The following is a 57476-nucleotide window of genomic DNA, read 5'->3' on the forward strand; positions in this document are numbered from 1 at the left end:
TCACGGACTCCCGCGTCATTCTTGACCAGGGCGGCGCTGAAAAGCTCATTGGTATGGGCGATGGCCTGTTCATCCCACAGGGCGCAGGCAAGCCGCGACGACTACAGGGTGCCTTCGTCACAGACGAGGAGATTCAGGCCGTAGTCGATGCAGCTAAGGCACAGGCCGAGCCGGATTACACCGAGGGCGTCACTGAGGATAAGAGCGCTGAGGCTGAGCGCAACATTGACCCCGATATCGGAGATGACCTGGAAGATTTGCTTCAGGCAGTCGAGCTGGTGGTCACCGCACAGCACGGGTCGACCTCGATGTTGCAGCGCAAGATGCGAGTCGGCTTTGCCAAGGCTGGTCGACTTATGGATCTGATGGAAACTCGCGGAGTGGTTGGACCATCAGAGGGCTCTAAGGCACGTGAGGTGCTGGTCAAGCCAGAGGAGCTCGAAACCATTAAGTGGATGATAAAGGGTGCAAATCCGGAGGATGCCCCTAAGGAAGAAGTAAACGTAGTCGACGCTGATCCGAATCAGTCTATGGCGTAGGAGGACCCAGCCTCACCGCCGTTTCTGATTGCGTGTATAGTCGGCACACGTGGAGGGGAGTATCCCCGGTAAAAGCGGATGTTTTCCGCTAACCCGTGACGGTTATCGTCAGCACGGATTGTACGCACAGACTCGCTTTGTGCACATCCAATCCCGGTGCCGTCACTTTTGCCACTTCGGCAGAAGCAGGAGAGACCTCCGGTTCATGTTCGCACGACCGGAGGTCTTTTTTATATGCATGTCCCCGCATTGGTATGGATTATCACCATTGTGGTCGTCATGGGTTTTATCGCCTTTGACTTCTATGCACACGTTCGCACGCCGCATAACCCAACTATGAAGGAAGCCGGCACCTGGACCGCTTTCTACGTAGTCTTGGCATTAATTTTCGGCGGAATGGTGTGGTTGTTATGGGATCACCACCGAGGCATCGAGTTTCTATCGGGCTATATCACCGAAAAGGCGCTCAGCGTAGACAACCTATTTGTCTTTGCACTCATCATCGGTGCATTTAAGATTCCACGCCAGTACCAGCAAAAGGTTTTGCTGTTCGGCATTGCGATGGCGCTGGTATTCCGAGGCCTGTTCATTTGGGCTGGTGCTGCCGTTATTGCCAAGTGGTCTGACGTTTTCTACCTGTTTGCAATCTTCCTGATTTACACGGCTATCAAGACGGTGTACGACGAAGCCGTCGATAAGCCGGAACCCGATCCGTCGGATATGAAGCTGATTCAATGGCTGCGTCGCATTGTCCCGATTTCGGACCATTACAACAGGGACAAGCTGACCGTTAAGGAAAACGGCAAGCGTTACTTGACGCCCCTTGCCATCGCGCTGGTGTCCATCGGTTTTATCGATGTGATGTTTGCGTTTGACTCTATCCCGGCTATTTACGGCCTGACGGATGAGGCATATATCGTCTTTACCGCAAACGCCCTGGCTCTCATGGGCTTGCGTCAGATGTACTTCTTGCTTGACGGTCTGCTGGATCGCTTGGTGTACCTGGCTTATGGTCTGGGTGTCATCCTGGCCTTCATTGGCGTGAAGTTGCTGTTGCACGCACTGCATGAAAACAACCTGCCGTTTATCAACAGCGGTGAGAACGTGTCGGTGCCTGAAGTATCGACCTGGGCGTCGCTGGCGATCATCGTCATCGTTCTGGTGGTGACTGTCCTGGCATCGTGGCTCAAGATCAAGCGTGATGAAAACATGGGTGCGATTGCCTTTCCGCGTGTTCACCACGATGATGATGGAAGCCGCGATGGCCTCGGCTCTCACGCTTCCTCTACTTCTGTCAGTGAGGGGTCAGCGTCGGCCGGCAGCGAAACTAACGGTTCACACACCGGTAAGAACGAGCCTGGGCGTTAATCGAACACGATTGTGAGATAAGGTAACAACTGTGACTGCTCCAAGTGCTGATACAAGCCGTGTTTCCAACTGGAACTTGCCAAATTTCCTGACCGTGCTTCGCATCCTCGGAGTACCGGTGTTCCTGTGGGTACTTCTTCAGGAGGGCGGCGAAGCCACTAATTGGCGCTGGTGGTCGTTTGTCGTATTCGCGCTTCTGATGGCGACTGACAAGTTGGACGGGCACCTCGCACGTAGCCGTAACCTCATTACCGACTTTGGCAAGATTGCCGATCCGATTGCCGATAAGGCTCTAATGCTGGCTGCGCTGATTGGTATGAACATCATCGACATTCTGCCGTGGTGGGTGACTGTCATCATCGTGATTCGCGAAGGTGGCATCACCATCTGGCGTATGTTCGCACTGCGTCAGGGGCGTGTTGTTCCGGCTTCTCGGGGCGGCAAGATAAAGACGGTTCTGCAGTCTGTAGCAGTGGGGCTCTTCCTGATGCCAGTGGACTGGTTGTTCTGGCCGTCCTGGATTGTGATGATTGCCGCCATTGTCGTCACCGTCGGTACTGGTATCCAGTACATTGTGGATGCGCGAAAGGTCTCGTAGAGAAGTTAAGTGGAGGGTAAAGCTGTGAACACAGTCGAACGCCTCGGCCAGAGCGACGAAAACGCAGACGGTGTCGATGGCGTTTCGCTTCAACTCGTCCAAAAGCTTACGGCTCGTGGCGAGACTTTCGCAGCTGCCGAATCGCTCACCGCAGGTCTTCTCTGCGCCACCGTCGCCTCCGTACCGGGAGCCTCCGCCGTTCTGCGCGGTGGCGTGGTCACCTACGCCACTGACACAAAGGCGTTGCTTGCCGACGTGCCAAAGGATGTTTTGGCCGCATATGGCCCCGTGTCCGAGTTGACGGCCCGGTATATGGCACTTGGAGTGGCGAATAAGACAGTGGCGGACTGGGGGATTTCGCTAACTGGCGTTGCTGGTCCAGCGATGCAGGATGGGCACCCAGTAGGTGAAGTCTGGTGTGGTCTGAAACCGCCGGGGGTTTCAGACCTTGATGGGGTAACCGCTGTTAGGTTGCCGGTGAATAAAGAGGGTTCGCGCGCGGAGATTCGTCGTCAAGCAGTGGTATTGGCGTTAGAACTGTTGTTGCAGAATCTCGACGGTGAGTAGAATTTTTGAAAATTGGGAACAGGTCGGCCTTCTAAAGCGTTAGAGAAAGTGATGACCAACAATACTGCACTTATGACCATTCGCTACCCAGAGGTAGATAGCGCTGCTGCTTTGGAGGCTTCCATGGACGCCACAGCACCGTCGGCGCGAGTGGCTGTAGCGGAGCAGCCTGGATCGGTTGCAAAGTTAACGGCACAGGATTTGGCGGAACGGGGAGAATCCCGTGAGCCGCTCCTGCGAGAGGCACTGGGGGAGACGCTGCGTGATATTCGTTCGCGCAGTGGACAGACGCTGCGTGAGCTTTCTGAAAATGCGGCTATTAGCCCTGGTTATTTGTCTGAGCTTGAGCGTGGACGGAAAGAAGTCTCATCTGAGCTGCTGGCGTCGGTATGCGCGGCGCTTGGTGTGACGGTGTCGGATTTGATGATGGAAGCAGCCACAGCGATGGCTCTGCATTCGGCGAGCCCAGAATTGGCAGCGATGTAGAAATTGGTTGCGCCGGTGGAATTTCATTCCATTGCTCCGGTACTTAGCACCCGAAGACGCTCGGCTTTAGTTAAGATTGGGTGCGCGATAAGCACAGACCTGCTTTGAGGTAGTTGCAATAAGAAAGGTGTATGGGACGCTATGGCTAATCCATTTGTAAAGCTGTGGAATTACTTGATGGCCGCTTTTGATTCCAAGATTGAGGAAAACGCTGATCCGAAGGTGCAGATTCAGCAGGCTATCGAGGATGCCCAGCGGCAGCACCAGGAACTATCGCAGCAGGCAGCGGCGGTGATTGGTAATCAGCGCCAGCTGGAAATGCGCCTTAACCGTCAGCTCGCTGAGATTGAGAAGCTGCAGGGGAACACTCGTCAGGCATTGCAGCTCGCTGACAAGGCTCGTGCTGAGGGGGATACTGCCAAGGCTACGGAGTATGAGAACGCAGCTGAGGCTTTCGCAGCTCAGTTGGTTACTGCTGAGCAGTCGGTAGAAGATTTGAAGGCTCTGCACGATCAGTCGCTGCAGCAGGCAGCTCAGGCTAAGAAGGCCGTCGAGCGTAATTCCATGCAGCTGCAGCAGAAGGTCGCGGAGCGCGCAAAGCTCCTCAGCCAGCTGGAGCAAGCAAAGATGCAGGAGAAGGTCTCTGAGTCCCTGCAGTCGATGAATCAGATTTCTTCGGGGGCTACACCTAATCTGGATCAGGTTCGTGACAAGATTGAGCGTCGTTACGCTAACGCTCTTGGTCAGGCTGAGCTGGCTCAGAACTCGGTTCAGGGGCGTATGGCTGAGGTAGAGGCCGCAGGCGTTCAGCTTGCTGGGCACTCTCGCCTGGAGCAAATCCGCGCAGAAATGAACGGTGGCAACGAGCTCTCTGGTGGCGAGGCTCAGAAGTCCATCGAGGGAAGCGCTGCCTCCAACGTTGACCCTGCTGTTGCTGAGCGCATGCGCCAGCTGCGTGAGGGCAATTAATTCTCCTACTCACCTTCGCCACGTGCGATTAGCGAATCACCCATTGCCTTCGAGCGATTAATGGTTCGGATGACCACAGGTACGCCGAAGGCAATGATTGAGCCGGCAGCCCCTCGTGCTTTTCGAGCCTCCAGTACCTCGGCAGCGGCCATAACCTGAAGCGGAATCATACGCAGCGTCAGCGATAGTGCGAGCGCGATGGTGTCGACTGGTAGGCCGAAACGGGCGAACGGCTGCATCGCAGTGGTCAAAGTATCCATGATGTCGCTGACGCGGGTCGTCAGCGTTAGCAATATTGCCGCTGCGATTGCGGCGAGAAGCGCGAGGAAGGTCGTCAGCGCTTGCTCACCCCCGGCGCGCCACCACAGGAGAAGCGAAAGCAGCGCCAAAATGATTACGGCTCCACGGAGCTGTCGGAAAGCAACCATTGGTGGCACCTTGGCCACCGCATAAGCGAGGGTGACAATTGCCAGGGCAATCGCCCCGCCTAGCCAGGTATCCACGAGAATCCCGGTGAGCAATAAAAATGCGATGACAATGATGAGTTTGGGGGCCGTCGGGAGCCTGTGCACAGGCGACTTATGGTTTAGGTAAAGCCCTAACGGGACATCGGCTGGATGAATCATGAGCGGCCTTCTTCCGCACGAGTCATATCGCTGACGTATCGGTCAATAACTTCCTTCGGCGCACCGTCGTCGACGATTTCTCCTGCGCTTACACGGATAACTCGGTCGAAGTCCATAAGAAAATCCAGATCATGAGTGACCACGATAATTTGCTGCTCAAGCTGGGCGAAAATACTCCGAATGTGGAGACGATTGCGCAAGTCGAGGAGCGTAGTGGGCTCATCGGCAATAATGGTCGTGGGATTAAGAATTAACACGGCCGCCAGCGCCAGTAGCTGTTTTTGTCCACCCGAGAGCAAGTGTGGCGAGGCGTCAGACTGATTGGCGAGCCCAAATCGCTCAAGAGCTTCCTGCACCAGCTGGTTGCGCTCATCCTTTGGCAGCTTTCGCTTGCGTAGTGAAAAGGCAATGTCCTCTGCGACTGTCGGCATCACAATTTGGTTATCCGCATCAGAAAAGATGAAGCCGACATTCTTGCGAATTGCCTTTGCCTGCTTTGCGACATTCATGCCCTCATACGTGACCGTGCCACCAGTGACCGGGCCCAGGCCGTTAATGAGTCGCACCAGCGTGGACTTACCGCCACCGTTTTCGCCGATAATGCCAATGCGGTTCTCTGTGAGAGTTAGCGTGGTCGGCTTCAGTATCTGGCGTCCCGAATAGGTTGCGGACGCGCGGTCAAAAGCGATGGTGGGCATAGTGCGACTCGAGACCCTTTCTAATTCTGTGGGGTTAATTGCCCGAGGTGGCTGCTTCCTTAACCAAACGACTTTGCTTACGGTTGGCAGCGTCGGGAAGCAAATCAGGGAAAGCCTGCAGTACGGCAGTAGCAATAAGCGCGGCTACGACAACCTTTGCCACGTCGCCTGGGATAAACGGGACGTTGGTAATCAGTGCGTCGGTGAAGCTAAGTCCCATACGCCAAGTCAATCCGACAGATCCGAAGAAGTACTGTAGTAGAACTCCGACGAGGCCTGCGCCGATGAAGACGCTGATTCGTGAAACCTTCGCCCGTGGTGCTTGCTGGGCAATCGCGCCGATTGCGAAACCGGCAATTAAATAGCCGACAATGTAGCCCACGGTAGGGCCGGGGAGTGCGGCGAGAAGTGGTTTCCAGCCCGCCATGTTTGGGACACCCACGAGACCAACAGCCAGGAACAGGGTAGTGGCGAGGCCGCCACGTTTGAATCCGAGAATCATCCCGGCCAGTGCGATGCCCATGTTCTGTAGCACGATTGGCACGCCGAGGCCGCCAACGGGAATGGCAATGCCGCCGAGCACGATGATTAGTGCTGCGAAAGCAGCGATAATAGTGAGGTCATACACCTTGGAATTATTCACAGCTCTCATCTTAAACCCCTGAGTTGAGCACTGTTCAGGCAGGGGACCGGGGATTCGTCGATGCAAAAAGGCGCCCAGGTAGGTATCAGTGACAGGTATCTTGTACGTTGGTCTCATGCGATTGGCCGATTTTCACAACTTCGTCAACCACGAATTTGGGCCTCAGCACGGCCCGTGGCTGTTGCATTCCCACGTACTGATGGAATATGGAAAAACTCCCGCGGAACTGCTCGAGGACGGGGTCGAACCTCGGGATATCTGGTGGGCGCTGTGTAGGGAACACGATATTCCCGAAGACCGCTGGTACGGTCCTGACGAATAGGTTCCGGCGTAGACGACGGTGAATGCTTGCCGACGGCTCTTGCGTGTCGTTGCCATTCGAACAGGGTTTCGCATATTATCGAAAGTGCTGATGAAGTCAATCCGTCTGATTCGGTATAACTTCCGGGTGTAACCGGCAGTAGAGGTGTCGCGGACCAATTTGGAACCGGAACGGCTAGTTTCGCGCCTAATTAAGTGTGAGCGAAGTTTCTGTTTTGGATGAAAATCGGGAGACACATTCTCTGAGTACGGCTCCAGAACCCGATACCGTACGCGACAATGACCGCGACAATGACAATGAGGAAGAACAACGAACTATGGCTCGTAAGAAGGCTACGGCTTCGAACCAGGGCAATGATCGCCTGAAGGCGCTCGATGTAGCTCTGGCGAATATTGAGAAGGACTTTGGTAAGGGTGCAGTTATGCGCCTGGGGGACGACAATCGTCCTCCAATTCAGGTTATTCCCTCCGGCAATATCGCTATCGACGTGGCCTTGGGCCTGGGCGGGTTCCCGCGTGGTCGTATCGTAGAAATCTATGGTCCAGAATCCTCGGGTAAGACCACAGTCGCACTGCATGCTATTGCAGAGGCGCAGCGGCAGGGCGGTATTGCCGCATTTATTGATGCGGAGCATGCGCTGGATCCGGTTTATGCGCGCAAGCTTGGAGTAGATACGGACAACCTTCTGGTATCCCAACCAGATACCGGTGAGCAGGCACTTGAGATCACAGATATGTTGGTGCGTTCCGGTGCTATTGACATCATTGTGGTTGACTCGGTGGCCGCGTTGACTCCGAAGGCTGAAATCGACGGTGAAATGGGCGATTCCCACGTTGGCCTGCAGGCGCGGTTGATGAGTCAGGCGCTGCGCAAGATGACGGGTGCGCTGTCCCACACCGGTACCACTGCCATCTTCATTAACCAGCTGCGTGAAAAGATTGGCGTCATGTTCGGTTCTCCTGAGACCACCACGGGTGGTAAAGCACTGAAGTTCTACGCTTCCGTTCGCTGTGACGTACGCCGAATTCAGACGTTGAAGGATGGCCAGGATGCGGTGGGTAACCGCACGCGCTTGAAGGTAGTCAAGAACAAGGTGTCGCCGCCGTTCAAGCAGGCAGAGTTTGACATCATCTACGGCGAGGGCATTTCGCGTGAGGGCTCGTTGATTGACATGGGCGTTGATAACGGCATTGTCAAGAAGTCCGGTTCGTGGTTTACCTACGAGGGCGATCAGTTGGGTCAGGGCAAGGAAAAGGCTCGTATGCACCTGCGCGAGAATCCAGAAATTGCCCAGGAAATCGAAGTCAAGATCAAGAAGAAGCTCGGCGTCGGGGAATTCGCGGAGGTCGAGGACGAGACCGATATCGATGCCCCTGTCGATGTCGTGCCGGACATCGACTTCGATGATTTGGAAGACTAGCTAGCTCGAGGCGTAGTGCCGCGACACACGAAAAGAGAGGACCGTGGAGGACCGTAACGGCCGCGATGTGCGGGAGACTATCGAAAAGCTTGCTCAGCAAATTGCGGAAGCTGACGGTAGTTCGCTCTACGATGCGGGTCGTGAGGAATCCAAGGCCCCGATTCGTGCTAAGGCACTGCGCTTGCTCGATCAGCGAATGCGTTCCCGCAAGGAACTCGTAGAAAGGCTCGAGGCAGTCGAGGAGTTTCCAACCTCGATGATTGAAGAAGTCGTTGATGACCTGACCCGAAGTGGATTGGTCAACGACGAGCTTTTCGCATCCGAATGGGTGCGGCAGCGCTTTGCCAGTCGCGGCAAGTCGAAGATGGTTTTGAACCGGGAGCTGCAGGAAAAGGGCATTGATGCTTCGCTTCGTGCAGATGCGTTGGAGCAGATTACGCACAACGCGGAAGAAGAAGTCGCCCGGAAGCTAGCGGCGAAGAAAGCGGCCACTATTAAAACAGTGGCACCTGACTTCAACACCAAGCAAAAGGATTTACGCAAAGTCGTCGGTGTGCTGGCGCGGCGCGGTTTCCCCTCTGAATTGTCCATGAGCATTGCTCGGGATCAGTTAGAAGAGCGATACCGGGAACTCGAAGAGGACACAGATTAGCGCCGGTGCCACCGCACGCCGGATTAGCACGCCGGCTGCGGACCCGTCAGGTTTAAAGGGGTCGCTGATTGGGGAAATGGGCCATAAACAGCTAACCTAAACTGCCGTGACTACCCCTTCTTTGAACTCTCAGCAGCAGTCTTCGCCTCGCACATATGAGGTACGTACGTTCGGTTGTCAGATGAACGTCCATGACTCGGAACGACTGTCTGGCTTGCTGGAAGAAAACGGTTATGTAGCGGCTGCAGAAGGCGATAATCCTGATCTGGTCGTTTTCAACACCTGTGCCGTTCGAGAGAATGCAGACAATCGCCTCTATGGCACATTGGGACAGCTCAAACCGGTCAAGGATGCTCACCCAGGCATGCAGATTGCCGTCGGTGGCTGCTTGGCCCAGAAGGATAAGGACGTCGTCGTAAAGAAGGCCCCATGGGTGGACGTAGTCTTCGGCACGCATAACTTGGGTTCGTTGCCAGCTTTGTTGGAACGCGCCGCTCATAATGACCGGGCTGAAGTCGAGATTAAGGACGCGCTGGAAGAATTTCCCTCGGTGCTGCCGGCCAAGCGTGAATCCACTTACGCAGGTTGGGTGAGTATTTCCGTAGGCTGCAATAACACGTGCACCTTCTGCATCGTCCCCAGTTTGCGTGGTAAGGAACGCGATCGTCGTCCGGGCGAGATTCTCGCTGAGGTACAGGCACTCGTGGAGCAGGGCGTTACTGACGTCACCCTCCTCGGCCAGAATGTCAACGCCTATGGTGTTAACTTCGCCGACCCTGACATGGAACGCGACCGCTCGGCTTTTTCCAAGTTGCTGCGCGCTTGCGGCCAGATTGAGGGGTTGGAGCGTGTGCGCTTTACATCTCCGCACCCAGCTGAGTTCACCGATGATGTCATCGACGCCATGGCGGAGACACCGAATGTGGTTCATCAGTTGCACATGCCGCTACAGTCCGGTTCCGACCGAGTACTGAAAGACATGCGCCGTTCCTACCGCACCAAGAAATTCCTGGGAATTCTGGAGAAGGTTAGGGAAAAAATGCCGGATGCAGCTATTACCACTGACATCATTGTCGGTTTCCCTGGCGAGACTGAAGAGGACTTCCAGCAAACTCTCGACGTGGTGGAAAAGGCCCGCTTTAGCTCGGCTTTCACCTTCCAATACTCGCCCCGCCCGGGAACTCCGGCGGCGACCATGACTGAGCAGGTTCCACCAGAGGTTGTGAAGGAACGCTATGGTCGGCTGCTAGCGCTTCAGGAGCGTATTTCCGAGGAAGAAAACGCCAAGCTAGTCGGCCGGGAAGTCGAGCTGCTGGTCAGCCAGTCCGATGGCCGTAAGAATGCGGAGACTCATCGCATGTCTGGTCGGAGTCGGGATGGCCGCCTGGTGCACTTCATCCCGTCGGAAAGCGAACCAGGCGTCGTCGACCGCAAGATTCGCCCAGGTGATTACGTGACAGTGCGCGTGACCGACTCCGCACCGCACTTCCTCATTGCTGACTCCGGTGTGCTCGCACACCGCCGCACTAAGGCGGGGGATAATGTAGAGGTCGGTCAGACTCCGACGACCGCTCCGATTGGAGTTGGTCTGGGTTTGCCAAAGATTGGGCGCCCGGAGAAAACGAGTGTAAGTGAGGGATGCGGCTGTGAGTAGTGACAAGGCTTCGCCGGAAAGTGATATGGAATCCACTAGCGAGCAGTCGGTGGAATCCGCGCAGGCATTGCGGGTTCAGGAGCGCAAGGCCGCTGGCGAGCTGGACCTCGGCCGTGCGGTGATTCCGATGATGGTTGCCGTCATCGGCCTCATTACGAGTTTCTTCCTTCCGCACTCGGGCGTCGTTTTGGGCTTTGATGTGTTGCTGGATACGGATGTTGCGCATCAGTACTTCACGACTCGGCCAGAGCGAATTTACTCCATTCTTGTGGTGGTAGGCGTACTGCTGGCTATTGCCACGCTGATTACGCGGACGACGATTCTCGCGTTTGTCACCTGGTTTTTTGCCTGTATTCAGATGGTCTACTCAGTCTTCGCTGGCTGGATGCGTCAGTCTCGTCCACAGGAACTGGCTGGAGAGGGTATTTCCTTCGGCCTGATGCTCGGTATTTTCTGCAGTTTTCTACTGGCCATCTCCGTGACCTTTATCGCTTTCCGGCGCAGTAAGGAGCAGCTTGCAATCGCGACGAAGCGTCGCAAGCATGCGGACACCGATCCGGTATTGCGCGCGCAGCAGGTTTACTTGCGGGCGGGCCTGACACCGAATACGACTACGGATGTTGAGGTCGTCGACGACCGCCGTGAACGTGCTCGCCGACGCAATCGTGGACAGCAGGGCAGTAGCGCGGACAATGTCTCTCAACAGACCGGCGAACAGGACGAACAGGTCAGCAACGAGTAGTGAGACTTTTTAACTAGCGAAATAAAGAAAGGTGCTCTCTTCCACTCCGGAAGAGAGCACCTTTCTTTCAACCATTGCGGCGTTGCCAGCACAGCTGAGCCAGAATTCTGTTGAGGATGCCGGAGAGCGGGAACCTGCTTCCCCGACACGCAACTAGCTTCTGTTAGAGCTCCTTGAGAGTCTCCGCGGCCTGCTCTGCCCACTGTCGCCACTGTTCGGCCTGCTCCCGAGCCTTGGCTGCCTGAGAAGCCTTGCCCTTCGCCTCGAGTTCGGCGGCCTTCTGCTCAAACTCTGCTGCACGGTCGGCGAACTGCTGGACGCGAGCCTGTGCTTCGGGGTCGGTGCGGCGCCACTGCGAATCAGCAGCATCGGAGACGCGCTTTTCCAGTGCGCCAATGCGGTTTTCATACTCACGCACACGACCACGCGGCACAAAGCCGATGGCCTCCCACTTCTCTTGCAACTGACGCAGTTCGTTGCGAGCGTGATCGAGGCCCTTGGACGGATCAATGCGGTCTTCGTATTCAGCCAGCAGTGAGTCCTTGGCCGCAGCGTTTTCCTCGAACTCCTTGTCTCGAGCTTCGTTGACCGCGTTGCGAGCACCAAAGAACTCATCCTGGGCGGCCTTGAACTGCGCCCACAGCTTGTCATCGACCTCGCGTGGCGCTCGACCAGCGGCCTTCCACTCAGCCATCAGGTCACGGAAGGCAGCAGCGGTGCCACTCCAATCAGTGGAGGTCTTAAGGGCCTCGGCTCGCTCAATGATGTCCTCCTTAACGCGGCGAGCAACCGCCCGGTTGCGGTCCAGTTCCGCAAAATGGGCACCGCGGCGGCGGTTGAAAGAATCACGCGCGCGGGAGTAACGACGCCAGAGTTGATCATCAGTTTTGCGATCGATGCCGCGAATCTGCTTCCACTCCGTGAGAATCTCGCGGATACGGTCGCCGGCGACCTTCCACTCGGTGGAGTTCTCTGCGAGCTCCTCGGCCTCTGCGGCGAGCTCTTCCTTACGTGCGATGGAGTTCTTACGGCGCTCTGCCTTGTCGTGAGCGACTTTTTCCTCTGCGACGTGGGAGGTGGCAATGACCTCTGCAAGGCGCTTATCCAGCGCATCGATATCGCCGAGGACCGTGGCGGTGGCAAGGCTCTCACGCAGTTCAACTGCGTTGTGAGAAATGGTCTTTGCCTCCTGCGGGTGGGAGACTACACGAGATTCCAGTAGCTCGACCTCGGTGGCTAGATCCTCGTAGCGCTTGCCGTAGTGGGCATAACCCTCTTCTACAGTGCCGGCCTGCCAGGAACCAATATTGCGCTCGCCGGCGCTGGTGACCAACCAAACAGTGCCGTCTTCGTCAATGCGGCCAAACTCCTTTGGATCATTGTGGACGGCATGTGCTACAGCGGCCGACCCCGTAGGCGCTGGAGTAGCTCCAGGGGCCTTACGATGAGCCGGCATTGAGCCTGGTCGAGGTCCCGGACGTGGACCCGGGCGTGGACCTGGCTTAGGGGAATTGCTGGTACCGGTCATAGTGGGTAAACCTCTTCCAATCTTCATGCAGAACTGCCGCGCGACACGGCTGCCATCAAACACTTACGGTATGTGCTCGAGTATCCCAAAAATTTTGGCACAGCGCGCGTAACACCGCCGGAATAAGGCATCGAGTAGCCCCTCACGGTAGCGTTGAGGACGTGAATTCGCGTTTGCCTCGGCTTGTTATCGTTCCGCGTGCGCTCCTCATCGTCGAGGAGCTGGGTGGTTTTGCAGCTATCGCCACGGAATTGCGCCGTCAAACCCGTGAAACTGTTGCGACGCTGTGGACAGATGACGAACCCGGGGAGCCCGGTCCGGTCGCTATTATCACTGGCAGAATGCAGGCGAAGTCCCTGGATCAGAACAGCACACCCGGCAGTTTCTCCCCGTATGGGGTTGATGTCACGGTGTCCGGTGGAACCGAGTTACCTGAGCTGCTGGGGCGCTGGCTTATCGAAGACTACGCACGACGGAATTCTGAAGGACACACCGGCCGCGTCATTCAGGCAACGTGCTTCGACTCTATCGCCGAGGCACTCGCTGCCGGGCACACGCGTCTGCTTGTGCTTGTCGACGGCGCATTCGGCCTTGCGGACGGTTCCCCGGTCGGCGTAATTGAGGGTGCAGCGGAGGTTGATGCGCTGTGCAGTCTGATTGCTGGGCAGGACTGCTCAACCGTTAACGTGGAAAATATTGTGTTTCCAGCTCCCGGCGCGTACGCGGCCGAGTTATGGCAGCAGCTGAGTAAAGCTGCTGAAAGCTGGATGGGGTCTGGAATGACCGTCGTAAAGCGTTCTTACTATGACGGGGCGCCTTATGGCATCGGTTACCACGTGGCCAGCTGGCAGTGCGTTGCGGAGTAAGAGCTCGCGTCTTTAGTTTTGTGGAGGAGTGTGAACTGGGTAGTGACGGCTTTCGAGAGTGAGAGCTTGCCGGTGCCGATTGCGGTGGTAGGGCCGACGGCGTCGGGAAAGTCGGATTTGGGGCTGGTACTTGCGGAGCAGCTTGGCGGTGAGGTCGTCAATGTTGATTCGATGCAGCTGTATCGAGGAATGGATATTGGAACGGCAAAGCTGTCGGCGGATCAGCGGCGGGGGATTCCGCACCACCAACTCGATGTTCTGAACGTGACGCAGCCGGCGAGTGTGGCGACGTATCAGCGTGAGGCGGTCGCGGATGTTGAGGCCATTCGCGCGCGGGGAAAAGTTCCCATCCTTGTCGGCGGGTCGATGATGTATGTGCAGGCGTTGGTGGACGACTGGCAGTTCCCACCTACGGACCCTGAGGTACGTGCGAAGTGGGAGGCAGTGCAGGACGAGATCGGTCCGGCGGCGTTGCATGATCGGCTGGCAGAGATTGATCCGGATGCGGCGGTAATTATTGAGACCAACGACCCGCGGCGCACTGTCCGGGCTTTGGAGGTCATCGAGCTGACAGGTAAACCTTTTGCAGCGTCGAAGCCGTCGATTGATAAGGCACCGCGGTGGAATACGCGCATATTGGGATTGCGCACGCAGGCGGAATGGCTAAATCCGCGGATTGAACAGCGTACGCGGGGCATGTTTGCCGCTGGCCTGGTGGAAGAAACTGAGAGTTTGATTGCGCAAGGGTTGCGCGAAGGCGTGACCGCTAGTCGCGCGATTGGCTATGCACAGGTGCTGGACTACTTCGATGGCGTTTACGACCTGGATACGGCTTGTGAACGCACGATTACTGGTACGCGCAGGTATGTGCGACGTCAGCGCTCCTGGTTCAACCGTGATCATCGAATCACGTGGCTAGACGCTGCCGGTGACGTGCCGGGACAGGCATTTTCCGCACTTGGTCTGTAACAGATTCGGACCTCCCGCTAGCATCAAGGGCATGGTTTCATTTGCCAAAGGCCACGGTACTCAAAATGATTTCTTGATTTTTCCAGATGATTTGGTGTCGATCGAATTGACCGAATCACTGGTCGTAGCAGTGTGCGATCGACATCGGGGTCTTGGCGCTGACGGCATCCTACGGGTTGCCCGAGCGGGGAAACTCGTCGATGCCGGTGTTTTGACGGCATTGCCGGAAGGGGTTAAAGCCGACGATTGGTTTATGGACTACCGCAATAGTGACGGTTCTATTGCCGAGATGTGCGGGAATGGTGTTCGCGTTTTTGCACACTATATTGCCGCCATTCACAGCCCGGACAGTGTCGTCGACGGAACTTTGCGGGTGGGCACTCGAGCAGGGCTGCGCGCTGTTTCGATTGGTGAGCTCAGCCCTGGGCATGCGGTCGTCGGAGTGGATATGGGGCAGCCGGAGGTCCTTGGCCTCGCTACTGCGTTCATTGATTCGGGCAGCAATGCACTGAAATTCGCCGGGATTGGTGTCGACGTGGGAAATCCACATTTGGCCTGCGTCATGCCGGGTCTGAATGCCGCCGCTCTGGCGGAGTTGGAATTGGAAGCGGCGGGTAGTGTCGCGAAGCCAGTGCGTGCCGACGAAGCCATGTTCCCGAACGGCCTCAATTTGGAAATTGTCACCCCGCTGGATGCCTCTGATTCGGTATCCATGCGAGTAATTGAACGTGGAGTTGGTGAGACCCGTTCGTGTGGCACCGGGACGGTTGCGGCAGCTATTGCCGCGCTGGCCGATGCCGGCCGGACTGAGGGGGCTGTGACAGTCAAGGTGCCCGGCGGTGTGGTGACTGTGGATGTTCACAAGGCCAGCAATGCGGATGGGGCTTTCTCGGCGACTTTGACCGGGCCGAGCGTGATTCACACGCTCGGCGATATTGAGCTGCAAGCCCTGTGACTGGTAGCTAGTGCAGCAGGAGCGCTAGCGGGGTAGTGGAAGCGTTGGGGGGAGCGGGACTAGTGTCCGCCGCAGCCGCCGTCGCCACAACCACAGCCGCTATCGCCACAACCGCCACCACAGCCCTGCGGCGGGATAATTTCACCCGTCAGCAAGAAAGTGCCGGAGACGACCATGCCCGGCTGGGGAGCTTCGTCGCCACCGGGGACAAGTACGTCCATAGGAGTCGGCAGAGCAAGGTTGAGCACCCAGAACTTCTTGCCGGTTAGCTCATTGACATGCTTGCGAGAGTTATTGATAACACCAGCCAGTTTCACGGTCGCGCTGGGCGATGCCTTGCCGACCTGATCTCCGACGATTGCCTTAGCGCCTTCGAAGTCCAATGCTGTCGGTGTTTTCCCAGTGCGCTTTTCGTATTCCTCGGCGGATGCGTCGAGGGCGAAATCAGTTGCCAGGGCTGACAGCGCGACATGCTCGAAAGTCTGTGTTCCGGCATCAACAATCATCGGCCCCTGTGACAGCAGGCAGCTGGCTACCTCGATGACCTTGTCAAAGTTATCCGAGGAGGGATCATCCTCGACGATTTCCACGAGTGCCAAGACATCGTCCACGCTGGATACATGGGCAGTGACGGTCGGGCTGCCCGCGAAGCCGGCGTAGGTAGAAAATGGTTCGACGCCCAGAATGTGCAGGCGGGCACCAGAGGAATCTTCGAAACGGACCAGCTGGCCACCGCGGACCTCGCCGATGACCGACAGATTGTCACTGGCAATCGCGGCTTCCATCGCGTCTTGCCAGCTGGGGTAGTCCATGCCAATGCTTCGCAAGTCAGTAGTCATACTTTTCGATGATACTTCCCATATCTTCATCTGCGAACTAACGAATCGCACGTGGGCACATTGTGCTCTGGGGCACCTAAAACCATTCCTTCACACCGTGGCAACTATTCGGCTGAGATTAACAATTCCGCCTCACTAAATAGGCAAATATTAAGTGTGACATAAATAACTTTCCTTAGGTGTGCCCGGTTTATTCCATTTAGGCATGCCTAAGAGTAAGCTCATTTCCATAAACACTATTTGGTTAGCTCAATTCTTATTGAAATAAGCGAGGTCTCTCATGCTCGGACTGCGGTCCCGAAAACAGTCGGATGACATTCAGTCGCTTGCCGACGTCCCGGTGGGGGGAACCGTCACGCTGGGAGCGTCGCATGTGGATGAGCGCCTGTGCCGCAGACTCTCGCAACTGGGGCTTCGCCCTGGGATGAGTGTCACTGTCGGACGGAGCACCAGCGGCGGTGGGCGAATTATCCATGCTGGCGCTACGCGCTACGCCATCGATGCCAGCACGCTGCGCAAGATGTCCGTCGCGGGTTAGTTCCCTCTACATCCCTTTTCCTCACCACATTCCTGGAAGTTAACAATGACAACACCTACGGATTCCTCAACGCGAAAATTCGCATCCACGCCGAGCTGTCATGCTTGCAGCGGCGGAGCACCAGCAAAGGATGGTGCACCTGTTGTCGCAGTAGTCGGCGCACCGAACTCCGGTAAGTCAACACTGTTCAATAGTTTGACTGGTGCGAAAGCGCAAATGGGCAACTGGCCTGGTACGACCGTAGAGGTCAGCCGTGGCGCGTGGAAGACCGATACCGCTGAGTACGATGTCATCGATTTCCCGGGGGCCTACTCATTGGATGCCATGAGCCCGGACGAAGAGCTCACTCGCGAGATGCTCATCGAGAAACCGGAAGAAGAACGCCCGGATCTCGTCGTTGTCGTTGTCGACGCCACGGCGCTGGGGCGTGGGCTCTACATGGCCGCGGAATTGGCGGAGCAGCCCCAGCGCATCGTTCTGGCTCTGACCAAACTCGATGTGGCCAAGGCCAAGGGCATCGACGTGAATCCGGACGCATTGCAGTCAGCTATGGGGATGCCGGTGGTGGCGCTGGATCCCCGTCGTAAAGCGGGAATGGCGCGGTTAGCCGACGCGGTAGCCGCGGCTCTGGACGGATGTGGTTCGGTGTCGTCACCGATTCGCCAGGCCGATGGTGAATCGATTGAACGTCTGGACGACGCACGCTTCGCCGCGATTGATTCGGCGGTTGCGGCATCTACGGGCGGGGTGGAAGATCGCCAGACTTTCTCCGACCGCATTGATAACGTGGTTCTCCATCCGGTGCTCGGACCGATTGTGTTCCTGGCAGTTATGTGGGCAGTCTTCCAAATCACGACGACGGTTGCAGCACCGTTGCAGGACGGTTTGGAAACCCTTATTACCGGTAATTTCGCAGACCTGGTTACCCGTGGATTAGAAGCGATCGGATGGGGCCATCCGATTGTCACGGGGCTGCTTGTGAACGGCATCATTGGCGGTGTCGGCATGGTGCTGACCTTCGTTCCGCTGATGGCACTCATGTTCCTGTGCCTCGCAGTGCTCGAGGATTCAGGGTATATGGCGCGTGCGGCCGTGGTGGCGGACCGTGTCATGCGTGCAATTGGTCTTCCGGGCAAGGCATTTATTCCGCTCATTGTCGGCTTTGGTTGTAATGTGCCAGCGATTTCGGCGACACGTGTGCTGAGTAATCCCCGTCACCGCATATTGACGGCACTACTGGTTCCGTTTACCTCGTGCTCGGCGCGCCTAACCGTTTATGTCATGTTGGGTGCGGTGTTCTTCCCGGAACACGCGGGCACCGTCGTCTTCGCTATGTACGTCATCTCGATTCTGTTGATCGTTCTGACCGGCCTTGCACTGCGTAAGACCCTGTGGCGCACCATGCCGTCGGAACCGCTGGTCATTGACCTGCCAACCTATCAGCTACCGACCGCACGACTGGCACTATCTGTAATGTGGATGCGTCTGAAGGGCTTCCTGCAGACCGCTAGTGGAATCATCGTCAGCACCGTCATCGTCGTTTGGCTACTGATGTCTATCCCGGTTGTCTCCGGGCATTCCTTTGCCGATGAAGACTTGGCACCGCAGGACTCCGCATACGGTGCAGTAAGTGCAACTATTGCCCCTGTCTTTAACCCGGCAGGTTTCGGCACATGGTCTCTGACAGGTCCGTTGGTGACGGGCTTTGTGGCCAAGGAAGCCGTCATTTCGACCTGGGCACAGACCTATGCAGTGGAGGACGTCACCGACTCCAATTCGAGCGAACAGGCCTCCAGCCCGCTCGCGGAGAATATTCGACGTGACTTTGACAATGCATCCGATGGACATGGATTGGCAGCAGTCTGGGCCTACATGATCTTCCTGCTGGCTTACACACCGTGCGTGGCGACTCTCGCGGCACAACGCCGCGAGATCGGCTTGAAGTGGACAGGCTTCGGTTTGCTAGCGCAGCTGGTCGTTGCATGGGCACTGGCCGTGATTGTTTTCCAAGGGTTGAAGCTGTTCCTGTAAAGCCTCGTAGATTCCTAGTAGCTTCGGCAAAGCTACTAGGAACATTTTCCAACTAGAAATCAGGTCCAACAAGACTCCCGATACGGAAAGGAGCTATCGCCGTGGGACTCTTTAGAGCCAGGAAGAATACGACGGTTACTCGTCGGCCTTCAGAAGCTGTCCAGGATGCAATTGCGCAGGGTATTAGCTCCCGACGCAAGATCTGCGAAATCACCGGCCTGCAGCGTGCAACGGTAGATCTCATCCTTGACCGCATGGAACACACCGGCCATCTGCGACGGGAATCCCTCGGCGGCATGTGCCCAGGCGGAGGTTGTTCCAACTGTGGAATGTCCGACAGTGGTACGTGTGCTGGCGGTAGTTCTAACAGTGGTCCGGTCGCACTGGTTCTGACACGCAGGCGACCTTCTGCAGCCTAAGTCTTGAGCTTCGGGTCGGTATTCTCCGCACACAATGCGGAGAATTTGGCTTGTCATGCGACAATAGCAGCTAGTATGACGAATTTTTCCAACAACTTTGATGAGGTCAGCGACGAAATGTCGCAGCAAGCTAGCACCTCGCACGAGATGGATGATTTTTTCATCGACGCTAATGATGCTGGCGAAAACGCCGATAGTGCCTCCGGGGATGCGTTCGCAACGAACGTCGGCACGCAAAGGGAACCTACGGTCGGTGATTTGGATCTGGAGGCGCGTTCCTCTCTGCGCCGGTTGACCAGGTCAGTAGCACATACTGAGTCTGAAGAGGTGATGGTTGAGTACCGTCAGCTCCGACTGGAACGCGTTGTGCTGCTCGGTGTCTGGACATCCGGAACCCTGCAGGAGGCAGAAGTGGCGATGGATGAGCTCGCCGCATTGGCAGAGACGGCAGGTTCGGAAGTTTTAGAAATAGTGCTACAGCGCCGCGATAAGCCGGACCCTGGTACTTACGTGGGATCCGGCAAGCTTAACGAGCTTCGCGATATCGTCGCCTCTACCGGCGCAGATACAGTTATTTGCGACGGTGAGTTGTCTCCTGGCCAATTGATTGCGCTGGAGGACCGGCTTGACGCCAAGGTAATTGACCGCACCATGCTGATTCTGGATATCTTCGCTCAGCACGCGAAGTCCAAGGAGGGCAAGGCGCAGGTCTCGCTGGCGCAGATGCAGTACCTGTACACGCGTCTGCGCGGCTGGGGTGGCAACCTGTCGCGTCAGGCTGGTGGTCGCGCGGGCTCCAACGGCGGCGTGGGTCTGCGTGGTCCGGGTGAAACTAAGATCGAAACCGATCGTCAGCGACTACGCCAAGATATGGCGCGGATTCGCAAGGAATTGGCTGGAATGAAGACCGCGCGTGAGATTAAGCGCGCACGTCGTAAGGCTGGGCACCTGCCGCGCGTGGCAATTGTCGGCTACACCAACGCGGGTAAGTCTTCGTTGCTCAACGCATTGACAGGCGCCGGTGTGCTGGTGGAAGATGCGCTGTTTGCAACGCTGGATCCGACGACTCGTCGCACCAAGCTTCGCGACGGTCGCACGGTGATTATGACCGATACGGTCGGATTTGTTCGCCACTTGCCGACGCAGCTCATTGAAGCTTTTCGCTCGACCTTGGAAGAGGTACTCGAAGCTGACGTCATCATGCACGTCGTAGACTCCTCTGACCCATTCCCGCTGGAGCAGATTAAGGCTGTCAATAAAGTCATCAACGAAATCGCGGAGGAAGAAAAGGCCGAGATTCCGCCCGAGCTGTTGGTAGTCAACAAGGTGGACAAGGCCGATGGCATCACCCTGGCACAACTGCGCCACCAGCTCGATGATGCCGTCTTTGTCTCTGCGCGAACGGGTGAGGGGATCGGTGAACTGGAGACCCGACTCGAGCTTGCTCTCAATGAGCTGGAGTCTCACGTTCACATGTTGATCCCCTATGACAAGGGCAATATTGTCTCCATGCTCCACGAAGACGCGACCGTGCTGTCGGAGACATGGACGGAGCAAGGCACCCAGATGGATGTGCGTTTGCCCACTAGCCTCGCAGATGAACTGTCGGCATACCACATCGAACCTGCAGCAGATACTGACTTCACGGCGGATGCGGATGAGGATAGTAGCAACGACTCCTAGTCGGAATAGGGCGAGCGGAAAAAGAGCTCCGGCAGTCCTGGATTTAAGGCGGTATCCGTGGCGTGATCTGCGGTAGGCATCCACTAGCATTACAACCATGAATTCTACTTCTGACGCGGAGACTCAACAGGGAACCTCCGCAAATCCGCCTGCTGAAAACGCCGAACGTGGCCGTCTTTTCGGTTGGGATCTTCACGGTGACGGTCGAAAGATTGCACCGGGAGCCGTGGTGGCTCCCAACGAACGCCTCGATTGGCCTCGCACGATTGGCATCGGCGCACAGCACGTCATTGCCATGTTCGGTGCAACTCTCTTGGTGCCGCTGTTGACCGGTTTTCCGGTCAACACCACACTGTTGTTCTCGGGTATCGGCACGATCGTCTTCCTGCTGATCACCCGAAATCGCCTGCCCTCTTACCTGGGCTCGTCGTTTGCCTTCATCGCGCCACTGACCGCGACACAGGCGCAGGGTATTGGTGTTCAGCTCGGTGTCGTACTTTGCGCCGGCATCGCGCTCATGCTCGTTGGCTGCGTTGTAAAGCTCGCCGGCAAGCGTGTCCTCGATATGATCATGCCACCTGTAGTAACAGGAAGCATCGTCGCTCTCATCGGACTTAACCTGGCGCCTGCTGCCACGGAGAACTTCGCCACTCAGCCGTTGGTCGCATTTGTCACGATGGCATCCATTGTCTTCACAACCGTCGCTGGCCGCGGTATGGTCAGCCGTCTGGGTGTCCTTATCGGCGTACTAATCGGCTGGGTCTTCGCCGCTGCCACCGGAAATCTCTCGCCCGAGGCTACAGAAACCGTCGGCAATGCCGCCTGGATCGGTCTGCCCGCATTCCACGCGCCGGAGTTCCACTTCAATGCGATGCTGATTGGTCTGCCCGTCATCGTAGTACTCATCGCAGAGAATGTCGGTCACGTCAAGGCTGTTGCTGCCATGACCGGCCGAAACCTCGATGACATCGCTGGCGATGCTCTTATTGCAGACGGTCTAGCCACCACCATCGCCGGTTCAGCTGGTGGTTCTGGTACCACTACCTACGCTGAAAATATCGGGGTTATGGCCGCTACCCGTGTCTATTCGACCGCCGCTTACTGGGTGGCAGCTTTCACCGCCATTGCACTGGCTTTCATTCCAAAGTTCGGCGCACTTATCTTGACCATTCCTACCGGCGTGCTCGGTGGGGCAACGATGGTGCTCTACGGCCTGATCGGTCTGCTCGGTGTGCGCATCTGGATGGACGAAAAGGTCGACTTCAACAACCCGGTCAATCTCACCGCTGCCGCCACTGCGCTGATTGCGGGTATCGGCAATCTCACCCTCGACATCGGTTCGCTGACACTGGAGGGCATTGCTTGGGGTTCGGTCGGCATTATTATCGGCTATCCAATTTTGAACTGGCTCTACAACCGCATCGGCGAGAACCGCTCGTAGGCCACCCGTCCAGGGCAGGATCCTGCACGAATGCTTAATGACGAAATCCCGTGACCGTTGCCACGATGTTTCGTCGTTAAGCTGATTGCTTCTAATCGCTCAGGTCTTGGGCGATGAGTTGTGCAATCTTCTCCACCGCAACTGCGTTTGTACTAGTGACGGCGACTTCATCGCCATATCCTGCGCCGAGTGCCATCAGCATCAAAGTTGAGGAGGCATCAGCCGGTTCGTTGTCGGGTTCGGGTGAATCAATGAGTTCGATCAGTATTTCTTCCTGAAATCGGGAGGCACGCTCAGCGATTACCGACGCGGGGCGGGCGTGAATCCCCACCTTGGAGCCGACGTGGACGTGTTGCGTAGCCATGGGGCGGCACCTTGCCTTTCTGCTTTTCGATTTTCCTCGACACCTGTTCAGAGCTTAATCGCTCGGCAGGTTTGGATGGGGCATGTTTTGTGAAGTTTGCAGAAATACTTCTGCGTACGCAGTTGGGTTTAGCAAACGAGTTTAGATTTCCGCTGAAATGTCTGATTCTAGGTTTTGATTATCGGTGCTGACTTGCCGCGGCCACAGGCTTTTAGCTGCCACAACGAGAATTGCTGCCACTATGCTGCCCAAGACGATTGCAGCAAGCCATGCGACAGGGTTGTCGATTGCAAACAGCACGAAAATACCTCCGTGCGGAACACGTGTGGCCGCACCCAAAGCCATTGAGGTGCCACCGGTGACGGCACCGCCAATCACAATCGAGGGAATCACACGTAGCGGATCTGCGGCGGCGAAGGGAATCACTCCCTCTGAAATGAAGGCCGCACCGAGCACCCAGCCCGCTTTGCCGTTTTGACGCTCCGCTGAACTGAACAGCTTTGGTCGGAGCACAACTGCCAACGATGTCGCCAACGGAGGTACCATGCCCGCCGCCATCACTGCAGCCATAATCTTCCATGATGCTGGGTCTGCCGAGGCGGCGTTTGCGACGGCAAAAAGATAAGCAGCCTTGTTGACCATACCGCCCATATCCACGCACATCATTGCGCCGAGAAGACCACCGAACAGGAATGCAGCTGCCGTATCCAACGATTGCAGCCACTCCTGTAAAGCCGTCATCAGCCACGCCAGCGGCATCCCTAGTAGCAGGTACATGGTAAGCCCAACGGCCATAGACCCGAGCATAGGAATCACGACAACCGGCATCAGCGGTCGCAGCCAGTCCGGGACTTTCATCCTCAATAGTAGGGCTACAACTAGTCCCGCCAGAATGCCTGTCACCAGGCCCCCAAGGAAGCCGGCGCCAACCGTGACCGCGATGGCACCGCCAATGAAGCCTGGTGCAATACCGGCTCTGCCAGCCATGCCAAAGGCGATATAAGCACTCATTACAGCCACAATGACCTGCATGCCGTGGTTGCCAATGGCAAAAAACGCAGAGCCGAGATACAGCCAGAGCCCACTACGATCAACTAGTACGGTGCTGAGATCCTGTGTCGGCACAGCAATCGGGGCATCGAGCCCGATAATCTCCGGCAGCCGTAAATCCCTAGTCACGGCGTCAGCTACTAGACCAACCTGATGACCGCCGACGAGAAATCCCAGCGCAATCAACAACCCAGATGCGGCCACGAACGGCACCATATAGCTGACGCCGGTCATAATGGCGTCACGAACCCAGTGTCCGAAGGCTTTATCGCCGCGTAACGACGATTTATGCGCCCCCACCTTCGTAGTTGCTCGTACCCTCTCAGATGTAGGGTCTGCGCCTGCAGTACCGGTTTGCGAAGCGGCCTCTTTGTCGTGGTCATCCTTAGGTTGCGTCGCCTTTCGGTCGTAGGCGCGAACCCGTGATTGTTCTGCTACCGCTTTCGCTTGTTCAATAACCGCAGTGGGATCATTGACTGCCTTACGAATTGGCACTTTGACCTGTGGTTTATCGCTAAAGCGCTTAAGCCCCGTAACTCCAATATCGGCTGCGATTACTAGGACGTCGGCCCGGTCAATTGCCTCTGCGGGGGCTTCCTGGATTCCTGCCGAGCCTTGAGTTTCTACAGTTAGCGTGACATCAGCCATGCTTTCTGCCGCGCCAGTAAGCGCTTCGGCTGCCAAATAAGTGTGTGCGATGCCCGTGGGGCAGGCCGTGATGGCGACGATATTGGTCTTCGCCGGAGGTTTTTTCGCTTTCCGACGAGGCGCTTTGGTGACGTGCTCGCTAATGATCCGGGCAGTCTCTTCATCGCTTTCAGCACCGCGAAGAGCTGCGCGAAACCCCTTATCGCGAAGTGCTTTTGCGAGTGCGGCCAGAATATCGACGTGGACATCGCTGTTACTAGATGGGACACCAATGAAAAAGAGCAGGTCCGCCGGCCCATCTGGTGTGGTGAATTCTGTAGCGCTGGTTAAGCGGGCAAAGATCAGGGTCGGCTTCGACCAGTCCTCATGGCGGCAGTGGGGGATGGCTATCCCGCCCGGCAGACCTGTCGGGGCCTTCTCTTCGCGTTCGAGGGCTGCCGCGACGATGCCGTTGCTGTCGGTGGCGCGGCCGGTCTCTACAGCTTTAGCGATGAGGTAGTTTAGAATCTTTTCCTTTTGCGGACCGATATCAAGGTCAAGAAAAACTGTCGACTCATCGGCCAGGTCTGATGCAATAGCGGAGAAATCTGCCGATGAAGACATGGTTTTCTAATGCTCCTTATCTAGGCATCGAAAAGCTAAGCGTCGAGCTGCCATAACCGGCCCGACTCGGGGTGAACCTGTTCTGGATAGGGGATGGTCGTACCGGGAAGACTGGTTGCCGCCGCCCCATAAGCCACGGCGGTGGTTAGTGCATCTTGGTAGCTATCACCGCGTTCGCGGGACATAACGTAGCCGGCCAAAGCACAGTCTCCGGCACCGACCGTGGACTGCGCGACTATCGAGGGTGAAGTAGCAGCGAAACAACCTCCTGACTTCACTGCAAGTACTGCCCCTGCTTCGCCGAGGGTGGCCAGGACTTCGGATACGCCAAGTTCGTTCAGCGCACGTGCAGCCTGCGCTACGGGAAGATAGTTCCCTTCAGCTGCAGCGGCCTCAAGTTCTTCGCCGTCCTGATTAATGATTTGGCCAAGTTCGTATGCGTTTGGCTTCATCAAAAAAGGTCGTACCTTTGGAAATGCGCGAACGACCTCAGTCAGTGGGCCGTCGCTTGTGTCCATAGCAACACGAATATTCGGGTTGACCGAATACACTGCTTCGGTGCATTGAACGTAAAAATCCCGGGGGACACCAGGGGGCAGTGAACCTGCGAAAACTACCCAAGTGGCGTGTTTAGCATGGTGGATAAGCTTCTCCAAGACACGCCTACGGTGCGCTTTCGTCAATGTCATGCCAGGGGAATTGAGCTTGGTGGTCGTCCCATCTGGCTCTGCGAGTGTGAGGTTAACGCGGGCTTCGTTAGTCGTGTTGATGGCTTCATGGGGTATGTCAGAGACTTCCAACAGGCGCGTGAATTTTCCGGAGTCCGATGCCGGGTAGAGCGCGAGCGTCTTTTCTCCCGCGTAGTGCAAGGCCTTGGACACATTAATTCCCTTGCCGCCAGCCATGTCCTCAGCCATTGGTAGGCGGAATACTCCGCCTCGTTTGAGCTCCGTATCGAGTCGAGCAAGTCGATCGATTGACGGATTTACGGTCAAGGTCAGGATCATGAAGCAACCACGACCTCGACACCTTGCTCCCTGAGGTCGTTCACGAATTGTTCCGGGGCAGAGGAATCTGTAATCACGACGTCGATATCTTCTAATGCTGCAAAGCTAACAAGGAAGTCGCGGCCGAGTTTCGTCGAGTCCGCCATAACGATGACTTTGCGCGCATTCGTGATCATCGCGCGCTTTACCGCAGCTTCCTGTGGATCAGCAGTAGAAAGACCGTGGTCAATTGTCAAGGCGTTAGAACCAATGAATGCGACATCGGCTCGCATAACCGCAAGAGTGCGGAGTGCTGTATCGCCAGCAACCGCCTGAGTAATGACGCGAACTTGGCCGCCAAGGAGTTGAAGCTCAATGCGGTTTGATCCTGCGAGTGTGATGGCGTTGGGAAGAGAGTTTGTGACAACCGACCAACGACGGTTGTCAGGGGAGTGGACCATCAGCTCTGCAAGAGCCTCGGTGGTAGTTCCGGCATCGAGAAAAATTCCACCGCCAGAGTCAGGCAGAAAATCCGCAGCACAGCGGGCAATAGAGAGCTTTGCGTCTTTCTGCGCGTTCTTTCGAGCGGCAACTGAAAACTCAACGGTCTGAAAAGAACGAGTAGCTACAGCGCCACCGTGTACGCGGTGCACTGCGCCCTCTGCATCCAACTGAGCTAGGTCACGACGAATTGTCTCTGCCGTGACATCGAAAGCTTCCGCAAGATCAGCGACCGTCACGCGCCCTTCGACTGCGGTCAAAGACGCAATCTTCCGGCGGCGTTCCTCTGCGTACATTCCCCGCTCCTTAGCTGTTAAGAAAACTCAGCTTTACTATCTGTTTCCAGTATGCCCGTTTATGTCTGTTTCGGGCAACGAAAATGTGGGAAATTAAAGGCTGCGTAGTACGCTGACAATCTTGCCGAGGATTTTGGCGTGCTCCGCGGGGAGTGGGTCAAATGCGCGATTATGGGGCATGAGCCACTTGCCGGCGGCGTCTTCGTGCCATTCCTTGACTGTTGCTTCATCTTCAAACAGGGCTGCAACAAAGTCTCCCTGTTCGACCACGTCTTGGGAACGGACTACCACCCAGTCTCCGTCGAGAATGCCCGCGTCAACCATGGAATCACCTACGACCTTGAGCAGGTATAGCTGGCCAGAGCCCGTAATTTCCATCGGAAGTGCCATGTGACTTTCCACATGCTGCTCCGCCAAAATGGGGTTGCCAGCCGCAATCTGTCCAACGATAGGAACGAAGATTGGCTCTGGCATGTCCTCTGGCATCTCGGGAGTTTGGGTGCTGCCAGTAGCCTTTGGCCCAGGCTTTACCGGAGTGAAAGTGCCAGCTGAGGACTTCGAATCCCTTACGTTTACCGCGCGAGGTTTGTGTGGGTCGCGGCGGAGAAAGCCTTTCTTTTCCAACTCCTTGAGTTGGTATGCCACCGACGAGGTGGAATTCAAGCCCACGGCATCCCCAATTTCTCGAATGCTCGGTGGGTATCCGCGAAGTACGACGGCATCCGAAATGACGTCAAGAATGCGACGCTGCCGATCGGTGAGTGTTTTAGGGTTCGCTTTCTTCTTTTGAGCCATGGAACATCCCTTCTCAAACTCTTTCGAATGAATCATAACTCAAAACTGTTCGAATCGTCGAGCATCGAACACCGTGCGTCCTTGAGTTCTTTGGAAAAGACGTACATTATCCGTGCTCGGAGGTGGTACTGATGTCGAAAATCGAAAATAAATCCGGATAGCAGTAGACAACGTTCGAACATGGTGTTATAAATCGAACAAGACAAGTTGCTCGAACAGTCGTTTGATGAAAAGGGGTTAGACGGATTCTTCGCATCCGCCCTTGGACATAGTCTCCACAGCGTCGGGAAACGGTCGTACAACTCTTATTCTCTCCAGGCCGGCAACGGTGGGAGAGTCAACGTTGGAAAGGGAGAAAACATGATGTCTACGGTTTCAACCGCACTAGGTGTTAGCAGCACATCTGATATTGACTTTTCTCAAGTTTCCGAGCTCCCTGCTCGGACGACACGGAAAGCCCCGTTGGTGTGGGGTGAACGTAGTGCGTCTTGCACACAGCACGTCGTTCGGCCCGGCCAGCGTGCACGTATTGCACAGCGCAATCGCAATGGGGCTTCATCGGCACGAATGCGGAGGGACAGGTCGCGGCCCAGTCATGTCTCGGTCAACTACGGGCGTCCGTCTCTATCCGTTAGCAGCGCGCAGCAGTCCAATCGTAGTGATGTATCCGCAGGCACTAACCTGACTCGTTTGATGGCGGTATGGGCTCTAGGGCTTGGTGCTTTTTTCGGAGTTTTCGGCAGCATGGTCTATGAACAGGGACAAAGTCAGGCAGACGAAAGCACCTTTACGTCTACGTACGCTTCCTACTCCGCGCAATAATCATTCCGGTTTCCGGCGTTGGGGTTGGACGTAGACTGGAGACCGTGTATTGCCAGTTTTGTCATTATGATCAGACACGAGTCTTGGACTCACGGTTGATAGATAACGGTATGGGGATTCGTCGTCGGAGGGAATGCCTGAATTGCGGCAAACGTTTTTCTACGATTGAACGCTCGCAGCTGATGGTCGTTAAACGGGATGGAATCCCTGAGGAGTTCAACCGCGAAAAGGTTATCCAGGGTGTTCGACGTGCGTGCCAGGGGCGCGAAGTATCAGAGTCTCAGCTGAAGAAGCTTGCACAAAAAGTGGAGGAGAGTCTCCGCGAGAAAGGCACGCCCCGGGTGGACTCAAACGATATCGGCCTTGCCATCCTTGAGCCGCTGAAAGAATTGGACGAAGTTGGTTATCTCCGCTTCGCTTCAGTGTACAAATCCTTTTCCTCCGCCGACGATTTCGCGCAGGAGATTGCCAGCATGCGGAAGGGGAAAGGACCGCAGGTAGATGGCAGCGAGGTTAAAAAGAACTAACGCAGTTTATCCACACGCTTCTTTACTCGGGTTAGGGATACGCTCTGGGCGGTACCCAAGCGTTGGGCGAAAAGGCTGACACGCAGTTCTTGGATGAGCCACTGAATATCCCGTACCTCCGCGGAATTCGAACGTGCCTTAGGCAGCTGCTGAAGCTTTGTCGCCAAGTATTCGCGGGCCTCAGTCACCTCATCTTCACGTTCGGCATCACGGTCCGGGTCACGGTTCATTTCGTCAAGTCGAATCTCCATTGCTTGGAGATAACGTGGCAAATGGCGTAGGTGCTTCCAACCGTGTCTTGCCACAGCGCCCTTAGGGAACATGAACTCCAGCTGGCGACGCATATCGTCAATGGCATCGCCTTCCCACTTGTTTAGCTGATTCACCACCGAGACATAGCGGGGCATCGCCTGGGCAATGCCGACGACCAATTGGCGCACCTCTGAGGCGACCCCAGAACGAACGTGTTCGAGTAGCTTGTCAAATTCTTTCGGATCGCGGACCGGGCCACCGGCAGCCATCATACGGTCGCGAATCACGGCGACACGGCAGTCCTCGACAAGCCCATCGGCGCCCCCATGTGGCCATGCGTCCACGCCAACACGTTGCTGGAGTGGAAGCCCCTTAGTCATTTGTGCACCGTTTACTGGGCAATCCCGCAATAACATCGTCAAATTTGTGGTCGCCAACTCTGCCTCTGCCTGCGCCTTAGTCGGTTTGACCTCGATGGCCACGCCATCCTTGGTGGCCACCAGCGTCGGATACATCGTGACGGACTGACCGTCGACAGTACTTTTGACCGTTTCGGAGACGGAGCCCAAGTTGTCTGAAGTCCACTTTTTCACAGCTTCGCGAGCTGCAGACTTCGAACGTTTCGACACAGCAGTTGAGACCGTCGTGGCATGCTTGTCTCGAAGCGCAGCAAGATCCCGGCTCTGATCGACAATCTTTCCATGGCGGTCTACCACCGCGTAGTTAAAGCGCAAGTGTGCTGGTAGCTTCGAGGGGGCAAAGTCTGCACCATTGATGCCCGAGCCTCCGAGTCGTCGTAAAGCATCGGCAAAAATATCGACGAAGCGGCCTGAGTACGGAGCCATCGTCTCCAGCGCGCGGCGTGCGAAATCCGGGGCAGGGACAACGGACTTCCGCAGTGCCTTCGGCAGAGTGCGAATGTAGGCTTCTGCGAGCTCAGCGCGAAGACCTGGCACCTGCCAGTCGAAGCCATCTTCACGCAGACCTGCCAGGAGAGGAACGGGGACACGGAGCGTCACACCGTCATCAGGGGCGCCCGGTTCGAATTTATAGGACAGTGAGAAATCGACCGAGCCTTGCTGCCACATTTCGGGGAAGGCGTTGTCATCGATGTCTCCGGCTTCGGGGTTGAGCAGCTTATTGGGATCAAAGTCCAGTAGATTCGACTGCTTGGGCTTAGTTTTCTTCCACCAGCGGTCAAAATTGGCGGCCGTGGTGATTGAGGCGGGCAGCTTGGAGTCGTAGAAGGCGTAGAGCACGTCGTCATCGACGACAATGCCGCGGGAACGCTGCTTTTCCTCGATCTTCTCGGCTTCGGCAAGTTTGTCCTGGTTGTTCTTGAAGAACTCGTGATGTGTGTTCCACTCGCCGTCGACAAGCGCAGAGCGAATGAAGATCGAGCGGGCGGCGTCGGCATCGACTCGGTGATATGGCACCAGGCGATCAACCACCACAGGCACGCCGTAGAGCGTCGACTTCTGGTAAGCCATCGCTGCACCGCGCTTAGTCGACCAGTGAGGCTCTGAGTACTGGTGCTTGAGCAGATGAGGGGCTACCTTCTCTACCCACTGCGGCTGAATCGTGCCCACGTTGCGCGCAAAAGTGCGCGAGGTTTCGACGATTTCCGCAGCCATCACCCAGCGAGGCGGCTTCTTTGCCAACGCGGACGAGGGGTGAATGAGGAACTTAGTATTCCGAGTGCCGGTGAACTCCTTACCTTCGCCCTCACGAGTGCCAATCATGGACAACAGTCCCGGGAGCAGAGACTTGGCAACCTCATCGGGATTGTCAACGCCACTAGTTGAGCTGCGCGCCGACAGGCTCCAGCCCAGCTCAGCAGTTGCCTGATGAAGCTGACGCACCAAATCCTGCCATTCGCGAACACGCAGATAGTGGAGGTACTCGCGTTTGCACATCTTGCGGAACTGGTTACCGCTGAGCTCGCGGCGCTTTTCCTCCAGATACTCCCAGAGCTTTAGCAGGGAGTTGAAGTCGCTGGTGGTGTCCTTAAAACGGGCATGTAGCTGATCTGCCTGAGCCTGGAACTCCAGCGGACGTTCGCGGACATCCTGCAGAGACAACGCGGCGACAATGACGGTTACCGCCCCAAGAGTGGTGTTCTCGTACCCTTCAACCAGCATGCGGGCAAGACGCGGGTCAACTGGGATCCGCGCAATCTGTCGGCCAATGTCCGTCAGCTCGGGGACGCCGGAGTTGGGGCCAGAGCCTGATTCACGTCCTCCTCCAGACCCCGATTTGGTGGTAATAGCCTGAAGCTCCGTGAGCAGGTTTATGCCATCGCGGACTGCCTTGTGCTCTGGTGGCTGGACAAAGGGGAATTCCTCAATCGCGCCAAGCCGCAGCGAAATCATTTGCAGTACAACCGAAGCGAGATTGGTGCGCAGAATCTCCGGATCCGTAAACTCGGGGCGAGAGAGAAAATCCTCTTCGCTGTAGAGACGAATCGCCACACCATCAGCCACACGACCACAGCGTCCGGAGCGCTGATTCGCGGATGCCTGGCTGATGTCCTCAACCGGCAGGCGCTGAACTTTTGTCCGGGTGGAGTAGCGCGAAATGCGTGCTGTGCCAGTATCGACGACGTACTCGATACCCGGTACTGTCAGCGACGTTTCCGCAATGTTGGTCGCCAGCACAATGCGACGCCCAGAATGCGGAGTGAAGATCCGATGCTGCTCTGCATTAGATAGCCGACCGAATAGTGGAACGGCTTCTACACCCTTCCAATGCTTGCCCTCGATGGCTTCGGCAGCTTCTCGGATCTCTCGCTCACCCGAAAAGAACACCAGGATATCGCCGTCACCAAGCCGCATCAGCTCTTCACACGCAGCGATAACACCATCGATCTGCTCAATGGCGACTTCCTTTTCCTGCCCATTCTTCGCAACAACATTCCGCACCAGCGGGCGATAGCGGATTTCCACCGGGTAGGTGCGCCCTGACACCTCGATGATGGGCGCAGAATGCTCGTCGTCAGGCGCGAAATGACGAGCGAACCGCTCGGGGTCAATCGTCGCCGAAGTGATAATAATCTTCAGATCTGGGCGCTGCGGCAGAATATGCTTTAAATATCCCAGCAGGAAGTCGATGTTGAGGCTGCGTTCGTGCGCCTCATCGATGATGATGGTGTCGTATTCACGGAGCAGCCGGTCGCGGCCAATTTCGGCCAGCAGGATACCGTCGGTCATCAGTTTGATACAGGTATCCTTGCCCACGCGGTCATCAAAACGCACGGCATAACCGACATGCTGTCCAATCTTTTCGCCCAGCTCATGGGCGATGCGCTCCGCTACGGAACGCGCCGCAATACGACGTGGCTGAGTGTGACCAATCTTGCCCCGCACGCCGCGACCCAGTTCGAGGCATATCTTCGGGATCTGCGTAGTCTTACCAGAGCCGGTCTCACCAGCGATAATGACGACTTGATTATTTTCAATTGCCTCTGCAATGTCGTCGCGGCGCGCGGACACCGGCAACTGGGCAGGGTAGGTGATGCGAGGAATCGCTTTACGACGATCTTCTAACCGCTCCAGCGCAAAGTTTAGGTCTGCAGAGATTGCAGACAGCGCCTTCGGCGCGGATGCTCGCTTTAGCCGGCGCCGGAAGGACTGGGCTTCCCGAATCGGCAATTGATCAGCGAGCTGGTAGAGCTCTTTTTTGCGCGTGTCCTTAGCAGGCTTGCCAGAGCGCTGCGGCTTGGCGGAATTGCGGTGGCCGGAGTGGTGGTTTCCCGACTGGGCACGTGGAGCTGGTTTATCAGAACGGCTAGGAGTAGTCATGGTTGCCTACTAGATTAGCTGTGTCTTGGCAGACAACCCACATCTGTGCTGATTGAGAGGCGCTTGAGATAGTCCGATGGCAGCTCGGAGCGCCCTAGTTCGCAGCTGCTAGCCCCTCGGCAACTTCCTTGCAGTCCTCGCGCCCACAGTGCTGTGTCTCGGTGTGCTCCCAGCAGTCATCGCAGATAAGCACCTGACGACGGCAGGTATCTTCGTTGATGCAGTTCTGGAAGGTGTTCGTGGGCTTGCCGCAGTGGACGCAGTGCCCGAGCTGTACGTAGTCCTCGTCCTCGATGCCATCGCCAAACTCCATATGCATGCGCTTGTCGAAGACATAGAGAGAGCCTTCCCACAGACCCTTATTGCCAAACTTTTCGCCATAGCGGACAATACCGCCGTCGATTTGGTAGACCTCCTCGAAACCGCGGTTCTTCATAAGCGCGGAGAGGATTTCGCAGCGGATACCGCCGGTGCAGTAGGAGATAACGGGCTTGTCCTTCATCCAGTCGTACTTGCCGGATTCCAGTTCGTCGATGAAGTCGTGCGTGGTCTTTACGTCCGGGACGACGGCGTTTTTAAACTTGCCAATCTCGGCTTCCATTGCGTTGCGGCCATCGAAGAAGATGACATCGTCGCCGCGTTCTTCGACCAGTTTATTGACCTCTTCTGGCTTCAAATGTGTGCCGCCGCCAATGACACCATCGGTATCGACTTTTAGCTCACCGGGAGCGCCGAAAGCGACAATTTCGTCGCGGACCTTGACGGAGAGTTTTGGAAAATCATCAGCGCCGCCTTCGCTCCATTTGAACTGCATGGAGTGAAAAGCGGGGTACTGCTTGGTTTTCTTGATGTACTTCTTACAGGCATCGAGATCACCGCCGACGGTGCCATTGATGCCGTGCTCAGACACCAGAATGCGGCCCTTGAGCCCTAACGACTCGCAAAGATCGCGCTGCCACAACATGATGGCACGCGGATCGGACAGCGGGGCGAACTGGTAGTACAGAAGAATCTTGCTGATGCTCACGGGGACTATTCTAGTCTGCTCTCCCAGTTATCCTATTTTCGGCGTGAGCTGCTGGTCTGGTTTAGTGCTTCTGATAGAGAGCCTTCTTCTGGTACTTGGGCTCCGAAGTAACTAGGACACCGAGGTTACGGAAAATTGTTTCGTCCACGCTGCCCAGAATGGTGGTGGTGTGGACATCGCAGTTTCGAAGGTTCTTCAGTTCGGCGAGGGCTGCGCGGGCATCGTCGCTGGTGGCCGCCGACACGGAAAGGGCGATGAGGACCTCGTCGGTATGCAAGCGGGGGTTGCGGCTGCCCAGGTGATGCGTCTTAAGCGTTTGAATTGGCTCAATCGCAGCAGGGGAGAGCAAGTGCAAGTCCGGGTCGATATTGGCGAGCTTCTTGAGAGCGTTGAGGAGCATTGCTGCTGAGCATCCGAGCAGTTCAGAGGTCTTGCCAGTGATGATTGTGCCGTCGTGCAATTCGATTGCGCTGCCCGGTGCCCCGGTAGATTTCTCAACTTCAAGAGCTGGTGCTACGACTCGGCGGGCAGCTGTCGACACGTTGGCCTTGCTCATAATCATGGCAATGCGCTGCGACACTTCGTCATCTGCACTGTTCTTATGTTCGTCGACAAGAGCCTTGTAGTAACGGCGAACGATTTCCTGGTTGGATGCCTCTCGGCACACTTCGTCATTGTCGATACAGTAACCGGCCATATTGACGCCCATGTCGGTCGGTGACTTGTACGGTGACTCGCCCGCGAGCTTCTCCAACAGAGTGCGCAGCAGTGGGAAGACCTCGACATCGCGGTTATAGCTGGTGACCTTGGTGTCATAGGCGGCCAAATGAAAAGGGTCGATGAGATTGATGTCATCGAGATCAGCCGTTGCCGCCTCGTAGGCCAGATTTACCGGGTGTTCGAGCGCCAGGTTCCAGATAGGGAAGGTCTCAAACTTCGCGTAACCGGAACGAATCCCGTGTTTGTGGTCGTGGTAAATCTGCGATAGGCAGGTCGCCAGTTTTCCGGATCCTGGGCCCGGCGCTGTGACGACGACCAAGTCCCGTGTCGTCTGCGCCCACTCGTTGATTCCAAAGCCAGTCTCGCTGACAATCTTCTCGGTATTCGTCGGATAGCCCTCGATAGTGCGATGGCGGATTACGTTCAATCCGAGTCGTTGCAGGCGCGCGATGAAATTGTTCGCCAAGGTGTTGTCGTCGGAAAGCTGCGTGACGACGACGCTGCCGACTACAAACCCGCGTTCACGAAAGACATCGACGAGGCGTAGCACATCATCTTCGTAGGTGATGTCGAGGTCAGCGCGGACCTTGTGACGCTCCAAATCCTTGGCATTGATGCACACCATGATTTCCAAATCGTCCTTGAGGCGATCGAGCATAGCGATTTTATTGTCAGGTGTGAAGCCGGGGAGGACACGCGAGGCATGCATGTCATCAAATAGCTTTCCTCCCATTTCGAGATAGAGCTTGCCGCCTTCACCTGCGATGTCTGCGCGCCGTTTCTTAATGTGAGCGGATTGCATTTCGATGTACTTCTCGCGGTTAAAACCGACAGCCTGAGCCATGGTGCCCTTTCTGAAGTTGTGTCTACGGGGAGCGCGCTAGCGATTGCAAAATTCTACTGTGTCCATCGTAGTGATACCGCATCGCGAATGTGGTAACGGTTACTGGTATCTCGGGGAAAATTTTTGGAGAGTTTGGCTTATTAGGCCACGCGTCGGGAATCGTCTGATTAAAGTCCAAAGTATTGCTATCCAAAAAGAAATATGAAGAGGATGTGACATGCTCGATCCCCAGATGGCATCGTCGCCGAATTCGGCAGAACCAACCGCACGCACCCCGTACCAAGTGGGGAGGCGAGGCTTCCTCGTCGGTGCAACGGCAGTATCTGCTGCGACTATGATGCCCGCCGTAAGTGGTGCACCGAAGGCAAGCGCCGTTCCTGCAAACGGGGCTTCTGCAGCCTCGGGGAACTCGAGTACCAATTTGAATGTCGGTCGAGGAATGGCCGACATGACCGGCGAACCACTCGGTGCTGGCATGAACGGGTATGCGGTCATGGATCAGACCACCTCGGGTCTGCGTCTGCGCCAGATGGCACGTGCTTTCATTTTCGGCGATGATAACGACAACCGCGTCGTCCACGTCACCGCAGATATGGGGCTCATGTTCCAGTCCATCCAGATGGAAGTTCTGCGGCGTCTTCGGGCTCTCTTCGGAGACCTCTACCATGAGGGCAATGTGCTTATCTGCGCATCTCACACGCACGTTGCGCCGGGCGGTACATCGGGCCACCTTATGGTCGATCTAACTACTCTCGGATTCCGTCCCGTTACCTTCGAAGCTGTAGTCGTCGGTGTGGTCAAGGCTATTGAACGTGCACACGCCGATTATCAGCCGTCGACTATCCACTTGACTAAGGGGATTGCCAAGGACGCGGGTGTCAACCGTTCCCTGCAGGCATTCAAGCGTAACCCTGAAGAAGAACTGCGTCGCTTCCCCGAGGGAGTGAACCCGGAAAGCCATACGCTACATGTCAGTCGGGGTGGTCGCGAAGTCGGCTTCATTAACTGGTACGGAATTCATCCGACCACCTTCGGCCCCGAGCACACCATCATCGACGGCGACAACAAGGGCTACGCAGCTTGGAAAGTCGAGGTTGACCATGGGGTCACTCACCGTGAGCCGGCCGATGCTCCCTTCGTTGCCGCATTCACCATGTCCTGCCCGGGTGACATCAGCCCGAACATGGGGCTCGTGCCAAATTCGGGCCCAGGCAACGGAGACGAAGCAGAGTCCGCCCGCATTCTGGGACAGCGTCAGATTGACGCGACCCAAGGCCAGACCATTGCACTGCCAGGAGGCGGCATCTCCACCGTCCACAAGTGGGTCAACCTTGGCGATGTCGACATCGACGGCCAATTCACTCCCGATGGCCAGCCACACCGCACTGGACCTGCAATCCTAGGTGCAGCCTTTGCCGCCAGTAGCCAGGAAGACGGCGGCGGCGAACCCGCCCTAGGTTTCAACGAGGGCGAGCGTGGAGGCACACCGTGGGTACGTCAGCTCAACAACGTCGTACTTCCGAAAAACATCCGAGAGATTCAGGGCGAGAAAGAATGTCTGCTACCCGTCGGCTACATCGATGGTCTTCTCCAGCAGACCCACATGTTCTCCATCACCCGGATCGGTGGCTTCACCTTGATTACCAACGGCCTTGAACCCACCACGATGTCGGGTTATCGCATGCGTCAACACGTCGCTGAAGTCCTCGGTGTTCCAATCGACACTGTCATCTGCCAGGGCTACACCAACAGCTATGGACACTATGTCGTTACCCCAGAGGAATACGATCAGCAGGACTACGAGGGCGGCGCAACCGCTTTCGGCAAGTACACGCTCAGTGCGATGATCTCCATCTATCACGATCTCGCTCACGCGCTTGCCGACGGCATGGCTGTCGATCCGGGAAGCGCTGCAGGCGATCTCACTGGCATCATCCCGCCTTCGCCAGCAGGAGGAAAAATTATCGATTCCGCGCCAATCGGAAAGAATTTTGGTGACGTGCTTGAATCCACAGCAAGCGTGACGGTAGGGCAGAAGGCCGTTGCTCAATTCGTCGCGGCAAACCCAAACAACGACTTGCGACTGGAAGACGGCTACCTACTTATCAAGAACGACCGCGGTGAGATTGTCTCCGACGACTGGGACCAGGCAACTGTCATTGAATTTGCCAAGGACGGTATTTACACCACCGCCAAGGTCACTTGGGAGACCGCGGGAGTCGCGCCGGGCAAGTATGACATCATCGTGCGTGGTAGCGCGTTGGGCGTCGGTGATACGCTGGCCCCATTCGAGGGAGTCGCCGCGGTGGAGCTCGTGTAGGAACCTCCAATTAAGTGCGTCCATGCGCACAATGTGACTTATACTTCGGCCTTTAAAAACTCATCAATGGCTTGTCTCACGTATAGTCCGTTGTGCGCATTATTTGTATGTATCCGTCAATTTGGCAGGAGCAATTTGCTTCATGAGTACCCCAAACGATCCATATAGCAACAACGATCCTTACGGTGACGGCAGCCGGGACAATGAGTCCAATAACTATGACTCCCAGAGTCACGGTTTTCCCAACAATGGTTCGCAGGACTACAACCCTTACGGGTTCGATTCGGACGCACAACATGGCCCGCGTGGACCAGAGGATTCGCCACAGTGGAATCAGGCTTACGGCCGTGAACAGGCTTATGGCGAAATTCCTTCTTATGGAACTGGCGAGTCGCACGATAGTTACGGCGGGCAACCCTATGGTGCAGGCTCGAGCTATTGGCAGCAACCGGCAGGTGGGAATCCTGCAGCCGGCGCGCTTGCTCCAGGTGTCAACATGCCCGGAGGGGACGAGCCACCGGTGAAGCCGGTGGCACAAGGGCCGACGAAGGTCGACATTGGAAGTGCCTTTTCCGCGGCGTTTCGTAGTCTAAACAGCAATTTTGCGTCCTGGCTTGGCATCATGCTGACGTTCTTCGCCGTACTAGTCGCCCTAATTGTTGGCGCAGCGGCAATTCTCTTTGCATCTGGTGACTTCGATCCGGACTTTGAGCCGAACTATCCAGGCGATGTTCCGTTTGAGGATTTAGGATCAATGTTCGCGACTCTCGGCGCGATGGCACTCCTATTTGCCGTGGGCATGTTCGCGATGCAGGCATTTATGCTGCGCGGTGCATTCGAAGCTATCGATGGGCGAGTGCCGAGCTACGGTACTTTTTTCCGTGTAAACCGGTGGGGATCTCTGATTGGCGCCTACATTGTCACGTTCCTGGTGGGACTGCTCGCCATGCTTCCGGGGATGGTGCTCTTCATCGCTGGAGTATCCCTGTCCGCCAACGGTAGTGAAGCTGCCGCGGCGATGATTCCGCTGGGCTACTTGGTCTTGTTGCTGACGTCGATTTTTATCATGCCAATTACAGCGACTATGCCACTACTTGTTTTCGATGGTCGAGCAACAGCACTTGAGGCTCCGGTCGTCGCATGGCGCTTGGTGAAGCCTCAGTATTGGACGATGCTCGTTGCATTCATTCTGACGTCGATTGTTTCTTCCGCAGGCGCAATGCTCTTCTATATCGGTATGTTGTACACAGTCCCGCTTGCTCTCCTCGTGCAAGTACATATCTATCGCCAGCTCATCGGTGGCCGTCGAGTAGTTAATGAAGCCCAGGAGAATCCGGGTTACTACCCGCCACAGCAGTAGCCAAAAACGAACAAGAAATAGCGCCCAAGGAACCGGTACAAATTAGTTCCTTGGACGCTCTTTCATTAGCAGGTAATCCTGCCGGGGAGCGTTCGGCTATCAAAAGCCGAACCTATGCTCCGAATATTTAGCGGGTAGCCTCAGCGAAGACAGCCTGTGCAACACCAGAGACGGTGCCTGCAATCTTCACAGCTTCCCAGACCTGCTCCTTGGTCAGACCAGCATCGCGGACGACCTTTGCGTGAGAAGTCACGCAAGCTTCACAGCCGTTGATGGCAGAAACTGCCAGAGACCACAGCTCGAAGTCTTCCTTCTCGACACCCGGATTGGAGATGATGTTCATGCGCAGGCCGAACTTGACCTGTGCGTAGTCATCACCGAGCATGTGGCGAGTGCGGTAAGCAACGTTGTTCATGCCCATAACGGTGGCCGCACCAAGCGCAGACTCGAAAGCCTCGGCAGACAGGTGCTCCTTGGCTTCCTCAGCAATCTCGGAGAGAACGGTCTCGTTGCGGGTTGCAGCAGCGGATGCAAGCAGGGTACCCCACAGCTGCTGCTCGGAGAGTTCCGTAGAACGGGTAAGAGTGCCAAGGTTCAGCTTCATGTCCTTGGCGTACCCCGGTAGACCGGAACGAAGGTTATCGATGCTCATATGAGTTACTTCAGCTCCTGCTTCAGAACGTCCATCTTGTCGATGTTCTTGGTCGGGTCATTCTTCTGCCAGTTACATGCGCAGACCTCTTCAGACTGAAGAGCGTCGAGAACACGCAGAACCTCGTCAACGTTACGGCCGACAGCGTCCGGGGTAACGGAGACGAACTGAATGATGCCGTCCGGGTCAATGATGAAGGTTGCGCGGTCTGCAACACCGTCAGCGTTCTCGACGCCGAGTGCACGCATCAGGTCGTGGCGGATGTCGGAGAACATCGGGAACGGGATGTCCAGCAGTTCCTCGTGGGTTGCACGCCAGTTGAAGTGCGAGAACTCGTTGTCGCCAGAGCCGCCGAGAATAACGGTGTCGCGGTCTTCGAATTCCTCGTTCAGCTTGCCGAATGCAGCAATCTCAGTCGGGCAGACAAAGGTGAAGTCCTTCGGGTAGAAGAAGACGACCTTCCACTTACCCTCGTAGGACTCATTGGTTACCTGCTCGAAGTAGTCATCCGGGGAAGAAGCGTTTGCATCACGCAGGTTGCCGCCCTTGAGAGCGGTCAGAGAAAACTCGGGGAACTTGTCGCCAACAGTCAAAATTGCCATGGAATCCTCCTGAATGTATTCCTTTTTGGGGTCACACGCCATTATGCCTATGGGTTCCCGAACCGTCAAGAGGAAAAAGTTAATAAGCTCGTGTAGGCTTATAGGTATGCGTAATAGAGATTATCGGCCCACTTTGCCTCAGTTACGTGCCTTTGTCGCGATTGCCGATACCGGTCACTTCGGTCAAGCCGCTGCCCGCCTCGGCATTTCACAGCCCAGCCTGTCACAAGCGCTTTCCACCCTTGAACAGGGACTGGGGGTGCAGCTTGTAGAGCGTTCGACTCGCCGAGTGCTGGTGACGCCACTCGGTCGCGGACTGATTCCATATGCACGCCAAGCATCTGAAATTGTTGACGAGATCGTTGCTCGCGCCTCTGGCCGTACAGATGATTTGTCCGGCCCACTATCCATTGGTGTTATCCCCACGGTTGCTCCATACGTGCTGCCCAACTTCCTCCAGTTGGTTCGTGACGAGCTGCCAGATCTAAAGCCTAGGATCGTCGAAGAGCCGACCGAGCGCCTCATCGAATCACTTCGCTCCGGCACCATTGATGCAGCCATCATGGCACTGCCGTCCGATGTGCCTTCCTTTGAAGAGATTTACCTCTACGACGAGGAGTTCTACATCGTCGTGCCAGAGGATCATCCGCTGGCAGGTAAGGAAGACGTAAAGCTTGAGGCGATCAGGGACTTGGACTTGCTCCTGCTTGACGACGGTCATTGCCTGCGTGATCAAGTGTTGGATATTTGTCGCAAGGTCGATGCTGTTCACGGTGAGATCTCCAGCTTGGAAACACGGGCGGCTTCTCTATCGACCGTCGTGCAGTGTGTTGCCGGTGGGTTGGGGCAGTCGCTTGTACCGGAATCGGCTGTCAAGATTGAGGCCGACCGTCCCGGCCTGGCTGTTGCGCGATTCGAAGGTCCGGCACGACCGGGACGCACCATTGGACTGGTTCACCGCGCATCATCGGTACGCGGCGGCGAGTTCAATCGAATCGCCGAACTGGTACGGCAGGCATACATAGACGCTGTCGCCTAAAGCTCTCTTGGCGCAAGCAGTAGTCGCGAACAAAAATACGCAAAGGCCGGGCTGCTAGTTGCAGCCCGGCCTTTGCATTTATCCCTGAATAATTCGCAGCGATGCCAACCTGACCTCGCCGTGTTCATCAGATGCAGCCAAGTCAACGTCCGCTTCAAAGCGCCACCCGTGGTCGCCCTCGGGATCATCGAGTATCTGGATCACATGCCATAGGCCCTCACCAGCCGAGCGGTCAATCGAAATCATATCGCCGCCGCGAGCCTTTGCATCGATTCCTAGGTCATCGTATTCATCGAAGTAGTGATCCATCGCGGCAGGCCAATCAGGTGCGTCGTCGAGGTAGTTGTCCAGGTCGGCCAGCTCCTCCTCCTTTTCAAAGGCAAAGAGCTGCACGTGGCGGAACATGAGATTGCGCACCATACGGGTGAATGCGCGCTCGTTGCCGGTAAGGGGCCGCGACTCGTCGGTGCCAAAAGCCGCTTCCTTGAGAGTTTCCTCGTCCAATGGCTTGTCCGGATCGGCCATCTGCGCCCATTCATCCACCAGGGAGTTATCCACCTGCACAACGAGCTCGCCGAGCCATTCCACAATGTCCCGGAGTTCCTCGTTAGCGGCTTCCGGTGGGAGAGTGTGTCGCAAAGTGCGCCAGGCATCGGTGAGGTAGCGCAAGAAAATACCTTCGGAGCGGGCAATTCCGTACTCAGATACTACGTCCGAGAAAGTCATGGCCTTTTCCACCATCTCGCGTACCACAGACTTGGGCGACAGCGAAAACTCACGCACCCATGGGTGACCTTGAGCATAGGTGTCGAATGCGCCCTCCAGCTCGTCGGCAAGCGGCATCGGCCATGTGATGTCTTCGACGATGTTCATACGTTCGGTGTAATCAACGCCTTCGGCCTTGAGCGCGGCGATTTCTTCTCCTCGCGCCTTTTTCTGCTGCGCGATGAGCAGTGGGCGTGGGTCTTCTTGAATTGATTCAAAGACACTGATGACATCGAGCGCGTAGTTCGGGCTGTCCTTATCCAGCAGTTCGAGCGCGGCGATGGCGAAAGGCGACAGCGGCTGATTGAGCGCGAAGTCACGCTGCAGCTCCATTGTCAGCTCGGGGCGGCAGTCATCGCCTTCGCCATGCGTGACGACGATTCCCGCGTTGACCAAACCGCGGTAGAGCTCAATTGCGGTCAGAATAGCCTCATTTTGTTGGTGGCGGGTGTCGTGATTGGTGCGCAGCAGATGACGCATGTGTTCGTAGGTATCGCCACCACGTGCAATGACGTTGAGCAACATACCGTTGGTAACTGCAAAGCGACTGGTCAGCGGCTCCGGTGGCTGAGAAACGATTTTGTCGAAGGTCTTCTCCGACCATGTCACTTCGCCCTTGGGAACGGACTTCAGCCTCAACTTCTTCAGTTTGGCCTCATCCTGGCCGGCCCGGCGCCGCAGCTTGGCGTTTTCGATTTCGTGTTCAGGTGCTTCGACAACTACGGTGCCCTCGGTGTCGTAGCCAGCACGGCCGGCGCGTCCAGCAATCTGGTGGAACTCGCGTGACTTGAGAATACGGCTACGACGGCCATCGAACTTGGCCAAACCGGTAATCAGCACCGTGCGAATAGGCACGTTGATGCCGACGCCGAGAGTATCCGTGCCACAGATGACCTTCAGCAGACCAGTCTGAGAGAGACGCTCAACTAAACGACGGTACTTCGGCAGCATTCCCGCATGGTGGACGCCAATGCCCTGGCGCACCAACTTGGAAAGCACTCGACCAAAGGCCGTGGTAAACCGGAAATCGCCAATCTCTTCGCGAATCCGCTCCTTTTCCTCCTTCGTCAGCAGCTTCAGACCGGTCAGTGCTTGGGCCTGTTCAGCTGCTTGGCGCTGGGAGAAAAAGACGATGTAGATTGGGGCTTTGCCGGATTCCAGCAACTCTGCCAGCGTGTCATGAACTGGTGTGTAGACATAGTGGAAATCCAGCGGTACCGGGCGCGTAGTACCTGTAACGAGGTTGACGTCGAGTCCCGTGCGTTCCTTCAGATCCGCCTCAAACTTTTGAGTGTCGCCGAGAGTGGCGGACATCAACAAGAATTGGCAACGGGAAAGCTCGAGCAAGGGCACTTGCCATGCCCAGCCACGATCGGGATCCGCATAGAAGTGGAATTCATCCATTACCACCTGGTCAATATCGGCGTCGGCCCCGTCGCGCAGCGCGATATTGGCGACAATTTCCGCAGTTGCGCAGATGATGGGTGCACCACCGTTGACGGTGGCATCGCCGGTCATCATACCGACATTCTCAGCGCCAAAGACCTCGCAGAGGGCAAAGAACTTCTCGCTGACCAAGGCCTTAATAGGCGCTGTGTAAAAGCTGCGCTGGCCACGAGCGAGGGCGCAGAAGTGGGCAGCGATAGCCACCATCGACTTACCCGACCCCGTTGGGGTGGCAAGGATGACGTGGTCGCCACCAGCGAGACCAATAGCGGCCTCCTCCTGGGCAGGGTAGAGCGTGATGCCCTGATCCCTGGTCCAGGCAATGAACGAGTCCATAATCGCATCGTCGAAGAGGGACTCAGGAACCTCAGCTAGGTCGGGAAGCATTTCAGATAGTGACACGCTTCCCACCCTAGCGGTAACCCCGGATTAGAAGCGGAACCAGGGCTTCCAGCCCCGCCGACGGCGAGGCTTTTCCGGTTCACCGGATTCTTCGCTTTCCGCCTGCTCTTCTCGAGACTGTTCAGGCTCAGGCTGTTCTGACTCAGGCTGTTCGTCAGTGTCGTCTGCAGAAAACTCCGCTGACCTATCATCCGCCGAGGCTGACTCGGGTTCTTCCGAGCGTGCGTCAGTGTCCTCTGATGTAGTTGCCGAGGAATCTGCATTGGCCGGGGTCTCCGGCTCGTCGTCAAGCGAGGAAGAATCTTCTACTGGACGCAGCGGTTGAGAAGCGAGGAACTTCTCGAACTCCGCGCCAATCTCGTCGGCCGAAGGCATCTCGCCGTTAGGCCCAAGCAGGGGAGATGCCTCCAGCTCTTGACGACGTTGAACTTCCTGGTCGTACTGTTCCTCGAGAAGATTGACCAGCTGAGAGACCTCGCCCGAATCATTCGTCTGCGTATTGAGCAGCTCCGCCACCCGCGCGGATTCCTTCTCCAATGCCTCAAGCGGGAGCTCGAGCTTGGCTAGTTTTGCTACCTCCTGCAACAGCCGCAGTGACGCCAGCGGATACTCAGAGGCCGCGACATAGTGTGGCACCTGTGCGGTGAAACCAAAGGCATCACAACCGCGGCTTGCGAGCTCGTACTCAATGTTCAGGCTCGCAGCACCTGGAACCGTGACACGGTTGCCCCAAGTATGCATATCACCGAGTTTCCGCTTATCGGTGCCATGGGCGATAATGCCCAGCGGTCGGGTGTGCGGAACCGTCATCGGCGCCGAGTACAGCGACAAAGTCCGACCGACATCGTAGCGCTCTGCCAAATCTGCAACGGCTGTTGAGAAAGCCTCCCACCGCATGTCTGGCTCAGGGCCAGAAAGCAGTAAAAACGGCTTGCCGACGTTGTCGCGAACCACATTGAGCGACAGGTTCAAATCGGATACATCCACAATCTGGTCGTGGTTCATCGTCACAGCGGGACGGCGGGAACGATAATCAATCAGCTCGTCGATAGAAAAGTTCACCAATGGACGGTGCTCGAGAGCATCCAAGAGGAAACTAGCTGAGTCCGAGACGGCATTACCGGCATCCGCATAACCGCTAAGTGCAATGACCAGGGTCAGATGCCCCTCGCTTCCCGTTACGTCAGGAACAGGGAAAACTACCTCGTACATATTGCCCTGAGGCTTGTCGGTCGGATTACTCACGTACGACTACCTCCTGCATCACTTTTTTCGTCATTTGAAGTAAACAACCACAATACCGCAGAAATTATTCCAGTTATCCACAAGTTGAAAGTAGTCCACAGATGGGCCGATTGTTCCGGTCGCGCACAAGCAAGGTTGTTGCGGATTCGATAACAATGGGAGCCACCAGATGGCGAGAGGATTGTCCGCTGTCGAGCTATTCCAATGGGGGAAAAGGGGGAAGGAATCAATGGGAAACAAAAAGAACTTCGGTGCAGGACAAATGCCTGAAATTGAGCCGAGTGTTTTTCTGACGAACCTGCCGGGAATCGTTGGATTCTATCCGCGGGGGCAGGTAGTGATTGCGGCGTTGTATCGTCAACAGGTCGAAGATCTCATCGATGGCAAGGTCGAGTTTGATCCGACAGCGCATGCTGGCCCGATGCTGATTAAGGATGTGGCCTCGATGGAGAGCAATCCTGAGTTGGTGCGGGCAGCTGCGGATTTCCTCCTCGATGAAGGATGCACTCACGCAGATGTGTTTATCATCGACGAATCCTGGGGGATTGAAAAGGACTCCACACCTATTACAGGCTGGCTGCGAGAAGGCGGCCTGCATGGGGTGCGTTTGGCGGGCGTTGCCACTATTGCTGCGGGGGAAGTTGTCACGGACGAGCAGGGAGAGATCGTCGGCATTGTCGGTGACAGTCTGATGACCGAGAATGCAAATCTAATCTCTCGGCAGGGAGAGCAGATTTTCAAAAACTATGAGGAGTACCGCAGCTATTTTCGAGGTGGCCAATTCCGCGACAGTAAAGACAGGGCTCTGATTGAACGCCTCCGGGAACGAGCGACAGCCGTTGAGCAGCCGAAAAAGCTCAAAATTGGTTCGGACAATCCCGCGCTCATTGAGCACTTCGACATGTTAAAAACCGCCGTGGAAAACGTGGCCGATGGTGTGCTGGATGCGCATGAGGCGGTTCGCGATGAAACCGCAGGATATGCGATTGCTGCAGCATTGACCAACGTCACCTTGCGCGATATGTCCATGATTTTCATTACTACGCAGTTGGCGCAATCAATGGGAGAAATCTGGCGCGAGGCCGCAATCGTCCACCGCGGCAGCCTGCGTGCAAACGCTTTAGCATGTTTTGCCATCGCAAAGTTCGCGGCTGGGCTGGAGAACTATGCGCAAACAGCCCTCGATGAGGCAGCGGGTGAGCAACCGAATCATTCACTGACTCAGTTGCTGGAAATTGCGGTCGCCAATCAAATTGTACCGAGGTGCGTCGGCACAATTCTTGGTGCAGCACAAGAGGTACTGCGCAGGGTATACAAGGTGAAAATGCCGCGTATTGATTAGCGCCCCTGCAAGCTGTGCTGCAGTACCTAGCGGTGCGCCGAGTGGGCTCGGTCGCCGAGGGTCTTGGTGTACTCCCATGCATCGGTGACGATGGTCTCCAGCTCCGTGTGATTGGGCTTCCATCCGAGCTCGTCCATGGCGCGCTGAGAAGAGGCAATAAGGGTTGCCGGATCACCGGCTCTACGCGGTGCATCCTCAGCGGGAATCGGGTGACCGGTGACCTTACGGCAGGTCTCAATGACCTGGCGAACTGAAAAGCCGTCGCCGGAACCGAGGTTAAAGATACGGTGGGTTCCCGGCGTGTTGGACTCCAGTGCCAAGACATGCGCATCGGCGAGGTCTTTGATGTGGATGTAGTCACGCACCGCGGTGCCGTCCGGAGTCGACCAGTCATTGCCAAAGACCATAATCTTGTCGCGGTGACCGAGCGCAACTTGCAGTACCAGTGGGATGAGGTGAGTTTCCACCTCACGGTTTTCGCCAAAACCGCCCCAGGCACCCGCCACATTGAAGTAACGCAAGCTGGTAGCACCGATGTTGTATGCCTTGGCGTAAGACGCGATAGCGTAGTCCATGGCCAGCTTGGTGGCACCGTAAGGGTTGGTCGGCGCGGTTGGCATGTCTTCGGTAATTGGTGTCTTCTCTGGTTCACCGTAGGTCGCGGCTGTCGAGGAGAACACCAGGTTATTCGTGCCGGTATCACGCATCGCGTCGAGTAGCTTCAGGGTCTGGCCCACATTGTTGTGCCAGTAGTCGGAAGGAACTTCGACAGACTCACCAACAAGCGATTTCGCAGCGAAATGAACGACGCCGTCGAACCTGTCGGAGGACAAAACCTCGTAGGCTTTGTCCGCCACATCACCTTCGACCAAGGTTGCGCCCTCCGGTACCGCATCACGGTTGCCAACAGAGAAGTTGTCCAGAATGGTGACGTCATGGCCAAGAGAAATCAATACTGCCGAGCAAACGCTACCGACGTAGCCGGCACCACCAGTGACTAGGAGTTTCATTTGATAATCACCATAATCGCGTGAGACAGAGTATCCGGAATGTCAAGAGAATGATCACCGCGGGCGAGAGTTACTCGACCAGCAGCAACCTCGGCAAGCGCCTCAGTACCCGGCATAATTCCGGCCCTGTGGAGACGCTTCATGTAGCTCTGCTCGACCTGCAGGATCTCGTTAATCTGGACGATTTCAATGGTGTATTCACCGGGGTTTAGGTCCGACAATCGGCGAACGTTCTCTAACGGTTCAAGCGGCTTAGTGCCACCGAGGTCTTCCAAACCGGGAATCGGATTGCCGAATGGGGAGCGTGTGTAAGAGTCAAGCACGTCGAGAAGCTTGCGCTCGACCTCGTCACTCATTACGTGCTCCCAGCGGCAGGCTTCATCGTGAACCTTGTCCCATTCGAGGCCAATGACATCCGTAAGTAGGCGCTCTGCTAGGCGGTGCTTACGCATGACAGCCGTGGCTAGCCTGCGGCCCTCGTCGGAAAGCTGCAAGCTGCGATCTGGGGCAACTACGAGAAGGCCATCGCGCTCCATGCGCGCAACGGTTTGGCTAACGGTCGGCCCCGACTGCTCAAGGCGTTCGGCAATGCGAGCACGCAAAGGAATGATGCCCTCTTCTTCGAGTTCGAAAATCGTACGTAAGTACATTTCCGTGGTGTCAACCAAATCCCTCACGGTTTTCCTCCGATAACACAGTCTTAAAAGTTTTCACTCAAGTATTAGGATAACCACACTTGCGTAAGAAAGATGTTAGGGCTCGCAAATCCAGTGGTTTTGGTGCCGATTAGTCAGCGAAAAGCTTGGTTCGGTGGGCGCTGCTGAGACGGAAGGGAGCGTACCCGATGTCGAAAGTTCGACTTGCAGACGAAAACGCCGACCGTCAGTGTGGATGAAACTCCCGCACGGGGTCGGCATTGAAGTCCAGCTCTATCTCAGGGCTGAAATTGGTAACCCTATCGATGTCACCGCCATGTGGCGTTAGTTTGCGTACTCACGCAGCTTGTCAGCACGGTCACCCTCGCGCAGCTTGGACATAACTTCCCGCTCAATCTGGCGGACGCGCTCGCGAGACAGGCCAAAGTGGCGGCCAATCTGATCCAGCGTGCGGGGCAGGCCGTCGTCGAGACCGTAGCGGAGCTTAATAACCTCCTGCTCTCGAATCTCGAGAGTGGACAGAACCTTGCGGACATCGTGGTGACGCAGGGAAGCGACTACTGCCTCCTCGGCATCAGTTGCCTCTGAGTCCTCGATGAAGTCTCCCAGAGGGGCTTCCTCATCAGTGCCCACTGGCATGTCCAAGCTCACCGGGTCGCGGGACTGACGCAGCAGCATCTCAATCTTGGCTTCTGGAATGCCGGATTCTTCGGACAGTTCCTCATTTGTAGCCTCACGGCCGAGCTGCTGGTAGAGCTCACGCTTGATACGAGAAATCTTGTTGACCTGCTCAACCAAATGGACAGGGAGGCGAATAGTGCGCGACTGATCAGCCATACCGCGGGTAATAGCCTGGCGAATCCACCACGTTGCGTAGGTGGAGAACTTGAAGCCCTTGGTGTAGTCGAACTTTTCCATGGCGCGGATGAGGCCCAAGTTGCCCTCCTGGATTAGATCCAGCAGCGGCATGCCGCGGTTGGTGTAGCGCTTCGCTAGCGAGACCACAAGACGAAGATTGGCTTCGAGTAGGTGGGCACGTGCGGCCTTACCTTCCTTCGCCAAAATCTTGACATCACGCTTCTTTGCGCGGGTCATTTTCGCGCCGGTCTGCAGCAAATGCTCGGCGTATACGCCAGCTTCAATGCGCTTAGAAAGCTCCACCTCTTCTTCAGCGCTGAGAAGAGCAGTCTTTCCGATGCCGTTCAAATACACACGAACCAAATCGGCGGACGGGTTGGAGTTATTGCCGGTGCGGCGCCCCTTGTCCCTTGCCTGACCTTCCAGTTCGTCATTTTGAATATCGGCACTCTTCATGAATCTGCCTCCTGGATTTTTAAGTGGACTCAATAACTACAACGCGCGGAGTTACGAAAATGTTCCCGTGAAAGATGATGAATGTCAATAGGGTAATTTTGCCATGCAAATATAATGTTAAGAAAAACTATCGTCACTAGCATTCCACGAGAACTGTAAAGGGTCCGTCATTGACTGATGCGACCTCCATCATTGCCCCAAATTGTCCCGTTTCGACCGTCAAGCCACGATCGCGCAAGTTCTCGACAATTTTTTCAATGACGGGTTCGGCCTCTGGGCCCGGAGCCGCGTCTACCCACGACGGCCGCCGTCCCTTCTTTGTCGCCCCCATCAACGTGAATTGACTAACGACGAGCACCGGGGCGCCAGCGTCGGCAGCGCTGAGCTCGCCATCCAGAATGCGCAGCTCCGCGATCTTGCGGGCCATCGTTTCCCAAGCATCGGCAGCGTCCTCGCGGCCAACGCCTACGAGCGCCAAAATGGCGCCGGTATCGCCTCCGTCAACGTGACCTACAACGGAGTCGTCGACAGTGACTGACGCGGATTTAACTCGGGTGAGAACGGCTTTCATTTACTGTTTATCCTCCAAGAGCTCGGTGGGGAGAATCAGACCATGGCGAACCAGGTCAACAACGATGGGAACTAGGGCATCCTTGATTGCAGGTACTTCGGACTCATCAAAGGCTCCAAACATTGCCATGATGTCGATGACGGAGCCCAAAGCAGCTTCGGGATGCAGCGCACCCAGAATGGTTGCCACGGCCTCATCGATTGAGTGTGTCCAGGCGGGGCCGTCGGTGCGTGAGATGCGCGTATCGAACTCAGTGAAGCCCTGGCCGCTGTCGACGTCGGCAAGCGAAACGCGTTCTAAGGCGACGCCAGGGCGCAGAGTAAAGGCAGCTTCGAGGATGGTGTCGGCAGTTTGTGCCCGAAGCCATTCGGCGCGGCCGAGATACTCCTCGGCTTCGGCGGCGAAGGGAGCGGCCAAAGGCTGCGGCATTTCTTCGCACACAGCGGAAGTCGGGCCGGCAATGCGTTGGACTGTGATGTAGCCGAACCCGATGCCTGTCACGCCGCTGTTGCGGAAGTGCTCCAGCCAGGCACGGGAGCGCTCGCAGCCCTCCGGGCTGCGGGGGTCGATGGACTCGTCTCGAAGCCAGGTGCCAATGTATTCCGCCGGCGTGGCGATATCTCGTTGTGTTACCCACACTTCGAGGCCTTCAGCAGGGAGCCAAGAGGCGATGCGCTGTTGCCAACTTTCGCCCTCGATATGGGCCCAAGCGCCGAGCAGATGCGCCGTGCCGCCGTCGGTGAGATGGTCGGCCAGACCGCGGATCATAAGCTCGGTGGCACCGTCCAGATTCAATCCTGAGTCACGGTAAACATGTTCCACACTTGGCAGCCCTACGACGAACGGCGGGTTTGCCACAATGCGGTCAAACTTCTTGGCTGCAACCGGTTCAAACCAGGATCCTTCGAGGGCCTGCGCCTGGTCGAAGCCATTAGCTGCGAAAGTAGCGCGGGCAAAAAACAGCGCCCGGGGGTGAATGTCCGTCGCGACAATCGACTTTGCATCCGGCTGGGCAAGACTCTGGACGCCACAACCGGCACCGAGGTCGAGTACGGATTCCACCGCCGAGGTCGGCGAAATATCGAGGAGGGAGCGGGAAGCCCGCCCCACGCCCAAGACATGATCGGGTCCAGGAACGTGATCGCTCATAGAGGCATCGCGGTCGGAAAAGACAATACGGTCGACTCCCGCAATCTCGACCGGGCGCACATCTATACACACCTGTGCGTTGGTGGCGGTGCCGGCAAGTATGCCGCTGCCCAGTAACTTGGCTGTCAGCTCAGCCCCAAATAGCTGCTGTGCGTCGGCGAAATCGCCCAGGATGAAAAGACGCAACGCGGTCACAGTGTCCGCAGAAACGCCCTCAGTTTCGGTAAGCAGAACATCGACAACGCCGGGCTCACCGCGGTCCAGCGCTGCCAGTCCCTCGGCGCCTAGGACTCGACGCAGTGACTCACTGGAAAACTCAAGGCGCCTGAGCGCGGTGGCAAATTCCTCCGCACAGTCGACAAAATCACGAAGCTGCTGATCAGTCGGTGGGGTGAAGGTGGAGGGGGAAAAGGTCATTGTAGGCACTACCTTCGTCGTAAAGCGGGGCGGAGGGGGCTAGTTAGGGGAGCTTGACGACGGATCGTCGTCTTCCGGCATATCGATGACATTTGCATCATCGAAGGGGGGTGAGATGGTCTCGTTACCGGACTGCGGCCGTGCGTCGGTGTCTTCGGTACTGGCGGCAGAACCGAGCGCGCGCATCTCTGCTTCCTTGAGGGCGCGCTGGCGTTGCTGCTCCTCCCATTTGCGGTTTTGCTCGCGTACAACTCCAGGCTTGTAGACGCGCGGCTTACGCTTGTCAGCGGGTTCTCCAACGCCATTGGCGATGACAACCGCGATCCACGGCATGGGTACGGAGACGACCATGAGAATCGCTGCAATCCACGGCACATCCCACCACAGATAAAAAGCGCCGGAAAGAAGCAGCAGCGGAATGCGAGACCATTGCAGGGCCGCGTAGACGTGGCGGCGGTGGTCATAGTTGCGAATCCGAGAGCCGCGGGCGTCGGTAATCAACGCCGCGTCTTTCTTGCGTCGCCGGGAACTTCCGCGTTTCGGCAGCGCGGAGTCGCGACGGTCATTGATTCGCGCCATGGTTGTCTAGCATACGCCTGTGGCGTGGGGTCGTCTCAACTAGCTATGTCCGTTGCAGCCGCATGCTCGCGTAGTCGTAGCGATGTTGTGGATGGCTGTGGAAGGCAGCAGTCAGCAGCGGCCAGCACCTGGGTCACTGGGCATAATTTGACCGATGGGGCACAATTGGAATCTGTGAGCACTCCATTGAAGACGACAAAGACGATTGAACGCACCGATACCCGCGTCGATGAGTCGACGAGGGACGATACCCCGAAGTTCTTCCATTACGTCAAGAAGGACCAGATCGTGAACTCCGCGGTCAACGGCTCCTACGTCGTTGCTCTGTGCGGTGAAACCTTCCCTGTGAAGAAGTCGGCGAAGCCGGGTTCACCGGTATGCCCTGACTGCGAGCGGATTTACAAGTCCCTGCGTCGCAAGTGAGCGGGCTTCGTAAATGGCAGCAGGAGGCTCTCGACAAATACCTGGCGACTAACCCCAAGGACTTCCTTGCAGTGGCGACACCGGGCGCAGGTAAGACGACCTTCGCCCTGCGTATCGCCAGTGAGTTGCTGTCGCGCCGGATCGTCGAGCGCATCATCGTCGTGGTTCCCACTGAGCACCTGAAAGTGCAGTGGGCTGCTTCCGCTGCTCGTTCGGGGATTGCGTTGGATCCCAAATTCACCAACGCCAAGGGTGTGGTAAACCCCTCCTACCAGGGAATTGTTGTGACCTACGCCCAAGTCGCAGTGCATCCGTTTAAGCACCATGCCGTAGCCACCGCTCGGCCGACATTGGTGATTCTGGACGAGGTGCACCACGGCGGCGATGCCAAGAGCTGGGGCGACGGTATTTCCGAAGCTTACGGCGATGTCGAACGCCGCCTGTGCCTAACTGGTACGCCGTTCCGCTCCGATGACGCGGCGATTCCGTTTGTTCGCTACTCGCCGGACGGCGATGGTTACTCGCGTTCCGTCGCCGATTACACGTACGGCTATTCCAATGCGCTTGCCGACGGCGTCGTGCGCCCAGTGGTCTTTTTGGCTTATTCCGGTGAAGCTCGCTGGCGTGATAGCGCGGGTGATGAGTTCGCTGCGCGACTGGGCACCGTGATGAGTCCAGAGGAGACCACGCGTGCTTGGCGCACCGCGCTTGACCCAAAGGGCGAGTGGATGCCATCTGTGCTGCGGGCAGCGCACACCCGGCTCTCGCAGATGAGGCAGCATATCCCGGACGCGGGTGGCCTGGTTATCGCCTCCGACGCGGCAACTGCCCGTGCGTACAAACGCATTCTCGAGCAGATTGCCTCTACGCCGGTGGCGTTAGTGCTCTCGGATGAACCGGGCTCGTCGGAACGAATCAAGACTTTCTCCGAGTCCACCGATGAGTGGATGGTGGCCGTGCGCATGGTCTCCGAAGGCGTGGACGTGCCGAGGCTGGCGGTCGGCGTGTACGCGACCAGTTCCTCGACTCCACTATTCTTCGCGCAGGCTATCGGACGATTCGTGCGAAGCCGCATGCCGGGGGAGACCGCTTCGGTCTTCTTGCCGTCGATTCCGGTGCTGCTCGACTTGGCCTCGCAGATGGAGGTGCAGCGCAACCACGTGCTCGGCAAGCCGGATCGGCCTTCGGAAGGCTGGGAGGATGACTTGGTCGCTGAGGCCAATCGCCGCAAGGATGAGCCCGACGAATTGCTGCCGGCCTACGAATCCATTGGCGCGGATGCTGAACTCGACTACCTCATCTACGACGGCTCCTCCTACGGCACCGCAACCGTTGCCGGTTCCGCCGAAGAGGCCGATTATCTGGGTTTGCCAGGGCTTCTCGACGCCGATCAGATGCGACTCTTGCTGCGTCAGCGGCAGGATGAACAGCTTAAAGCCGCCAGTGCCCGAGAGAAGGAAGCCCGCGAGGAGGCGAGGGAATCGTCGTCAAGCGGGGGCGAAGGGGGCGCGGTGCACCGGATTGAGGGATCGGCGTACCCAAGGCCGCAGAAGGTGGCCAGTGAGGTGTTGCCGAAGTTGCGGAAGGAGCTCAATACGCTGGTGTCGATGACAGCGGCGCGAACCGGTAAGCCACATGGTCAAGTGCATAACGAGGTTCGGCGCGCCTGTGGTGGCCCGCCGACTGCGCTATGTACGGAGGAACAGTTGCGTGATCGCATCAGCTACCTGCGTAATTGGTAGGGTTTCAAACGAACTGAGCAATCTATGGTGGAGAGAAGAATGTCGGCAAGCAGTGATAAGTCGAGGCCGTCGGAATTGACCGGCGGTGGTTTGTCGGCTGTACCAGGCAATGACGGTCGGACTATTGGCGTGCTGGCGCTGATCTTTGGCGTCGGCGGACTCTTGATGTCCTGGATGATTGTTGGTGGCATCCTCGGTGTCTTTGGCATTGTTCTGGGCATCATCGCGATTGCGAAGGCAATGAGTGCTAAGAAACGCGTGCAGGCAGCTGGGGGAGACGCGGTCATCAGCGGTTCGTTCGGATTGGGCGTGGTCGGCATTGTGACGGGTATCGCAGCCGCCGTGGTGTCGCTGATGTTGTATTCGTCGACATCAGATGCGATGTCGAAGTGCGAGAAGTTCGAGCGCACCTCGGGAGAGTATGCCGAGTGCATCTCTAAGCAGATGGGTACTGATCAGCCAAAGAAGCAATCGGAGTGAATTCGGAAGCGACATCAATGGCGGTCTTACTTTGTGCCCGGAGTTTTCGGTCAACGCCAAATACGCAATCAGGAATTGAGCTAACCCCGTAATCCACCCCCGAAGCCCAACTGCCTGCAGTTTCGGCCGGGGGTTTCTTAGCGAAATCTCATATCTGGCCGAGTGTTGGTAATGATATTGGTGTCAGAAAGTACCCACATTTGGCATCCCCTACATGCGGTAAACGTTTGAACATGCGTGCAATACAGGATGTCTGCTGATTATTAAATAGGAGCGTGAATCGTGGCAGCGACATCTACGCGCGACAACTCCCCGGAACTGTCACCTGGCCAACAAGACCGTGGATACCTCAGCCGGGAGCTTTTCCGTAAGCGCACCGGTCTAGGACTCGGTATCATCCTGGCCCTGCTCGTGTACTTCTTTATGCCGGCTGAGCTCGATCACAACCTGCGTGCAACCGCAGGCGTAGCAGTGCTTATGGCCGTGTGGTGGATGTCCGAGGCTATCCCGATTGCCGTTACGGCTCTGCTGCCGCTGGCTCTATTCCCGATTCTCAACCTCGCGGAGATTAAGGATTTCTCGGGCAAGTACACAGACCCGACTATCTTCCTCTTTATGGGCGGCTTCCTGTTGGCGCTGGCGATGCAGCGTTGGAACCTCCACAAGCGCGTCGCATTGTGGGTTCTGGTGCTCATGGGGTCGTCACCAAAGATGCTGATTCTCGGCTTCATGGTGGCTACTGGCTTCCTGTCGATGTGGGTCTCCAACACGGCCACGGCCGTGATGATGCTGCCAATCGGTGTGTCCGTCCTGAGCCTCATTGTCCGAATGCTGCACGATGAAAAGGTTGCTGCAGAGGATACGGGCTCTGCGAGCGAATCCGTCGCTGAAACCCCCGGTGGGGATGCGCTGGAGGAGGCCGAGGAGTCGTCGTCAAGCTATGACCCGATGCCAAAGTCAAACTTCGGTATCGCGCTGATGCTGGGTATCGCTTACGCGGCATCGATTGGCTCGCTGGGCACGATTATTGGTACTCCGCCGAACGCGATGCTGGCGGCCTACATGGCGGAGCAGGGTGTCAACATTGGGTTCGGCCAGTGGATGCTGCTGGGTGTCCCGGTGGCGGTTGTGCTCATGCTCTGTGCATGGTTTTTGCTGACAAATGTTCTGTTTAAGCCGGAGATTACGCATATTCCAGGTGGGCGCGAACTCATGCGTGACGAGTTGAAGCGCCTTGGCCGTATGTCGACTGGAGAGCGCCGAGTGCTCCTGGTGTTTATCGCGGCGGCACTGGCGTGGGTCTTTGTTCCGGTGCTGCTGCCCGACACCAAGATTGCCGATGCGGTTATCGCAATGACCGTGGGTATTGCGTTGTTCCTTATTCCGGGTGGCCCTAATGGCGTGAAGCTCATGCGCTGGGAAAATGCGTTGGAGCTGCCGTGGGGTGTGCTGCTGCTGTTCGGTGGTGGCCTGGCGCTGTCCTCGCAGTTCGGTGCCTCTGGGCTGTCGGACTGGATTGGCGAGCAGCTGTCTACTCTCGGCTGGATGCCAGTGGCTGCACTCGTGGTTGTCGTCGGCGCCGTTGTGCTGTTCCTGACCGAGTTCACCTCTAACACCGCGACGGCCGCGACCTTCCTGCCGCTGGTTGGTGCGATGGCAATCGGTCTGGGCCACGACCAGATGATCTTCGCAGTTCCGGTTGCTCTGGCGGCTACTTCGGCATTCATGATGCCGGTTGCAACACCGCCGAACGCCATCGCCTATGGCTCTGGCTACGTCAGCATGCACAACATGGTCAAGGCCGGTGTCTGGCTGAACATCGTCGCACTGATCGTGATTTCTGTGGCGTCGCTGACGCTGCTGCAGTGGGTATTCGGCGTCGTGTACTAGCTGGGTAGGTAGTAGCCCGTAGTGGATGGTGGGGCAGTGCGCTGAACCGCCACCGGGCTTCTCCGCCTAGCGTTGCTCAGATGCTCCTTCGCCCCGTTCCACTTTGGTGGTTCGGGGCTTTTGGCTGCAAATGTGAAACTGTGTGAGTTTATGACACTTTCAAGCCATTTTTCAGGTCATTTTTGACATAAACGCAGTCAGTAACTCACTAGCGCTGACACCAAAAGAAAAACCGGGCCCGAAAAAGGTGTAAAACCTCATTCAAGCCCGATTCTCTGGGGCTA

General features: G+C 56.6%; 51 protein-coding genes (1 of these 51 only partly in view). 28 read left to right on the forward strand and 23 right to left on the reverse strand.

The window, feature by feature from the left end; genetic code table 11:
* From HMPREF2787_RS01990 to HMPREF2787_RS02015, 6 genes are all read left to right on the forward strand, one after another.
* Positions 1–539, forward strand: the 3' portion of a protein-coding gene (locus HMPREF2787_RS01990; RefSeq protein WP_070858278.1) for a DNA translocase FtsK. It extends 2758 nt beyond the left edge of the window; only the last 539 of its 3297 coding nucleotides appear in the window; its start codon lies beyond the left edge, outside the window; its stop codon occupies positions 537–539.
* A 234-nt stretch (positions 540–773) separates the two neighbouring features.
* On the forward strand, positions 774–1907 hold the full coding sequence (locus HMPREF2787_RS01995) for a TerC family protein (RefSeq protein WP_070858231.1): 1134 nt from the start codon (positions 774–776) through the stop codon (positions 1905–1907).
* A gap of 31 nt (positions 1908–1938) precedes the next feature.
* Entirely contained in the window at positions 1939–2505 is a 567-nt protein-coding gene (pgsA, locus tag HMPREF2787_RS02000; protein ID WP_069358740.1) for a CDP-diacylglycerol--glycerol-3-phosphate 3-phosphatidyltransferase, read from the forward strand.
* Positions 2506–2529: 24 nt separating this feature from the next.
* Positions 2530–3072, forward strand: coding sequence for a CinA family protein (locus HMPREF2787_RS02005; RefSeq protein WP_070858279.1), 543 nt, complete (start codon positions 2530–2532; stop codon positions 3070–3072).
* Between the two features lie 51 nt (positions 3073–3123).
* The gene (locus tag HMPREF2787_RS02010) at positions 3124–3558 is read left to right on the forward strand and encodes a helix-turn-helix domain-containing protein (protein WP_048733491.1); all 435 of its coding nucleotides are present in this window, start codon (positions 3124–3126) and stop codon (positions 3556–3558) included.
* Between the two features lie 141 nt (positions 3559–3699).
* On the forward strand, positions 3700–4527 hold the full coding sequence (locus HMPREF2787_RS02015) for a PspA/IM30 family protein (protein WP_005509356.1): 828 nt from the start codon (positions 3700–3702) through the stop codon (positions 4525–4527).
* 5 nt (positions 4528–4532) lie between these two features.
* Here HMPREF2787_RS02015 and HMPREF2787_RS02020 read toward each other — a convergent pair whose 3' ends face one another.
* Genes HMPREF2787_RS02020 through HMPREF2787_RS02030 form a run of 3 tightly spaced genes read right to left on the reverse strand, consistent with a single transcriptional unit; the run spans position 4533 to position 6503 of the window.
* The gene (locus tag HMPREF2787_RS02020) at positions 4533–5153 is read right to left on the reverse strand and encodes an energy-coupling factor transporter transmembrane component T family protein (RefSeq protein ID WP_069358739.1); all 621 of its coding nucleotides are present in this window, start codon (positions 5151–5153) and stop codon (positions 4533–4535) included.
* On the reverse strand, positions 5150–5851 hold the full coding sequence (locus tag HMPREF2787_RS02025) for an energy-coupling factor ABC transporter ATP-binding protein (RefSeq protein WP_070858232.1): 702 nt from the start codon (positions 5849–5851) through the stop codon (positions 5150–5152). Before HMPREF2787_RS02025 ends, HMPREF2787_RS02020 begins: the two co-directional genes overlap by 4 nt.
* Positions 5852–5885: 34 nt before the next feature.
* The gene (locus HMPREF2787_RS02030; RefSeq protein WP_016422610.1) at positions 5886–6503 is read right to left on the reverse strand and encodes a biotin transporter BioY; all 618 of its coding nucleotides are present in this window, start codon (positions 6501–6503) and stop codon (positions 5886–5888) included.
* A gap of 79 nt (positions 6504–6582) precedes the next feature.
* On the opposite strand from HMPREF2787_RS02030, the gene HMPREF2787_RS02035 reads away from it, so the two are divergent.
* From HMPREF2787_RS02035 to HMPREF2787_RS02055, 5 genes are all read left to right on the forward strand, one after another.
* Positions 6583–6816 (forward strand): DUF3046 domain-containing protein, encoded by a 234-nt coding sequence (locus HMPREF2787_RS02035; protein WP_005509697.1) that lies wholly within the window; start codon positions 6583–6585, stop codon positions 6814–6816.
* Between the two features lie 316 nt (positions 6817–7132).
* Positions 7133–8236 carry a recombinase RecA gene (recA, locus tag HMPREF2787_RS02040; RefSeq protein WP_049170952.1) on the forward strand — a complete coding sequence of 368 codons (1104 nt, stop codon included), beginning with the start codon at positions 7133–7135 and terminating at the stop codon, positions 8234–8236.
* A 43-nt stretch (positions 8237–8279) separates the two neighbouring features.
* The gene (locus HMPREF2787_RS02045; protein WP_070858233.1) at positions 8280–8888 is read left to right on the forward strand and encodes a regulatory protein RecX; all 609 of its coding nucleotides are present in this window, start codon (positions 8280–8282) and stop codon (positions 8886–8888) included.
* A gap of 106 nt (positions 8889–8994) precedes the next feature.
* Entirely contained in the window at positions 8995–10542 is a 1548-nt protein-coding gene (gene miaB, locus HMPREF2787_RS02050; RefSeq protein WP_070858234.1) for a tRNA (N6-isopentenyl adenosine(37)-C2)-methylthiotransferase MiaB, read from the forward strand.
* Positions 10535–11284, forward strand: a complete 750-nt coding sequence (locus HMPREF2787_RS02055) for an Rv2732c family membrane protein (protein ID WP_241482086.1) — start codon at positions 10535–10537, stop codon at positions 11282–11284. Before miaB ends, HMPREF2787_RS02055 begins: the two co-directional genes overlap by 8 nt.
* Before the next feature lie 163 nt (positions 11285–11447).
* Here HMPREF2787_RS02055 and HMPREF2787_RS02060 read toward each other — a convergent pair whose 3' ends face one another.
* Positions 11448–12812 carry a DUF349 domain-containing protein gene (locus tag HMPREF2787_RS02060; protein ID WP_070858235.1) on the reverse strand — a complete coding sequence of 455 codons (1365 nt, stop codon included), beginning with the start codon at positions 12810–12812 and terminating at the stop codon, positions 11448–11450.
* Between the two features lie 161 nt (positions 12813–12973).
* On the opposite strand from HMPREF2787_RS02060, the gene HMPREF2787_RS02065 reads away from it, so the two are divergent.
* From HMPREF2787_RS02065 to dapF, 3 genes are read left to right on the forward strand one after another with little or no spacing between them, the layout of a single operon-like run.
* Positions 12974–13678 (forward strand): hypothetical protein, encoded by a 705-nt coding sequence (locus HMPREF2787_RS02065; protein ID WP_070858236.1) that lies wholly within the window; start codon positions 12974–12976, stop codon positions 13676–13678.
* 42 nt (positions 13679–13720) lie between these two features.
* On the forward strand, positions 13721–14647 hold the full coding sequence (gene miaA / locus HMPREF2787_RS02070) for a tRNA (adenosine(37)-N6)-dimethylallyltransferase MiaA (protein WP_371441138.1): 927 nt from the start codon (positions 13721–13723) through the stop codon (positions 14645–14647).
* 31 nt (positions 14648–14678) lie between these two features.
* Positions 14679–15602: a diaminopimelate epimerase gene (dapF, locus tag HMPREF2787_RS02075; RefSeq protein ID WP_070858237.1), complete on the forward strand. Its 924-nt coding sequence runs from the start codon at positions 14679–14681 to the stop codon at positions 15600–15602.
* A gap of 59 nt (positions 15603–15661) precedes the next feature.
* Here dapF and HMPREF2787_RS02080 read toward each other — a convergent pair whose 3' ends face one another.
* Complete coding sequence (locus tag HMPREF2787_RS02080) at positions 15662–16441, reverse strand: hypothetical protein (protein WP_070858238.1); 780 nt, start codon at positions 16439–16441, stop codon at positions 15662–15664.
* A 280-nt stretch (positions 16442–16721) separates the two neighbouring features.
* Here HMPREF2787_RS02080 and HMPREF2787_RS02085 point away from each other — a divergent pair, with 280 nt between their 5' ends.
* The 5 genes from HMPREF2787_RS02085 (at position 16722) to HMPREF2787_RS02100 (ending at position 22553) form a co-directional block, all read left to right on the forward strand.
* Entirely contained in the window at positions 16722–16979 is a 258-nt protein-coding gene (locus HMPREF2787_RS02085) for a FeoA family protein (RefSeq protein WP_083326624.1), read from the forward strand.
* 45 nt (positions 16980–17024) lie between these two features.
* A complete protein-coding gene (feoB, locus tag HMPREF2787_RS02090) occupies positions 17025–19010 on the forward strand; it encodes a ferrous iron transport protein B (protein ID WP_070858239.1) in 1986 nt (661 codons plus the stop codon).
* Between the two features lie 101 nt (positions 19011–19111).
* Entirely contained in the window at positions 19112–19429 is a 318-nt protein-coding gene (locus HMPREF2787_RS10980) for a FeoC-like transcriptional regulator (protein WP_141763256.1), read from the forward strand.
* A gap of 75 nt (positions 19430–19504) precedes the next feature.
* Positions 19505–21112 (forward strand): GTPase HflX, encoded by a 1608-nt coding sequence (gene hflX, locus HMPREF2787_RS02095; RefSeq protein WP_070858240.1) that lies wholly within the window; start codon positions 19505–19507, stop codon positions 21110–21112.
* Between the two features lie 97 nt (positions 21113–21209).
* Positions 21210–22553, forward strand: coding sequence for a uracil-xanthine permease family protein (locus tag HMPREF2787_RS02100; protein ID WP_246824151.1), 1344 nt, complete (start codon positions 21210–21212; stop codon positions 22551–22553).
* 91 nt (positions 22554–22644) lie between these two features.
* Here HMPREF2787_RS02100 and HMPREF2787_RS02105 read toward each other — a convergent pair whose 3' ends face one another.
* The 5 genes from HMPREF2787_RS02105 to lexA form a co-directional block, all read right to left on the reverse strand.
* Entirely contained in the window at positions 22645–22917 is a 273-nt protein-coding gene (locus tag HMPREF2787_RS02105; RefSeq protein WP_005509351.1) for an HPr family phosphocarrier protein, read from the reverse strand.
* Between the two features lie 141 nt (positions 22918–23058).
* Positions 23059–25218, reverse strand: coding sequence for a PTS fructose transporter subunit IIABC (locus tag HMPREF2787_RS02110; protein WP_083326625.1), 2160 nt, complete (start codon positions 25216–25218; stop codon positions 23059–23061).
* A gap of 35 nt (positions 25219–25253) precedes the next feature.
* Positions 25254–26225 (reverse strand): 1-phosphofructokinase family hexose kinase, encoded by a 972-nt coding sequence (locus HMPREF2787_RS02115; RefSeq protein ID WP_070858241.1) that lies wholly within the window; start codon positions 26223–26225, stop codon positions 25254–25256.
* Positions 26222–27001: a DeoR/GlpR family DNA-binding transcription regulator gene (locus HMPREF2787_RS02120; RefSeq protein ID WP_016422628.1), complete on the reverse strand. Its 780-nt coding sequence runs from the start codon at positions 26999–27001 to the stop codon at positions 26222–26224. The genes HMPREF2787_RS02115 and HMPREF2787_RS02120 overlap by 4 nt, the downstream gene beginning before the upstream one ends.
* Positions 27002–27094: 93 nt before the next feature.
* The gene (lexA, locus tag HMPREF2787_RS02125) at positions 27095–27796 is read right to left on the reverse strand and encodes a transcriptional repressor LexA (protein ID WP_005509663.1); all 702 of its coding nucleotides are present in this window, start codon (positions 27794–27796) and stop codon (positions 27095–27097) included.
* 866 nt (positions 27797–28662) lie between these two features.
* Between lexA and nrdR the strand changes: the two genes are divergently transcribed.
* Positions 28663–29145 (forward strand): transcriptional regulator NrdR, encoded by a 483-nt coding sequence (gene nrdR, locus HMPREF2787_RS02130; RefSeq protein ID WP_070858242.1) that lies wholly within the window; start codon positions 28663–28665, stop codon positions 29143–29145.
* Here nrdR and hrpA read toward each other — a convergent pair.
* From hrpA to HMPREF2787_RS02145, 3 genes are all read right to left on the reverse strand, one after another.
* The gene (hrpA, locus tag HMPREF2787_RS02135; protein WP_083326626.1) at positions 29142–33197 is read right to left on the reverse strand and encodes an ATP-dependent RNA helicase HrpA; all 4056 of its coding nucleotides are present in this window, start codon (positions 33195–33197) and stop codon (positions 29142–29144) included. The genes nrdR and hrpA overlap by 4 nt on opposite strands.
* Positions 33198–33291: 94 nt before the next feature.
* Positions 33292–34224, reverse strand: coding sequence for an oxygen-dependent tRNA uridine(34) hydroxylase TrhO (locus tag HMPREF2787_RS02140; RefSeq protein ID WP_070858243.1), 933 nt, complete (start codon positions 34222–34224; stop codon positions 33292–33294).
* Between the two features lie 61 nt (positions 34225–34285).
* Positions 34286–35788, reverse strand: a complete 1503-nt coding sequence (locus HMPREF2787_RS02145) for a DUF1846 domain-containing protein (protein ID WP_070858244.1) — start codon at positions 35786–35788, stop codon at positions 34286–34288.
* Positions 35789–36005: 217 nt separating this feature from the next.
* Here HMPREF2787_RS02145 and HMPREF2787_RS02150 point away from each other — a divergent pair, with 217 nt between their 5' ends.
* Positions 36006–38108 carry a neutral/alkaline non-lysosomal ceramidase N-terminal domain-containing protein gene (locus HMPREF2787_RS02150; RefSeq protein WP_070858245.1) on the forward strand — a complete coding sequence of 701 codons (2103 nt, stop codon included), beginning with the start codon at positions 36006–36008 and terminating at the stop codon, positions 38106–38108.
* Between the two features lie 142 nt (positions 38109–38250).
* Positions 38251–39468, forward strand: coding sequence for a hypothetical protein (locus tag HMPREF2787_RS02155; RefSeq protein ID WP_070858246.1), 1218 nt, complete (start codon positions 38251–38253; stop codon positions 39466–39468).
* Between the two features lie 127 nt (positions 39469–39595).
* Here the strand turns inward: HMPREF2787_RS02155 and HMPREF2787_RS02160 are convergent, their stop codons facing one another.
* Both HMPREF2787_RS02160 and HMPREF2787_RS02165 read right to left on the reverse strand, forming a co-directional pair.
* Positions 39596–40120, reverse strand: coding sequence for an alkylhydroperoxidase, AhpD family (locus tag HMPREF2787_RS02160; RefSeq protein WP_070858247.1), 525 nt, complete (start codon positions 40118–40120; stop codon positions 39596–39598).
* Between the two features lie 5 nt (positions 40121–40125).
* Positions 40126–40722 (reverse strand): peroxiredoxin, encoded by a 597-nt coding sequence (locus HMPREF2787_RS02165; protein ID WP_016422637.1) that lies wholly within the window; start codon positions 40720–40722, stop codon positions 40126–40128.
* A 106-nt stretch (positions 40723–40828) separates the two neighbouring features.
* On the opposite strand from HMPREF2787_RS02165, the gene HMPREF2787_RS02170 reads away from it, so the two are divergent.
* Positions 40829–41761, forward strand: a complete 933-nt coding sequence (locus HMPREF2787_RS02170) for a hydrogen peroxide-inducible genes activator (RefSeq protein ID WP_070858248.1) — start codon at positions 40829–40831, stop codon at positions 41759–41761.
* A 78-nt stretch (positions 41762–41839) separates the two neighbouring features.
* Here the strand turns inward: HMPREF2787_RS02170 and HMPREF2787_RS02175 are convergent, their stop codons facing one another.
* Positions 41840–44359, reverse strand: coding sequence for a DEAD/DEAH box helicase (locus HMPREF2787_RS02175; RefSeq protein WP_141763259.1), 2520 nt, complete (start codon positions 44357–44359; stop codon positions 41840–41842).
* Between the two features lie 42 nt (positions 44360–44401).
* Entirely contained in the window at positions 44402–45619 is a 1218-nt protein-coding gene (locus HMPREF2787_RS02180; protein WP_070858250.1) for a PAC2 family protein, read from the reverse strand.
* A gap of 229 nt (positions 45620–45848) precedes the next feature.
* Between HMPREF2787_RS02180 and HMPREF2787_RS02185 the strand changes: the two genes are divergently transcribed.
* Positions 45849–46961 carry a DUF4192 domain-containing protein gene (locus HMPREF2787_RS02185; RefSeq protein ID WP_246824153.1) on the forward strand — a complete coding sequence of 371 codons (1113 nt, stop codon included), beginning with the start codon at positions 45849–45851 and terminating at the stop codon, positions 46959–46961.
* 26 nt (positions 46962–46987) lie between these two features.
* Here the strand turns inward: HMPREF2787_RS02185 and galE are convergent, their stop codons facing one another.
* The 6 genes from galE to HMPREF2787_RS02215 form a co-directional block, all read right to left on the reverse strand.
* Entirely contained in the window at positions 46988–47971 is a 984-nt protein-coding gene (gene galE / locus HMPREF2787_RS02190; RefSeq protein ID WP_070858252.1) for a UDP-glucose 4-epimerase GalE, read from the reverse strand.
* Positions 47968–48648: an iron-dependent transcriptional repressor DtxR gene (locus HMPREF2787_RS02195; protein WP_070858253.1), complete on the reverse strand. Its 681-nt coding sequence runs from the start codon at positions 48646–48648 to the stop codon at positions 47968–47970. The genes galE and HMPREF2787_RS02195 overlap by 4 nt, the downstream gene beginning before the upstream one ends.
* A gap of 303 nt (positions 48649–48951) precedes the next feature.
* On the reverse strand, positions 48952–49941 hold the full coding sequence (locus HMPREF2787_RS02200) for a sigma-70 family RNA polymerase sigma factor (protein ID WP_048733276.1): 990 nt from the start codon (positions 49939–49941) through the stop codon (positions 48952–48954).
* Between the two features lie 136 nt (positions 49942–50077).
* Positions 50078–50512 (reverse strand): D-aminoacyl-tRNA deacylase, encoded by a 435-nt coding sequence (dtd, locus tag HMPREF2787_RS02205; RefSeq protein ID WP_070858254.1) that lies wholly within the window; start codon positions 50510–50512, stop codon positions 50078–50080.
* Positions 50513–52078 carry a DUF7782 domain-containing protein gene (locus HMPREF2787_RS02210; protein ID WP_070858255.1) on the reverse strand — a complete coding sequence of 522 codons (1566 nt, stop codon included), beginning with the start codon at positions 52076–52078 and terminating at the stop codon, positions 50513–50515. It abuts the gene before it with no gap.
* 39 nt (positions 52079–52117) lie between these two features.
* Positions 52118–52657 carry a DUF3099 domain-containing protein gene (locus HMPREF2787_RS02215; protein ID WP_070429444.1) on the reverse strand — a complete coding sequence of 180 codons (540 nt, stop codon included), beginning with the start codon at positions 52655–52657 and terminating at the stop codon, positions 52118–52120.
* A gap of 174 nt (positions 52658–52831) precedes the next feature.
* Between HMPREF2787_RS02215 and HMPREF2787_RS02220 the strand changes: the two genes are divergently transcribed.
* The 4 genes from HMPREF2787_RS02220 to HMPREF2787_RS02235 all read left to right on the forward strand — a co-directional run bounded on the left by HMPREF2787_RS02220 (position 52832) and on the right by HMPREF2787_RS02235 (position 57192).
* Positions 52832–53080: a DUF3039 domain-containing protein gene (locus HMPREF2787_RS02220; RefSeq protein ID WP_005509477.1), complete on the forward strand. Its 249-nt coding sequence runs from the start codon at positions 52832–52834 to the stop codon at positions 53078–53080.
* Entirely contained in the window at positions 53077–54822 is a 1746-nt protein-coding gene (locus HMPREF2787_RS02225) for a DEAD/DEAH box helicase (RefSeq protein ID WP_048733265.1), read from the forward strand. Before HMPREF2787_RS02220 ends, HMPREF2787_RS02225 begins: the two co-directional genes overlap by 4 nt.
* 39 nt (positions 54823–54861) lie before the next feature.
* Positions 54862–55302, forward strand: a complete 441-nt coding sequence (locus tag HMPREF2787_RS02230; protein ID WP_070602507.1) for a hypothetical protein — start codon at positions 54862–54864, stop codon at positions 55300–55302.
* Positions 55303–55584: 282 nt separating this feature from the next.
* Entirely contained in the window at positions 55585–57192 is a 1608-nt protein-coding gene (locus HMPREF2787_RS02235; protein WP_070438311.1) for an SLC13 family permease, read from the forward strand.
* Positions 57193–57476: the final 284 nt, after the last annotated feature.

Source organism: Corynebacterium sp. HMSC061H03, from assembly GCF_001838215.1.
GTDB lineage: Bacteria > Actinomycetota > Actinomycetes > Mycobacteriales > Mycobacteriaceae > Corynebacterium > Corynebacterium jeikeium_D.

Excerpts from the sequence above, each read along its gene's own strand:
- HMPREF2787_RS01995 (WP_070858231.1), top strand. The coding sequence starts at position 774 with ATGCATGTCCCCGCATTGGTATGGATTATCACCATTGTGGTCGTCATG.
- HMPREF2787_RS02010 (WP_048733491.1), top strand. The coding sequence starts at position 3,124 with ATGACCAACAATACTGCACTTATGACCATTCGCTACCCAGAGGTAGAT.
- HMPREF2787_RS02015 (WP_005509356.1), top strand. The coding sequence starts at position 3,700 with ATGGCTAATCCATTTGTAAAGCTGTGGAATTACTTGATGGCCGCTTTT.
- HMPREF2787_RS02020 (WP_069358739.1), bottom strand. The coding sequence starts at position 5,153 with ATGATTCATCCAGCCGATGTCCCGTTAGGGCTTTACCTAAACCATAAG.
- HMPREF2787_RS02025 (WP_070858232.1), bottom strand. The coding sequence starts at position 5,851 with ATGCCCACCATCGCTTTTGACCGCGCGTCCGCAACCTATTCGGGACGC.
- HMPREF2787_RS02030 (WP_016422610.1), bottom strand. The coding sequence starts at position 6,503 with ATGAGAGCTGTGAATAATTCCAAGGTGTATGACCTCACTATTATCGCT.
- recA (WP_049170952.1), top strand. The coding sequence starts at position 7,133 with ATGGCTCGTAAGAAGGCTACGGCTTCGAACCAGGGCAATGATCGCCTG.
- HMPREF2787_RS02060 (WP_070858235.1), bottom strand. The coding sequence starts at position 12,812 with ATGACCGGTACCAGCAATTCCCCTAAGCCAGGTCCACGCCCGGGTCCA.
- dapF (WP_070858237.1), top strand. The coding sequence starts at position 14,679 with ATGGTTTCATTTGCCAAAGGCCACGGTACTCAAAATGATTTCTTGATT.
- HMPREF2787_RS02080 (WP_070858238.1), bottom strand. The coding sequence starts at position 16,441 with ATGACTACTGACTTGCGAAGCATTGGCATGGACTACCCCAGCTGGCAA.
- HMPREF2787_RS02085 (WP_083326624.1), top strand. The coding sequence starts at position 16,722 with ATGCTCGGACTGCGGTCCCGAAAACAGTCGGATGACATTCAGTCGCTT.
- feoB (WP_070858239.1), top strand. The coding sequence starts at position 17,025 with ATGACAACACCTACGGATTCCTCAACGCGAAAATTCGCATCCACGCCG.
- hflX (WP_070858240.1), top strand. The coding sequence starts at position 19,505 with ATGACGAATTTTTCCAACAACTTTGATGAGGTCAGCGACGAAATGTCG.
- HMPREF2787_RS02100 (WP_246824151.1), top strand. The coding sequence starts at position 21,210 with ATGAATTCTACTTCTGACGCGGAGACTCAACAGGGAACCTCCGCAAAT.
- HMPREF2787_RS02105 (WP_005509351.1), bottom strand. The coding sequence starts at position 22,917 with ATGGCTACGCAACACGTCCACGTCGGCTCCAAGGTGGGGATTCACGCC.
- HMPREF2787_RS02110 (WP_083326625.1), bottom strand. The coding sequence starts at position 25,218 with ATGTCTTCATCGGCAGATTTCTCCGCTATTGCATCAGACCTGGCCGAT.
- HMPREF2787_RS02115 (WP_070858241.1), bottom strand. The coding sequence starts at position 26,225 with ATGATCCTGACCTTGACCGTAAATCCGTCAATCGATCGACTTGCTCGA.
- HMPREF2787_RS02120 (WP_016422628.1), bottom strand. The coding sequence starts at position 27,001 with ATGTACGCAGAGGAACGCCGCCGGAAGATTGCGTCTTTGACCGCAGTC.
- lexA (WP_005509663.1), bottom strand. The coding sequence starts at position 27,796 with ATGGCTCAAAAGAAGAAAGCGAACCCTAAAACACTCACCGATCGGCAG.
- hrpA (WP_083326626.1), bottom strand. The coding sequence starts at position 33,197 with ATGACTACTCCTAGCCGTTCTGATAAACCAGCTCCACGTGCCCAGTCG.
- HMPREF2787_RS02145 (WP_070858244.1), bottom strand. The coding sequence starts at position 35,788 with ATGGCTCAGGCTGTCGGTTTTAACCGCGAGAAGTACATCGAAATGCAA.
- HMPREF2787_RS02150 (WP_070858245.1), top strand. The coding sequence starts at position 36,006 with ATGCTCGATCCCCAGATGGCATCGTCGCCGAATTCGGCAGAACCAACC.
- HMPREF2787_RS02155 (WP_070858246.1), top strand. The coding sequence starts at position 38,251 with ATGAGTACCCCAAACGATCCATATAGCAACAACGATCCTTACGGTGAC.
- HMPREF2787_RS02160 (WP_070858247.1), bottom strand. The coding sequence starts at position 40,120 with ATGAGCATCGATAACCTTCGTTCCGGTCTACCGGGGTACGCCAAGGAC.
- HMPREF2787_RS02165 (WP_016422637.1), bottom strand. The coding sequence starts at position 40,722 with ATGGCAATTTTGACTGTTGGCGACAAGTTCCCCGAGTTTTCTCTGACC.
- HMPREF2787_RS02170 (WP_070858248.1), top strand. The coding sequence starts at position 40,829 with ATGCGTAATAGAGATTATCGGCCCACTTTGCCTCAGTTACGTGCCTTT.
- HMPREF2787_RS02175 (WP_141763259.1), bottom strand. The coding sequence starts at position 44,359 with ATGCTTCCCGACCTAGCTGAGGTTCCTGAGTCCCTCTTCGACGATGCG.
- HMPREF2787_RS02185 (WP_246824153.1), top strand. The coding sequence starts at position 45,849 with ATGGGAAACAAAAAGAACTTCGGTGCAGGACAAATGCCTGAAATTGAG.
- galE (WP_070858252.1), bottom strand. The coding sequence starts at position 47,971 with ATGAAACTCCTAGTCACTGGTGGTGCCGGCTACGTCGGTAGCGTTTGC.
- HMPREF2787_RS02200 (WP_048733276.1), bottom strand. The coding sequence starts at position 49,941 with ATGAAGAGTGCCGATATTCAAAATGACGAACTGGAAGGTCAGGCAAGG.
- dtd (WP_070858254.1), bottom strand. The coding sequence starts at position 50,512 with ATGAAAGCCGTTCTCACCCGAGTTAAATCCGCGTCAGTCACTGTCGAC.
- HMPREF2787_RS02210 (WP_070858255.1), bottom strand. The coding sequence starts at position 52,078 with ATGACCTTTTCCCCCTCCACCTTCACCCCACCGACTGATCAGCAGCTT.
- HMPREF2787_RS02215 (WP_070429444.1), bottom strand. The coding sequence starts at position 52,657 with ATGGCGCGAATCAATGACCGTCGCGACTCCGCGCTGCCGAAACGCGGA.
- HMPREF2787_RS02230 (WP_070602507.1), top strand. The coding sequence starts at position 54,862 with ATGTCGGCAAGCAGTGATAAGTCGAGGCCGTCGGAATTGACCGGCGGT.